Consider the following 57,671-nt stretch of genomic DNA (forward strand, 5'->3'; position numbering starts at 1 on the left):
GGGCATCCAAGGTCGCCTCCGACGTCTTCGCGGTCGATGCGGATGCGTTCCCGCAGACCAAGGCGCTGCTGGCCACGCGCGCGGATGCCGTCGGCATCGCGCTCGTCGAGGTGGATCTCGCCGGGGGAGAGGCTCTGCCCGCCGACCTCTTCGGCGTGTTCGTGCAGTACCCCGGCGCCTCGGGACGCGTGTGGGACCCCACAGCGGTGATCGACACCGCCCACGTGGCGGGCGCTCAGGTCGTCGTCGCCGCCGACCTTCTCGCTCTCACGCTTCTCGCGTCTCCGGGCGCGCTCGGCGCAGACGTCGCGGTCGGCACGACCCAGCGGTTCGGCGTTCCGATGGGCTTCGGCGGCCCGCACGCCGGCTACATGGCTGTGCGCGCGGGTCTGGAACGCCAGCTTCCGGGGCGTCTGGTCGGTGTCTCCCAGGATGCGGATGGGCGCCCCGCCTACCGCCTCTCGCTGCAGACCCGTGAGCAGCACATCCGCCGTGAGAAGGCTACGTCGAACATCTGCACCGCTCAGGTGCTGCTGGCCGTCATGGCCTCGATGTACGCCGTCTATCACGGCCCCGAGGGGCTGCGGAAGATCGCCTCCGAGACGGCTGCCAACGCCGCGCTGCTGCGCGACTGGCTCGTCGAGGCGGGGGCGGATGTCACCCACGACGCGTTCTTCGACACCCTCACCGTTCGCGTGCCTGGCCGGGCCGCTGAGTATGCGCAGCAGGCACGAGACGGCTTCGGCATCCTGCTGCGGGTGGTGGACGCGGACACGATCGGCATCTCCGTCGATGAGACCACAACGACCACCGAGCTGCACCAGGTGGCGATGGTGTTCGGCGGCAAGCAGGAGCGTGTCTTCGGGTTCGCCGACGGCGCACCCAACGCGCTGCCGACTGCTCTGCTCCGTGCGGATTCGTACCTGACGCACCCCGTGTTCCATGCGCATCGCAGTGAGACCGCGATGATGCGCTACATGAAGGCTCTCGCCGACCGCGACTACGCGCTGGACCGCGGCATGATTCCGCTCGGTTCGTGCACGATGAAGCTCAACGCGGCGACGGAGATGGCTGCGATCACGTGGCCGGAGTTCGCGGGCATCCATCCGTTCGCTCCCGCTGCGGACGTGGAAGGCTACCTCGAGCTGATCGATCAGCTCGAGGCCTGGCTCGCCGACGTCACCGGCTATGACGCGGTGTCCCTGCAGCCGAACGCCGGCTCGCAGGGTGAGCTCGCGGGGCTGCTCGCGATCCGCGGCTACCACCTCGCCAACGGCGACGAGCAGCGCACGGCGTGCCTGATCCCGTCGTCCGCGCACGGCACGAACGCGGCATCCGCGGTTCTCGCCGGAATGAAGGTCGTCGTGGTCGCCTGCGATGACCTCGGCAACGTGGATCTCGCCGACCTGCGCGCGAAGATCGCCGCGCATGCGGCGGAGCTCTCCGCGCTCATGATCACGTACCCGTCCACCCACGGCGTGTACGAGCATGACGTGCTCGACATCACGGCGGCGGTGCACGAGGCCGGAGGGCAGGTGTACATCGACGGCGCGAACCTCAATGCGCTGCTCGGCTACGCGCGCTTCGGTGACCTCGGTGGCGACGTCTCGCACCTCAACCTGCACAAGACCTTCGCAATCCCTCACGGCGGTGGCGGCCCCGGCGTGGGTCCCGTCGCCGCGAAGGCGCATCTGGCGCCGTTCCTGCCCTCGCACCCGCTCGCGCAGCGCGCGGAGCACGCGGGCGGATACACCTTCGAGGGTGGCGTGGTGTCGGCGGCTCCCTACGGGTCTGCGGGCATCCTTCCGATCTCCTGGGCGTACGTCCGGATGATGGGGGCGGCCGGCCTGCGCACTGCGACGGCCGCGGCCGTGCTGTCGGCGAACTACATCGCCGCGCGGCTCGAGCCCCACTACCCGGTGCTCTACACGGGCGAGAACGGTCGGGTCGCGCACGAGTGCATCCTTGACCTGCGTCCGCTGAGGGATGCCACGGGCGTCACGGTTGACGACGTCGCCAAGCGACTGATCGACTACGGGTTCCACGCGCCGACGATGTCGTTCCCGGTCGCGGGCACGCTCATGGTCGAGCCGACGGAGTCCGAGGACATCGGCGAGATCGACCGCTTCATCGACGCGATGATCGCGATCAAGCAGGAGGCGGATGCTGTGGCATCCGGTCGCTGGCCCGCGGACGACAACCCGCTCGTGAACGCGCCGCACACGGCGGCGGCGCTCCTGATCGGGGAGTGGGAGCACGCCTACACGCGAGAGGACGCCGCCTACCCGGTGCGCAGCCTCGTGGCAGGAAAGTACTGGCCGCCGGTGCGCCGCATCGACCAGGCATACGGTGATCGCAACCTGGTCTGCGCGTGCCCGCCGATCGAGGCGTTCGCGTAACGACAAGACCCGCAGAAACAGAGCGCTCTGCGCGGTGTCGACCCGCTTTCGGGAAGGCATCGCGCAGGGCGCCGTTCGGCGTACCCACCCGCAGATGATCACCACTCAGTAACGGTTTATTCACCGAGTTGGAGATGGGTGGTGGCGCGGTTACCCTCAAGTATCCCTACGCGTTCAACGGAGAGCGTGCAGATTGCTATCTATCGTCCACAGGAGGACAAGTGAAGCGCAACAAGATCGCCCTTTCGGGTGTCGCGCTGCTCGCAGCGGGTACCCTCGCACTCGCGGGCTGCGCAGCAGGTGGTGGCGAGTCGGACGGCGGCGGAAACGCCGGCGGTGCGGCTGACCCCGATGCCATCATCACCACGAACGGCAGCGAGCCGGAAAACCCGCTCATCCCGACCAACACCAACGAGGTCGGCGGCGGAAAGATCCTCGACAGCATCTTTGCTGGTCTGATCTTCTACGACGCAGATGGCGCTCCGGTCAACGACATGGCCGAAGAGATCATCACGGAAGACCCGCAGAACCTGACCATCAAGCTGAAGAAGGGCCAGAAGTTCACCGATGGTGAAGAGGTCACGGCTGACAACTTCATCAAGGCGTGGAACGAAGGCGCGAAGGCGTCCAATGCACACCTGTCCAGCTACTTCTTCGAAGACATCGAGGGCTTCAGCTACGACGCGGACTCTGAGCTCACCGGCCTCAAGCAGGTCGATGACTACACGTTCACGATCGCGCTGAACAAGCCGGCGTCGGACTTTGCGCTGCGCCTCGGCTACTCGGCGTTCTACCCGCTGCCCGATGCCGCGTTCGAAGACATGGAGGCCTTCGGTCAGAACCCGATCGGCAACGGCCCGTACATGATCGACGGTGCCGACGCGTGGCAGCACGACGTGAAGATCGACCTGGTTCGCAACGACGACTACCAGGGTGACCGCAAGCCCGCCAACGGCGGCCTGACGATCAACTTCTACGCGACGCAGGAAGCTGCCTACGCAGACCTGCTCTCGAACGAGGTCGACGTCATCGACGCGATCCCGACGAACTCGCTCGCCGTGTTCACCGACGAGCTCGGTGACCGCGCGGTCAACCAGCCGGCAGCCGTGTTCCAGTCGTTCACGATCGGTCAGTTCCTCCCGCACTTCAGCGGCGAGGAGGGCGAGCTGCGTCGTCAGGCGATCTCGATGGCCATCAACCGCGAAGAGATCACCAACACGATCTTCTCGGACACCCGTACCCCCGCATCCGACTTCACCTCGCCGGTCATCGACGGCTGGTCGGACTCGGTTCCGGGCTCGGAGGTTCTCGACTTCAACGCCGAAGAGGCGAAGAAGCTGTGGGCTCAGGCTGACGCCATCGCACCGTGGGAGGGCGAGTTCAAGATCGCCTACAACGCCGACGGCGGACACGACGCCTGGGTCGACGCGGTGTCGAACCAGATCAAGAACACGCTGGGCATCGAAGCATCGGGTGACCCGTACCCGACCTTCCAGGACCTGCGTTCCAAGGTCAACGACCGCACGATCACCACGGCTGCTCGCTCCGGCTGGCAGGCGGACTACCCGGGTCTGTACAACTTCCTGGGCCCGCTCTACGCAACCGGCGCAGGCTCGAACGACGGTGACTACACGAACCCCGAGTTCGACGCCGCGATCAAGGCCGGCATCAGCAACCCGGACGCTGCAGGTCAGCTCGAGGACTTCACGAAGGCTCAGGAGATCCTGTTCAACGATCTCCCCGCCATTCCGCTGTGGTACTCGAACGTGACCGGCGGTTTCAGCGAGAACGTCGACAACGTGAAGTTCGGCTGGAACTCCGTGCCGATCTTCTACGAGATCACGAAGGCCGCTAAGTAGGCCTGACCGAACTCACCTACGAGGCGGTGGCGAATCTCTCGTCACCGCCTCGTAGGCTGTACTCGTGTCTAACCTGCTAGCGGTCCCAACGAAGGGATAGCGGATGCTCGGCTATATCCTGAGACGTCTCCTGCAGGTGATCCCGGTGTTCTTCGGGGCCACCCTGCTCATTTACTTCCTCGTGTTCGCCATGCCCGGCGACCCGATCCTCGCCATGTTCGGCGATCGCACACCCAACCCGGCGGTCGTCGACCAGCTGCGCGAGCAGTACCACCTGAACGACCCGTTCCTGGTGCAGTACTGGTACTACATCACCGGTGTGCTCCAGGGCGACCTCGGCACGACCTACTCGGGTCGTCCCGTGTCCGCGGTTCTCGCGGACACTCTTCCCGTCACCGGACGCCTCGCCGTCATGGCGATCGGCATCGAGTTCGTGCTCGCGATCATCATCGGCACGATCTCGGCGCTGCGCAAGGGCAAGATCTTCGACAACGCGATGTTGATGATCGCTCTCGTCGCGATCGCGATCCCGATCTTCGTCGTGGCCTTCCTGGCCCAGTACTTCCTCGCGATCCAGTGGGGATGGTTCAAGCCGACTGTCGGTGCGAACAACGACTGGGGCGGACTCTGGCTCCCCGCGATCGTTCTGGGATTCAGCCTCTACGCGGTCAGCATGCGTCTGATGCGCAGCTCGGTCATCGACACGCTCAACCAGGACTGGGTGCGCACGGCCTACAGCAAGGGACTCTCGCGCAACCGCGTGATCCCCGTGCACGTGCTGCGCAACTCGCTGATTCCCGTGATCACCAACTCGGCCACCAACTTCGGTGTGCTGCTGGTCGGTGCGACAGTGACCGAGGGCATCTTCAACGTCCCCGGCGTCGGCAATACCCTCTTCGAGGCGATCCGACGTGGTGAGGGGCCGACGGTCGTATCGTTCGTGACCGTCTTCGTCATCCTCTACGTGCTGGTGAACCTGCTCATCGACCTTCTCTACGGTCTGCTCGACCCAAGGATTCGCTATGTCTGATCCCACGACACAGAAGCACTACGTCGCCCCGGTGGAGACACAGTCCATCGCCGTCGACGCGGTTCGCGTCGCCGACAAGCCCAGCAACCTCTGGCGCGACGCATGGCGCGACCTGCGCCGTCGACCCATGTTCTGGTTCTCGGTGGTCCTCGCCGTGTTCTTCCTCGTGATGGCACTGTTCCCGACCTGGTTCACGCAGGTGCCGCCGAACGCGGACTGCCAGCTCTCGAACAGCAACGGCGGTCCGACGGACGGGCATCCCCTCGGATTCACGTTCCAGGGCTGCGACATCTACGCGCGCATCGTCTGGGGTGCCCAGACCTCGCTGTCGGTCGGTCTGCTCGCGACCCTGATCTCGTCGATCCTCGGCCTGATCATGGGTGCACTCGCGGGCTTCTATGGCGGATGGCTGGACTCGGTCCTGTCTCGCGTCGGCGACATCTTCTTCGCCATTCCGTACATCCTGGCAGCCGTGGTCGTGATGACGGTGCTTCGCGACCAGCGTTCCGTCTGGGTGCTGGCAGTAGCGATCGGTGGTTTCGCCTGGGCATCCACCGCCCGCGTGGTGCGAGCGGAGATTCTCCGAGTGCGGCAGGCAGACTTCGTCATGGCCTCGCAATCGCTCGGCCTCTCGAAGTTCCGGACGCTGCTGTCGCACGTGATCCCGAACGCGATCGCGCCGCTGCTGGTGGTCACGACGCTCGGACTCGCCGCGTCGATCGTCGCCGAGGCGACGCTCTCGTTCCTGGGTGTCGGTCTCGGCAGCACGACCATGTCGTGGGGCAATGACATCAGCCAGGCGCAGAACTCTCTGCGCGTGGCGCCGATGGCACTCATCTACCCGTCGATCGCTCTGACCCTCGCGGTGCTGGCGTTCGTGAGCCTGGGCGAGCTCATCCGAGACGCCCTCGACCCGAAGGCGAGGGCCCGCCGATGAGCGAGAACACGTCTACGCAGAACTCGACACCGCTGCTCAGCGTTCGCGACCTCACCATCGCGTTCCGCGGGCAGGACGGCATGCGCGAGGTTCTGCACGGAGTCAGCTTCGACATCTTCCCCGGCGAGACCGTCGCCATCGTGGGGGAGTCGGGATCTGGCAAGTCCACGACGGCCACCGCCATCGTGAATCTTCTTCCGGGTACCGGACAGGTCACCGGCGGCAGCATCACGCTCGAAGGACGTGAGCTGACGACGCTGAGTCGTACGGCGATGGAAGCGGTGCGCGGCCGAGACATCGGCTTCGTCCCGCAGGACCCGATGTCGAACCTCAACCCGGTGTGGAGCGTCGGCTTCCAGGTGAAGGAGGCGATTCGCGCCAACGGCATCGCCCGCGGTCGTGAGGACGTCAAGTCACGCACGATCGAGGTGCTGCAGCAGGCTGGTCTTGCCGACGCCGAGCGTCGTCTGCACCAGTACCCGCATCAGTTCTCGGGCGGCATGCGTCAGCGTGCACTCATCGGCATCGGCCTCGCGGCAGACCCGAAGCTCCTGATCGCCGACGAGCCGACCTCGGCTCTCGACGTGACGGTGCAACGGGTCATCCTCGACCACATGGCGTCGTTGACGCGTGACCGCGGCACCTCGGTGCTGCTCATCACGCACGATCTCGGGCTCGCTGCAGAGCGCGCCGAGAAGATCATCGTGATGAACAACGGCAACATCGTCGAAGCCGGTCCCAGCCGACAGATCCTGGAAGATCCGCAGCATCCGTACACGAAGCGTCTCGTCGCCGCCGCGCCGAGCATCGCCTCGAAGCGCATCCAGGCCGTCGTCGAAGACCGCGGTGTGGAGACGATGGATGACCTCGCGGCGATCCCGCCGACCGTTCGGGTCGAGGGGCTCACCAAGGACTACAAGATCCGACAGGGCGGCTTCCGCAGCGAAGCATTCCGCGCCGTCGACAACGTGTCGTTCGAGATCCCGAAGGGCAAGACGCTGGCGCTGGTCGGCGAATCGGGCTCGGGCAAGTCCACGGTCGCCAAGATGGTGCTCAAGCTCGAGGAGCCGACGGCGGGCACGATCGAGATCGACGGACGCGACGTCTCGCGACTCTCTGGTGCACAGGCGTTCGGTCTGCGTCGCCGCATGCAGCCGGTCTTCCAGGACCCGTACGGGTCGTTGGATCCGCTGCGCAACATCGGCAACACGATCGCGGAGCCGCTGCAGATCCACAACGTCGGAGACCGGAAGTCGCAGAACGCGCGCGTGCTCGAACTGCTCGACCAGGTCGCTCTGCCGCGTGTGCTCGCGACTCGCTACCCGAACGAGCTGTCCGGTGGTCAGCGTCAGCGCGTCGCGATCGCGCGTGCACTGGCTCTCAAGCCCGACATCGTCGTGCTGGATGAGGCGGTATCCGCGCTCGACGTGCTGGTGCAGGATCAGATCCTGCAGCTGCTCGCCGATCTGCAGTCCGAGCTCGAGCTGACCTACCTCTTCATCACGCACGACCTCGCGGTCGTCCGGGTCTCCAGCGACCTGGTGTGCGTCATGGAGCAGGGAAAGATCGTCGAGCAGGGCACGGTCGACGAGATCTTCAGCAACCCGCAGCAGGAGTACACGGATCGTCTGCTGCAGGCGATCCCCGGTGCGTCGATCACCCTGGGTGGCGCCGCATCGTGACACGCAGCAGTTCCCCCGAGGGCGTGCGGACATTCCGCTCGCCCTCGGGGCTTGTCATGATGATCGCATCCGGCGCGCTGGCCCTCTTTCTGCTGGGCGATGCCGTCGTGCGCGCGAGCTGGAGCCAGATGATGCTCCTCGCGCCCTGGGTGCTTCTGGCGCTGTGGCTCGTCTACGAGCTCAGCTTCAGCTCTTTCGTGCGCATCGACGACTCCGGCGTCGTGGTGCAGAACATGCTTCGCCGTACGCAGTTCGGCTGGCGGCGGGTCCGCGACATCGACATGCGCTGGCAGCTTGAATTCGCCCTGGACGATGACCGGACGGTGACCGCCTTCGGCGGCCCGACCCGTGCACGTCCGCCGAAGCCGACCCGGAGCGACCGTGAGGATGGGGGAGTGCGCGTTCCTGCGGGGCTGCGCGACCTGACGGAGATCCGAGACCGCTGGGACGGGGCGCAGGGCGCAGATGTTGATGCGCCGATCCGGCGCACCTGGGACACCCCCGCCCTGGTGGCGATCGGAGTGATCGCGGTCTGGGCTGCGGCAGCTGTTGCCGTCGTGAACATCGGCTGAGCCGTGTCATAGCCCGCTGAGCGGGCTCTTCGACTGACAGCCCCTGGGTGGGCACTCAGCCGGGAAGCCCGAAGAACGCCGGCCACGTGGCGGCCGCCCACGGGTAGCCGACGAAGACAGCGGCATCGATCAGGAAGTGCGCGACGAGGAACGGCATCAGCCGGCCGGTGCGGGCGAAGAGCCATCCGAAGAGCAATCCCATCGCCAGGTTGCCGAGGAAGGCGCCCGGCCCCTGATAGAGGTGGTAGCTGGCGCGCAGGATCGATGTCGCGATGATGATCGGCCAGATGCTCCAGCCCACCGTGCGCAGCCGCGCGAACAGGTAGCCGAGGACGACGATCTCCTCGGTCAGTGAGGCCCGAGCGGCGGCGAGCAGGAGGACGGGAATCGTCCACCAGTGCTGGGCCTGTGCGCCGGGATCGACCGCCACGAAGAGCTCCAGGCTGCGCCCGATCAGGTAGAAGGCGAGGCCCGGGACGCCGATGGCGAGCACGAGGCCCACTCCCGAGGCCGTGTCACGCCAGGGGTGGCGACCGTCCAGCCCGAGTGCGCCCAAGTGAGGGCGTTGCGGGTTCCAGAGCAGGAAGCAGACGAGCAGGATCGGCACGAGCGAGAAGCCGATGCCCAGCAGCTGATACACGAGGTCGAACACCTCTCGGTCGCTGCGCGCCGGGTTGAGGGTCGCGGTCTGTTGGCCCAGAGGAGTCTCGCTCGTGAGGCGGTACGCGAGCTGCACGATCGCGTAGACGGCGGACTGGCCGAGTCCGAGCGCGAGGACGATGGCGATCTCCCACCGCAGGCGGCGACGCGACGGAGCATCCGAAGAGGTGAGATTCACCCCTCGATCGTAGGCGCCAGCAGGGGTTCTCTGCCTCCGCTCAGCGAGAGTGAAAGCCGTGTGCGCTATTCTGGAACGTCGGCATCCCGGCGCTCCCACTCCACTTCTTAGGATTCCTGCATGGCGCACGCCCTCCGCACTGACCTCCGCAACGTCGCTATCGTCGCGCACGTCGACCACGGAAAGACCACGCTCGTCGACGCGATGCTTCGCCAGACCGGCTCGTTCGGCGAACACGCGCACGTCGAAGAACGCTCGATGGACTCGGGTGACCTGGAACGCGAAAAGGGCATCACGATCCTCGCGAAGAACACGGCGATCACCTACAAGGGTGAGCACGCCGGCGGCAAGGAGATCACGATCAACGTGATCGACACCCCCGGTCACGCCGACTTCGGTGGCGAGGTCGAGCGCGGCCTCTCCATGGTCGACGGTGTCGTTCTGCTCGTCGACGCCAGTGAGGGCCCGCTGCCGCAGACCCGCTTCGTGCTCCGCAAGGCACTCGAGGCCAAGCTCCCGGTGATCCTGCTGGTCAACAAGACCGACCGCACCGATGCCCGCATTCCCGAGGTCGAGGCCGAGGCGCAGGACCTTCTGCTGGGCCTTGCCTCCGACCTGGTCGACGACGTGCCCGACCTCGACGTCGACGCTCTGCTCGATGTTCCCGTGGTGTACGCCTCGGGCCGTGCGGGCGCCGCATCGCGCAACCGTCCGGAGAACGGTGCGCTTCCCGACAACGACAACCTCGAGCCGCTGTTCGAGGCGATCCTCGAGCACATCCCAGCCCCGGCATACGACGATGAGGCACCGCTGCAGGCCTGGGTCACCAACCTCGACTCCAGCCCGTTCCTCGGACGTCTCGCGCTGCTGCGCGTCTTCAATGGCACGCTGAAGAAGGGTCAGACCGTCGCGTGGGTGCGCTCTGATGGCACGACGAGCAATGCCCGCATCACCGAGCTGCTGAAGACGCGTGCGCTGGAGCGCTACCCCGCCGAGTCCGCAGGTCCCGGTGACATCGTCGCGATCGCAGGGTTCGAGAACATCACGATCGGCGAGACGATCGCCGACCCCGAGGATGTCCGTCCGCTTCCGGCGATCACGGTCGACGACCCCGCCATCTCGATGACCATCGGAACCAACACCTCGCCCCTCATGGGCAAGGTCAAGGGGCACAAGCTCACGGCCCGCATGGTCAAGGACCGCCTCGACAAGGAGCTCATCGGAAACGTCTCGCTCAAGGTCGTCGACATCGGCCGCCCGGACGCCTGGGAGGTTCAGGGCCGTGGTGAGCTGGCGCTGGCGATCCTCGTCGAGAACATGCGTCGTGAAGGCTTCGAGCTCACCGTCGGCAAGCCCCAGGTCGTCACCAAGAAGATCGACGGCAAGGTGCACGAGCCCTTCGAGCACCTGACGATCGACACCCCCGAGGAGCACCTCGGCGCGATCACGCAGCTTCTCGCGAACCGGAAGGGCCGCATGGAGAACATGACGAACCACGGCACGGGCTGGGTGCGCATGGAGTTCATCGTTCCCTCCCGTGGTCTCATCGGCTTCCGCAGCGAGTTCCTCACCACGACCCGTGGCACCGGCATCGCGAACGCGATCTCGCACGGCTACGAGCCGTGGGCGGGTTCGATCACGACGCGTCAGAACGGCTCGATCGTCGCCGACCGCCAGGGTGTCGTGACGCCGTTCGCGATGATCGCGCTGCAGGAGCGCATGTCGTTCTTCGTGCAGCCGACCGCCGAGGTCTACGAAGGTATGGTCATCGGCGAGAACTCGCGCGCCGACGACATGGACGTCAACATCACGAAGGAGAAGAAGCTCACCAACATGCGTGCGGCGAGCTCCGACAGCTTCGAGTCCATGACGCCGCCGCGCGTGCTGACCCTTGAAGAGAGCCTCGAGTTCGCGCGTGATGACGAATGCGTCGAGGTCACACCGGAGGCCGTGCGCATCCGCAAGGTGAACCTCGACCAGAACACGCGTGCCCGTGAGGCGTCGCGTCTCAAGAAGCAGGGCTGAGCGCCTCACCCCTCAGTGTTCAGGGCACCCGCCTGAGTCACGCATCGAAGACCCCCGCCGTCGCACACGCGATAGCGGGGGTCTTCCGCATGCGCGCAAGGGATGAACATAACGAACGTGTAACACACCTTCCTGAGGGCGTGCGCGCCGATTCTCGGTGACTGGACGGGGAATGTCCAGGCCAGGGCAGGGTTTCGCCCAGGGAGGCGGCGCAGGCTTGTTCTTCGTGCCCGGGTACTCGCTCCCGATGAGCAGCCCCAGTGCGGGTCCGGGCCGACGACGACCCGAAAGTCGAACCCATGCTTCATCTTCAGAACACGCGCGCCTCCCGGCGTGTGGCATCCGCAGCCTCGGCGCACTCTGCCCTGCGTCGTCCACTGATCGGCATCGCCATCGGCGCCTCGCTGCTCGCCAGCGCCGCCGCGGGCATCGCCTTCGCACCTGCCGCCCTCGGTGCCGTCCCCTCGGAGGCGGCTCTCGCCCAGGCGGCCCAGGCTGTCGACCACGGAAAGGTCGCTCTGGCCAACGCCGAGGCGATGAACAATGTCGTCGCGCAGTCGGCCGTGCAGCCGGCTGCTGCCGCGATCGTCGCCGTGGGTGAGCTGCGCGACGACGTCCGCGCCCTCTCTGCTCCCGACGACATGTCCGGGCAGCGCCTCATCGAGTTGACCGAAGAGGTCACCGAGGGAACCGCGGCACTGCGTGGCGAGACAACGGCGCTCCGTGATGCGCTCGGCGCGGCACGGGTGGCTCAGGCTGCCGAGGACGCGCGTGTGCAGGCGGAAGCTGCGCGTATTGCAGCGGAAGAAGCCGAGGCTGCGGCCCAGGCTCTCGCTGCGGCGAACACCCCCGAAGGCGCGAAGGCGACCGCGGAGGCGATGGCGTCCGAGGTCTACGGCTGGGGGGCCGGTGAGTTCTCATGCCTGGAGTCGTTGTGGACGAAGGAATCCGGCTGGAACTATGAGGCCTACAATAACGACGGCGGAGCCACCGGCATCCCACAGGCGCTCCCCGGAGACAAGATGGCCGCCGCGGGTGCGGACTGGCAGACCAATGCGACGACGCAGATCGCGTGGGGTCTCGACTACATCCAGCGCGCGTACGGCTCCCCGTGTAGCGCGTGGGGTCACTCGCAGGCGGTGAACTGGTACTGAGCCAGAGTCAGCGCAGTTCGCTGATCAGGACGGCACTTGTGCCGACCGCGTGTGACTCGAAGAGGTGCGGCGCGTCGCCGGGGTACGACAGGTAGTCGCCGGGGTGCAGGAGCACGGGAGCATCGGCGGGGCCGATGAGCGCCTCCCCGCTCAAGAGCACCACGTGCTCGGTCGTGCCGGCATGGTGGGGGAGCGAGCGTCGCGGTTCTCCGGGCTCTGCCTGGATCAGGTAGATGTCTCTGCGTGTTCCCGGTGCGGCGGCGGAGAGAAGCGTCGCGAGGTACGGGGACGCCGTGGACGCGACGCCGGCGTGGTCTCCGAGGCGGATGAGCCGCGGTGCCGTCGTTCGTTCTTCGACCAGCGTCGCGAAGGGAACGCCCAGTGCATCGCCGATCGCCCACAGCGTCTCGACGCTGGGATTTCCTGAGCCGTTCTCGAGCTGCGAGATCGTCGCCTTGGAGACGTTCGCGCGACGGGCCAGCTCCGAGACGGAGAGGCCGAGCGTCTCGCGCTCGCGACGGAGCGAGCGTGCGATCCGGGCTTGAAGATCATCCATTCGTTCAGTATTCCAAACGAACGTTCACTTTGACAGCCGACTCGCAACCGTTCAGAATGGTGGACGCACGTTCAGTCGAGTGAACGGCCGCGAGGGAGCGAGGCAAGTGGATGGATGACGCGGATCCGGCGACCCAGGTGCGCAACGCACGTCGCGAAGCCCTCGGCGTCTCTCTCGCGACCAGTGCCTACGGCATCTCCTATGGCGCACTCGCCGTCGCTGCCGGACTCGATGTCTGGCAGACCTGTGTTCTCAGCCTCGTCATGTTCACGGGGGGATCGCAGTTTGCGTTCGTGGGGGTCTTCGCCGCGGGTGGTCTGGCGGCGCTGCCGTCGGCCGTGGCCTCCGCTGTCCTCCTCGGCGCGCGCAACATCGCCTATGGCATCCGGATGTCTCCGGTCATCGGATCAGGCTTCTGGCGGCGCCTGGGCGCCGCGCACTTCACGATCGACGAGAGCACCGCGGTCTCGCTGGCGCAGACCGATCGCAGAGCGCGACTGGTCGGGTTCTGGGTGACCGGGATCGGCATCTACATCGGGTGGAATCTCGCATCGCTGCTCGGTGGTCTGCTCGGCGACGTGCTGGGTGACCCCAAGACGTGGGGGCTGGATGCCGCCGCTGCCGCCGCGTTCCTTGCCCTCCTCTGGCCGCGCCTGCGCCAACGTCAGGCCATCGCGGTCGGGGTGGCGGCCGCATTCGTTGCCGCCGTGCTCACGCCGTTCGTGATGCCCGGCCTTCCCGTGCTCATCGCCGCCGTCGTCGCCCTCCTCGTCGGGTGGTTCAACTGGTTCGACGGTTCGCGGGCAGAGCCCGCGCGGGAGGTGCGCGCATGACCCTGTGGAATGCGATCCTGCTGGCGGCGATCGCCTGCCTCGCGCTCAAGGCCGTCGGCTATCTCGTGCCGCCGTCGGTGCTCGAAGCGCCGCGACCGGCGCGCATCGCCGATCTGCTCACCGTCGCCCTGCTCGCGGCGCTGGTCGCGGTGCAGAGTCTGGCGAGCGGCCAGGAGGTCGTCGTCGACGCGCGCGTGCCTGCTGTGCTCGTCGCGGCGGGACTGCTCTGGATGCGCCAGTCGTTCCTCGTGGTCGTGTTCGCCGCGGCGCTGGTGGCGGCGCTCCTGAGGCTGTTCGGTCTCGCCGCATAGCGTCGACGCAGGGGCGGTCGAAGCTACACTGGCAGGATGCCGACCTGGATCATCCGCACTCTCTCCTGGCTGGCCGCAGGCCTGGTCGGCGCCGTCTTCGGGGTTGCGGCGACCATCGCGCACAGTGCGACCTGGGGGCCGATCCCGGTCGGGATGATCCTCGGAACGATCGCCTGCGCCGGCATCCTGATCGCGATCCGTGCGCTCACCGGCGACCGCTGGTCGGCGTTGGCTGCGGGAATCGGCATGCTGCTGCTTCTCATGGTCATCTCGGGGCGGGGCCCGGGGGGATCCGTCGTCGTCCCGGACACCCTCTACGGGCGCATCTGGGGATACATCGTCGCGGGCGTCGTCATGCTGGTCGTGGCCTGGCCAGACCTTTCGCGGCTCCGTGCCCGTGACGAGAAGTAGACTGAACCTGTGACGTATGTGATTGCTCTTCCGTGCGTCGATGTGAAGGATCGCGCCTGCATCGACGAGTGCCCCGTGGACTGCATCTATGAGGGTGACCGGATGCTCTACATCCACCCCGACGAGTGCGTCGACTGCGGTGCCTGCGAACCGGTGTGCCCGGTCGAGGCCATCTACTACGAGGATGATCTTCCCGAGGAGTGGGCCGACTACTACAAGGCCAACGTCGAGTTCTTCGACGAGGTCGGCTCGCCCGGCGGTGCCGCCAAGGTCGGTGTGATCCACTCGGACCACCCCGTCGTGAGCGCGCTTCCTCCGCAGGCCGAGTAGTGTCCGTCGGAAACCTGCCGGATTTCCCCTGGGACTCCGTCGCACCGTACGCCGCCACCGCGCGCGCCCATGCCGACGGAATCGTCGATCTCTCGATCGGCTCGCCCGTCGACGAGACGCCCCCGTTGGTGCGTGCCGCTCTGGCCGCAGCGACCGACGCGCACGCCTACCCGCAGACGGTCGGCACGCCGGCACTGCGCACCGCGATCGTGGACTGGTTCGCCCGTCGCCGCGGAGTGACGCATCTCACCACTGATCAGGTCGTTCCCACCGTCGGCTCGAAAGAGCTCGTCGCCCTGCTGCCCATGCTGCTGGGTGTCGGCGCGGGCGACACCGTCGTCTATCCGCGCGTCGCGTACCCGACGTACGAGGTCGGCGCCCGACTCGTGAACGCCACACCGCTGGCCTCCGATGATCCGGCCGAGTGGCCCGCGGGAACGCGCCTGATCTGGGTGAACTCGCCGGGCAACCCGGACGGGCGGGTATGGACGGCGGAAGAGCTGGCTGCTGCCGTCGCGCGCGCCCGCGAACTGGGTGCGGTCATCGTGGGTGACGAATGCTACGCAGAGCTCGGCTGGGATGCTCCGTGGAACACCACGCCGATCCCGTCTTTGCTCGACGCGCGCGTGACCGGCGGCGACGACACGGGAGTGCTCGTCACCTACTCGCTCAGCAAGCAGTCGAACCTGGCCGGCTACCGGGCGGCGTTTCTCGCCGGGGACGAGGCGCTCATCGCCTCCGTCACCACAGTGCGCAAGCATCTCGGTCTCATGGTGCCGTGGCCGGTGCAGCACGCGATGGTCGCCGCGCTCAGCGACGATGCGCACGTGCAGGTTCAGAAGGAGCGCTACCGCGAGCGGCGCGACATCCTGCTGCCGGCCCTGCGTGAAGCCGGTTTCCGCGTCGATCAGTCGGAGGCGGGGCTCTACCTCTGGGTGACCGAGGGGCGTGACGCCTGGGAGACGATGCAGCGCCTCGCCGAGATCGGGATCCTGGCAGGACCGGGGCCCTTCTACGGTGCTGACGCGGTGCAGTATGTGCGACTGTCGCTCACTGCGACGACCCCCAGGGTGCATGCCGCCGCCGAGCGGTTGCGCGACAGCATCCGGAATCTGTAGAAGACCACAGTCGAACGTCGGTACCTCTTGGCGATTGTCACAGTAGGTGTCCGGGCGCACTAGGCTGTAAAGGCGATTTGGCTTCCAGAGCCGTGGCATTCGCGTGCCATTACGAATAATCGCCCTCGACGAACAACCTGCAAGGAGGTCCGCGTGAGTGCAGCGGGAGATCGGCCCACCACGGCGAAACTGACCATCGGTGAGACGACTGCTGAGTTCCCTGTTCTGCACGGGACCGCAGGCCACGACAGCATCGACTTCTCGACGCTGACCCGACAGACGGGCCACACGGCCCTCGACTACGGGTTCGTGAACACGGCGTCGACGAAGTCGGCGATCACCTTCATCGACGGCGATCAGGGCATCCTGCGCTATCGCGGCTATCCGATCGATCAGATCGCCAAGAACTGCACCTACCTCGAGGTCGCCTGGCTGCTCATCTACGGTGAGCTGCCCTCGGCGAGCGAGCTCGCCGACTTCGATGAGCGCATCCGTCGACACACGCTTCTGCACGAAGACCTCAAGCACTTCTTCTCGGCGCTGCCGCACACCGCGCACCCCATGTCGGTGCTCTCCTCGGCCGTCGCGGCGCTCTCGACCTACTACGAGGGCCAAACCGACCCGAACAACCCCGAGCACATCGAAATCAACATGATCCGCATGCTCGCGAAGCTGCCGGTCATCGCCGCCTACGCGCACAAGAAGAGCGTCGGTCAGGCCTTCCTGTACCCGGACAACTCGCTGAGCTTCGTCGACAACTTCCTGAAGCTCAACTTCGGCGTCCACAGCGAGGCCTACGAGGTCAACCCGGTCATGTCCAAGGCGCTGGAGCTTCTGCTCATCCTGCACGAAGACCACGAGCAGAACGCCTCGACCTCGACCGTGCGCCTCGTCGGCTCGACCGGCGCGAACCAGTTCGCATCGATCTCTGCCGGCATCCAGGCGCTGTCGGGCCCGCTGCACGGTGGTGCCAACGAAGCCGTCCTCACGATGCTCGCGCAGATCCGCGACTCGGGCGAGAGCATGCAGCGCTTCGTCGAGCGCGTGAAGAACAAGGAAGACGGCGTCAAGCTCATGGGCTTCGGGCACCGCGTCTACAAGAACTACGACCCGCGGGCGAAGCTCGTCAAGGAGGCCGCCGACGAGGTGCTCGCCTCTCTCGGTGTCACCGACCCGCTGCTCGACCTCGCGAAGGAACTCGAAGAGATCGCCCTCGCGGACGACTACTTCCGTGAGCGTCGCCTGTACCCGAACGTCGATTTCTACACCGGTGTCATCTACAAGGCGATGGGCTTCCCGACGCGCATGTTCACGGTGCTCTTCGCGATCGGTCGTCTGCCCGGCTGGCTGGCGCAGTGGCGCGAACTGCAGCTGGACCCGCAGACCAAGATCGGCCGCCCGCAGCAGCTGTACACAGGCGCCGCAGAGCGCACCTTCCTCCGCCCCTGAGCGGAGAGAAAAGGCTGGCTGCCCCGTTGCGACGGGGCAGCCAGCCTTTTCTTATGCCGTGCTGTGCCGACTACGGGCGCTGGGCGCGGCGCGGCTGGCGCGCGGGACGCGCGGTCGCATCCGAGGCGCGTCGATTGTCACGCGGCTCGTGGCGGGATGCGGGGGCCTGACCGGTGTGCGCCTGCGCGGCACGCGTCTGCGTCCCCTGCGTCGCGGCAGGACGGCCCTGCGGGGAGTGACGCGGTGCGGACGAGCGCTGACCGGCCTGGGCCTGGCCGCCCTGGCCGGAGCCGCCGCGGCGACGGCGTCCCTGACCCGCGCCCTGTCCCTGAGGTGCCCCGGCCGGCTTCTTCTTGGCGGCGGGTCGCGCCTGCTGCTGCACCGGAACCGGCTTGACGTAAGGCGCGTGCTCACCGACGAGCTCGACGACGGCGGCGCTGTCGGCCGTGACCTGCTCGATGCCGACCGCGATCTGCGCCTTGCGCAGGAGGTCCTTCACATCGCGACGCTGCTCGGGCATGAGGATCGTGACGACCGTGCCGGAAGCGCCGGCGCGTGCCGTGCGCCCCGAGCGGTGCAGGTACGCCTTGTGCTCCGCCGGCGGGTCGACGTGGACGACGAGTTCGACGTTGTCGACGTGCACGCCGCGGGCGGCGACATCGGTCGCGACGAGCACACGCACGCCGCCGTCAGCCGGGTCGCCGGAGAAGGCCGCGAGGTTGCGCTCACGTGCGTTCTGCGACAGGTTTCCGTGCAGATCCACGGCGGGGATGCCCGACGACGTCAGCTGCTTCGCGAGCTTCTTCGCCTGGTGCTTGGTGCGGGTGAAGAGGATGCGGCGCCCGAGGCCCGACGCGAGCGTCTGCACGAGCTCCTTCTTGGCGTCGGCGTCGCGCACCTCGAGCACGCGGTGCTCCATGTCGGCTTCCGGCACGCTCGACTCGTCGACCTCGTGGCTGACGGCGTTCGTGAGGAACTTGCGCGCCAGGGTGTCGATGCCGTTGTCGAGTGTTGCGCTGAACAGCAGACGCTGACCACCCGAGGGCGTGGCGTTGAGAATGCGTGTGACACCGGGCAGGAAGCCGAGATCAGCCATGTGGTCTGCCTCGTCGAGCACAGAGACCTTCACGGCATCCAGCCGGACGACGCCCTGCTTCATGAGGTCTTCGAGGCGGCCGGGGCAGGCGACGATGATGTCGACGCCGCGTCGCATCGCGTCTTCCTGGGGGCGCTGGCTGACGCCACCGAAGATCGTGGTCACGCGCAGGCCGGCGGCCTTCGCCAAGGGCTCAAGGGTCGCCGCGATCTGGGTGGCGAGTTCGCGGGTCGGTGCGAGCACGAGGCCGCGCGGGTGGCCCGGGCGGGCAGACGTGCCAGTGAGACGCGCGACGAGCGGCAGCGAGAACGCGATGGTCTTGCCGCTGCCGGTGCGGCCACGGCCGAGCAGGTCGCGCCCGGCGAGAGAGTCGGGCAGGGTGTCGCGCTGGATGGGGAACGGCTCGGTCTTGCCCGAGGCGGTGAGGACGGCGGCCAGCGGAGCGGGCACGCCAAGGTCAGTGAAAGAGGTCATTGAGAATCTCCGTGCGCGCACGAACGAGGGCGCGCAGATAAGGGTGGGCGACGGCGCGGGATCGCGCATCGGTTCGCCGTTCGAGAAGGCAAGAGGCCTGAATCGAGAGGGGAGCCGGTGGCTCGTTCTCTCGTTGAGAATCCTGAATCTGACGACGCAGCTGCCCGGCTTTACGCGCAGGCAACTGAACGACTCTACCAGGAGTTCGCTGAGCGGATGCTACGCGTGCAGCGCCTCGTTCAGCGTGACACCGACACCCGCACGGCGCACGGCTTCGACCGCACCCGTCAGCGAGTTTCGTCGATAGAGCAGCCCGTTCTCGCCGGAGAGGTCAGCACCCTTGACGATCGGCAGCGCGCCCGTGGCATCCGGCGCCTCGTCGGCGCGGATGATCTTGCTGCCCGCGGTGACGTACAGCCCGGCTTCGACGACGCAGTCATCGCCGAGGGAGATGCCGATGCCCGCGTTCGCGCCGAGGAGGGTTCGGGCGCCGATGGCGACCCGATGCGAACCTCCGCCGGACAGCGTTCCCATGATGGAGGCGCCGCCGCCGATGTCACTGCCGTCGCCCACGACGACGCCCTGCGAGATGCGACCTTCCACCATGGAGGCGCCGAGGGTGCCGGCGTTGAAGTTGACGAAACCCTCGTGCATGACGGTCGTGCCGGGGGAGAGGTAGGCGCCGAGACGCACGCGCGAGGCGTCCGCGATGCGCACCCCTTCGGGCAGCACGTAGTCGGTGAGGCGCGGGAACTTGTCGAGCCCCTGCACCTGGATGCCGGCGCGCTGCAGCGCCGGACGCAGCAGCGCGGCATCCGAAGGAAGCATCGGCCCCGCGGAGGTCCAGGCGACGTTCGGAAGGAAACCGAAGATGCCGTCGAGGTTGAGCTCGTTCGGGCGTACCAGCAGATGCGACAGGGCGTGCAGACGCAGGTAGACGTCGGCGGTCGATGATGCGGGAGCGTCGAGGTCGATCTCAAGCTCGATCGCCTGCAGCGTGATGCGGCGACGCTCGTCGGCGCCCGCATCGGACTGCAGGTCAGCAGCGGAGGTGGCGTCCGCCGGGCGTGCACCCCGGCCGAGCGAGGGGAACCACGCATCGAGGATCGTGCCATCGGAGGCGATCGTGGTGAGTCCTGTACCCCAAACGGTGCGCGCGTGCGTCATTCCATCAAGGCTAGCGAACGTGAGAAGCCGCACGCGCCCGTGTGTCGTCTCGCGTCGCAAGTAGGCTGATCACATGGCGCTCGATCTTCGGCTCTCCTCCCTCGACATCACGCGCGCGATCTGCGATGTGTACAGCGTGTCGGGATCCGAGCGGCATCTGGCCGACCTCATCGAGGACGCACTCGGCGCCTATCCGCACCTGCGGGTGCTTCGTCACGGCAACACGATCGTGGCCCGCACCGAACTCGGCCGCAGCCAGCGAGTCGTCATCGCCGGGCACATCGACACGGTCCCCGTGAACGCGAACCTCCCCACCCGAGACATCGAGATCGACGGCACGCCCTACCTGTGGGGTCGCGGCACGGTCGACATGAAAGCCGGCGTCGCGGTGCAGCTCAAGCTCGCCGCAGAACTCACAGACCCTCCGATCGACATCACCTGGATGTGGTACGACAACGAAGAGGTCGATGCATCACTCAACGGACTCGCCCTGCTCGCCGCGCAGCATCCGGAGCTCTTCGTCGCCGACTTCGCGATCCTCGGCGAGCCGACGGACGGGCAGATCGAGGGCGGTTGCAACGGCACGCTGCGCGCGAGCGTGCGCACGAGCGGAGTGCGTGCGCACAGTGCGCGGTCGTGGGTCGGCGAGAACGCGATCCACCGGGCAGCGCCCATCCTCATGCGCCTGGCCGAGTACCGCGCACGGGAGGTCGCGGTGGAGGGGCTCGTCTACCGCGAGGGCCTGAACGCCGTGGGGATCTCGGGCGGCATCGCAGGCAACGTGATTCCCGATTCCTGCGTCGTCGAGGTCAACTATCGCTTCGCCCCGGACAAGACGGCCGCGGAGGCGGCCGAGTACGTCCGCAAGGTCTTCGCCGGCTTCACTGTCGACATCACGGACGCCGCCGATGGCGCGCGCCCAGGACTCGATGCCCCGATCGCACAGCAGTTCCTCGCCGCGGTCGGCGCCACCGCGCATCCGAAGTACGGGTGGACGGATGTCGCCCGCTTCTCCGCACTCGGGATCCCCGCGGTCAACTACGGCCCCGGCGACCCGCATCTCGCGCACCACGACGAGGAGCGGGTGCCGGTGGCGCAGATCCTCGCCGTTGAAGAAGGCCTGCGCGCCTGGTTGAGCGCGCGCTGACGCCGGCATGTCCGCCGCATCCGCGCCATCCTGGCTCTCCTCTGCCGCCCAGCGTGTGCGGCGCCTGCCGGCGCCCCTCACGATCGCACTGATCTACCTGGCTGCCCGGGCGATCACGACCGCCTTCCTCGCGGTCGCGGCCGCGCAGTCGACCGCGCTGTCGCGCTTCGGCGCGGGGGCGACCATCGGGGATCTGTCTCTCGGTTGGGACGCGCAGTGGTACTGGCTGATCGCGGTCGCCGGTTATCCGAGTGAACTGCCTCTGACCGACGCCGGAGAGGTGGCCGAGAACGCCTGGGCGTTCATGCCGCTGTATCCGATGCTCGCCCGGGTGATCGGGCTGCCGCTCGGCAGCTGGGGCGCGGGGGCCGTCGTGGTGTCCTTCGTCGCCGGGTACCTCGGATGCCTCGCCCTGCATCGTCTGCTCTCGCCGCGCATCGGGGGTGGTGCAGCGCTCGTCGCGGTGGTGTTCTTCGCGAACGGTCCGCTCGCGGCGCTGTTCCAGGTCGGGTATGCCGAGTCCCTTGCGATGCTGTTCCTGCTCCTCGCACTGGATGCGGTCCTTCGGCGTCGCTACTTCTGGTTGTACCTGCTAGTGCCTGTGCTCGGGTTCACGCGACCCGGGGTGCTCGCGTTCGCGCTGTTCCTCGGGCTGGTGCTGGTGTGGCGCTGGACGCGCCGGCGCATAGATCCGCTGCCAGGAACCGAGATCGCGCACTTCTTCGCGCTCGGTGCGCTGGCGACGGTCGTCGGATTCTCGTGGCAGATCGTCGCGGCCGTCGTGACGGGCGATCCGGGTGCCTATCTGGCGACCGAACTCGCCTGGCGGCGCAACTGGGGATCGAGCGGGGCAGCCGGCTTCATTCCGTTCGAGGGATGGGTCGATGCATCCGCCTTCTGGTTCACGTTCTGGGGGCTGCCCGCCTTCCTCGGGCCCGTCGTGCTCGTGCTTCTCGTGGCGGGTGCGGCGGCGCTGCTGCTGTTCGACCGTCGTGTGCGCGCGCTGGGTGTCGAGGTGCGGCTGTGGAGTGCGAGCTACCTGCTCTACCTGCTGGCCGTGTTCTTCCCGCAGTCGAGCACGCTGCGGCTGCTGTTCCCGCTCACACCGCTCTGGGGGGCCGTGGCGATTCCGCGCTCCTGGTGGTACCGGGCGGGCGTGCTCGTGCTGTGTCTCGGAGCCCAGGCAGCCTGGATCTACAACATATATGCGATGGGTGACACCTTCTGGAGAGTGCCTTGAGCGTCATCTGAGGGCGCGTGCGGGCGACACTGTCGTCAAAACCGATAAACTTGCGGTAACGACCACCGAGGAAAGGGAGCACCGCGATGGCAGCGATGAAGCCGAGGACCGGCGACGGACCCATGGAGGCCGTGAAGGAAGGACGACTCATCATCGTCCGTGTTCCGCTTGAGGGTGGCGGACGCCTGGTCGTCTCTGTAAACGACGCAGAGGCCAAGGAGTTGCACGGCGTGCTTGACGCCGTCGTCAACCCGGCCTGATATTACTTCGACGGTAAGAAGGGGTGAGAAGCGCGCAGCGCTTCTCACCCCTTCTGCGTACGCAGCGCGTGCCGCTCAGGCGCTTTCTGCCGCGATGCTCGTGAGCTGGAGGAGGCCTTCGCCGACCGTTGAGATCGCGGCGAGCACGGCCGCGGACTGCTGCGTCTCCTGGATGAGGGAGCGGTAGGCGACCGTGACGGCGTCGCGCTGTACAGGATCTGCGACGCGGCCACCCGCAAGGATGCGCGGGACCAGCACAGTGCCGCCTGCGCGGACGAGACGCAGACCATGCTCGACGTACTCGATGACGTTCTCCGGGTCGGCGTCCACGAACACGATGTCGTATGCGGCCTCGTTCATGCGGGGCAGCACATCGGCGGCGCGTCCGGTGATGAACCGGGTGCGAGTGGCGGGGATCTTCGCGTCATGGAAGGCACTGCGGGCCGCGGCAAGGTGCTCGGGCTCATTGTCGATGGAGGTCAGCACAGCCTTGGGAGCGCCGCGCATGAGCCAGAGTCCGGAGACGCCGGCGCCGGTGCCGATCTCGAGGATCGCCCTGGCGTCGGTTGCGGCAGCGAGGAGCGCGCTCTGCGCGCCCACTCCTGCGCTGATCGGGGCCGCGCCCAGCTCGACCGCGTGCGCGCGTGCACGAGCGATCGCATCGGGCTCGACGATGGCCTCGCGGATGTATCGCGCGTTGGCGTCGTGCTCGCTCACTGGTCCTCCGTTGGCCGGGTCTCGGGCACCGCGCGTCGACCGTGCGGTGTTTTCGCGGCCGCATCCAGCGTAAAGCGCGAACAGCACCATCGCGCTCAGGCGCGACGGGTACGCTGAACACATGAACTTCAACGGGATCACGCTCGAGAAGCTCGTGCTGATCGCCGTGATCGCGGGGATCATCATCGGGCCGGAGAAACTGCCGGGCTATGCCGAGAAACTCGCGCAGATGGTGCGCAAGGGCGGCGAGATGCTCAAGGGCGCGCGGAGCCGCATGCGCGAAGAGATCGGCGCGGAGGCGGACGACCTCGACTGGCGAAAGCTCGATCCGCGTCAGTACGACCCCCGTCGCATCATCCGTGATGCTCTGCTCGATGACTCGCCCCCGCCGCGTCCGAGCGGCCAGAGCGCGATCGTCGAGCCGGCGAAGCCCGCGGTCCCCAGCGTTCTCGGGCGGGAGTTCTCTCGCGAGACACCCCCGCCGTTCGACCTCGAAGCGACCTGACCGGCGCTGACCGACTCAGACGCTCAGCGGAAGTGAGCGCCCGGACAGCCCGCGCCCCTGATGATCCAGCGACTCCGCGAGGGTGATGATCGCCTGCGCCGCGGGATCCGTGGGAGCGCTGAGGACGACGGGCGCGCCGGCGTCTCCGCCCGTGCGGAGTGCGGCGCTGAGCGGAACGGATGCCAGGAGCGGAACGACGTCTCCGCCGGTCGACAGTGCCTCCGCAACGGCCGCGCCGCCGCCGGCGCCGAACAGGTCGAGCACGGTGCCGTCGGGCAGAGTCATCGCCGCCATGTTCTCGACGACGCCGATGAGGCGCTGCCCGGTCTGTCGGGCGACGAGCCCGCTGCGGATCGCGACCTCCGACGCCGCCTCCTGCGGGGTCGTGACGACGAGCACCTCGGCATGGGGGAGCAACTGGCCGATCGAGATCGCGATGTCGCCCGTGCCGGGCGGCATGTCGATCAGCAGGACGTCAAGGTCACCGAAGAAGACATCCGTGAGGAACTGCTGCACAGTGCGGTGCAGCATCGGCCCGCGCCAGGCGACGACGGACTCGCCCTCGCGGAGGAACATGCCGATCGAGATGACCTTCACATCGTGTGCCACGGGCGGCAGCATGAGGTCGTCGATGCGGGTCGGATGCGGCGCGACGCCGTTCTCCATCAGCCCGAGAAGCCCAGGAATCGAGAAGCCGTGCACGTCGGCGTCGATGAGCCCGACGCGGCGGCCGCGCGCGGCGAGCGCGACAGCGAGGTTCGCGGTGAGCGACGACTTTCCGACGCCACCCTTCCCGCTGCTCACGAGGATGACACGGGTCAGCGAGTCCGGGCCGAAGGGCATCGTGCGCGGGGCGCGTCCGGCTCGAAGCCGCTCGGTGAGGGCCTTGCGCTCCGCCGGGGTCATGACACCCACCTGCACGTCGACCCCGGTGATGCCGGACACGGATGCCGCGGCGGCACGGACATCGGATTCGATCCGCGTCGCGGCGGGGCATCCGACGATCGTCAACGCGATCCCGACGTGCGCGACGCCTTCGGTCACGGTGATGTCGCGCACCATGTCGAGGTCTGACAGGGGTCGTCGCAGCTCGGGGTCCACGACGGATCCGACAGCCGCGCGCACCGCATCGACTGCCTCAGGAAGAGCGGTCATGCCGAACTCTCGCGTTTCGTCGTGGGGGGCTCGTCGTCGTCCGATTGCAGCTCGGCGAGCAGGGCGCGGAGCTCCTGGCGGAGGACATCGCGGGTCACGACCTGCGTGGTGCGATCTTCCAGCGCCATGCGGAGGGCGACGATCTCGCGAGCGAGATACTCGGTGTCCGCGAGATTGCGCTCGGCGCGCTGGCGATCCTGTTCGATCTGGACACGGTCGCGGTCATCCTGACGGTTCTGCGCGAGCAGGATCAGCGGAGCGGCGTACGAAGCCTGCAACGACAGCATGAGCGTGAGAGCGGTGAAGCCGAGAGCCGCGTCATCGAAGCGGATCTCTTCGGGCATGAGCGTGTTCCAGCCGATCCAGAGGATGCAGAACAGGCTCAGGATGACCAGGAACGCCGGCGTGCCCATGGCGCGGGCGACCCATTCGGTGAAGCGGCCGAAGCGGTCTCGCGACGGCTGCGGTGCGCGCGTCTTCGCACCGCGGCGCGGCGCGTCGAGCCCGACGCGGGTGCCGCGGGCCATCACTGTGCACCTCGCGTCGTGGGCGAGTCTTCACTCGCGTCCTGCGACCGCCAGTCATCGGGCAGCAGGTAGTCGAGCACGTCATCGATGCTGATCGCGCCGACGAGCCGGTGCGCCTGGTCGACGACCGGGAGGGAGACCAGGTCGTAGCTGGCGAGACGCCGAGCCACCTCCGCTGCCGATGCTGTGACCGAGACGGGTTCGAGGGTGTCGTCGACGATCGCGCCCAGACGCTCGTGCGGGGGATAGCGCAGCATCCGCTGGAAGTGCACGACACCCAGCAGACGACCCGTGGGCGTCTCGAACGGGGGGAGGGTGAGGAAGACCGCCGCGGCGAGGGCAGGGTGCAGTTCGTGGCGTCGGATCAGGGCGAGCGCCTCGGCGACCGTCGCGTCCGCCGACAGGATGATCGGCTCGGGAGTCATCAGACCGCCGGCCGTGTCGGGACCGTACCGCAGGAGCATCCGGACGTCTTCCGCCTCTTCCGGCTCCATGAGCTCGAGGAGGTGCTCGAGGCGTCCCTGGGGAAGCTGCGCGAGAAGGTCGGCGGCGTCGTCGGGTTCCATCTGATCGAGGATGTCGGCGGCGCGCTCATCGCCCAGTCGATCGAGGATGTCCATCTGATCGTCTTCGGGCATCTCTTCCAGCGCGTCGGCGAGACGCCCGTCGGGAAGCTCTTCCACGACCTCGATACGTCGCTGCTGCGGCAGATCGAGCAGTGTGTTGGCGAGGTCGGCGGGGCGCAGCTCGGAGAAGCTCGCGACGAGCTGCTCGGCGGATTGCGCTTCACCGGGAGCATGCTGCTCGCGGACCTCGGACCAGGCGGCGAACGTCGTCGGCCCCTTCGCGAAGGGAGAGGCGCTCGTCTTCGGCTTGCGGAGGAAGAGCTGGCCGACCGCCCACTCACCGAGCCGGTTCGGCTCGATCGCGATGTCCTCGATGACGGCGCTGCCGCTGCCGTCGGTGAGGTCGACGCGGCGGCCGATGAGCTCGGCCATGACACGGACCTCGCCCGGACGCGGCTGGAATCGGCGCACGTTGATGAGGCCGGTCGTGATGACCTGGCCGGTGCTGATCGAGGTGACCCGGCCGATGGAGAGGAACACCTGGCGTCGGCCAGGAATCTCGCAGACCAGGCCGATCACACGAGGTGCCGCGGTACTTCGATACACCACGACGACATCTCGGACCTTGCCGAGCCGGTCGCCGGCGGGGTCGAAGACGGCGCAGCCTGCCAGGCGCGCGACGAAAACCCGCTGAGTGCTCACCTGACCAGCGTAGCCCTGCCCTGCGGAGAGGCCTGGGAGGATGACAAGGTCCGCGTGGGACAATGACCGCATGAGCATGCTGAATCGTCCGGCCGCGAGTACCGAAATCGGCGAGACCGTCGCCACGATGACGGAGTACGAGGCTGCCCAGAAGATGGTCTCAAAGCTGATCGCGGCAGAGGTTCCCGCCCGCGACATCGCGATCGTCGGCATCGGCGTCCGCACGGTCGAGCGCGTCACCGGACGACTCGGCTACGCGACGGCCGCACGTTCGGGTGCGATCAACGGCCTCCTGATCGGTCTTTTCCTCTCGGCGATCTTCGTGCTCGGAAACCCCGCCGCGACGATGGGCGCGTTCGTTGGTGTCCTGCTGGTCGGCGTCGCGGTGGGCATGCTGCTCAGCATCATCACTTTCACGATCGTGCGCCGCCGCCGCGACTTCGCCAGCATCACGCAGCTCGCCGCTGACCACTACGACGTCACCGTGCTGCCGGCGTCGCTGCACAAGGCGCGGACGGCGCTGGGACGCCACACCACTCCTCGCCCTGCCCCAGTCATCTCGGACGAGCCGCCGCGCTACGGTGAGCGGATCGACCCGGCGACTGCTACGGCGGCAGCGCAGGCGAAGCCGGGTGCGGGTGTGCCGGATGCCCCTGCGGCCCCCGTGATCCCGCCGCGTCCGGAGGCTCCTCGCTACGGAGTGCGCGTGGAACCGAACGCCGCACCTGTTCTGGGTGAGCAGCCGCCAGCCGCGCCCGCTGCCGAAGAGACATCCGCACCTGCGACAGCTGAGCCGACTGCAGAGTCCGGAGCGGCGTCGCAGGAGTCTCGCGATGGTGCCGCGGAATCCTCTGATCCGGCAGCGAACGCTCCAGAGACGGACTCCGACCGTCCGGCCGCGCCGGGACAGGCGTGAACGCACCCGCAGAGACTCACCTCAGCATCGCAGTCGCCCTGCCCTCGGGCGACGCGACGGTCAGCGCCGCTTTCGGCGCCGCGGGTTCGGGGGCGCGCGGAACGATCGTGATCGCACACGGTGCAGGAGCGGGGATGGATCATCCGTTCCTCACCGGGTTCGCCGACGCCATCCGCCTCGAGGGCTTCTCGACAATGCGGTTCAACTTCCCGTACCGGGAGGCAGGGCGGCGCATGCCCGGGCCCGCCGCCCATGCGATCGCCACCTGGCGAGCCGTGATGGACCGTGCACGCGAGCTCGGCTCCGGGCCCTTGATCGCCTGCGGAAAGTCGTACGGCGGGCGGATGGCGTCGATGGCGGTCGCGGAGGGCATGGATGCCGACGCGCTGGTGTACCTCGGATACCCACTGCACGCGCCCGGTAAGCCGGAGAATCCGCGTGCCTCGCATCTTCCAGCGATCACCGTGCCGCAGCTGTTCGTGGAGGGATCGAATGATCCGTTCATCCAACCCCTCGCACAGTTCGAAGAGGTCGTCGCCGGGTGTCAGGACGCGCAGATCGCCTGGATCGACGGCGGCGGCCACACCTTCGAGGTGAAGGGGCACAAGCGTCCAGCCGACGAGATCGGGGCGTCGCTGGCGCCTGTGGTGGCAGCGTTTCGGAGATGAAAGGAGCCTTCCGTCGGTTCACACGGGTGAAAACCGACGGAAGGCTCCTCTGAACGGGGTCTCAGCCCTGGATGCGCGCCATCCATGCCTCGACCTCGGTCGAGGTCCGCGGAATGTCGGCCGAGAGGTTGACCGGACCGTCGGCGGTCATGAGGATGTCGTCCTCGATCCGCACGCCGATGCCGCGGTACTCCTCCGGAACCGTGAGGTCGTCGATCTGGAAGTACAGGCCGGGCTCGATCGTGAACACCATGCCCGGCTCCAGGATGCCGTCGTAGTACATCTCACGACGCGCCTGCGCGCAGTCGTGTACGTCGATGCCGAGGTGGTGACTCGTGCCGTGCACCATGTAGCGGCGGTGCTGACCGCCCTTGTCGGCGTCCAGCGCCTCCTGCGCGGTGACGGGAAGAAGACCCCACTCGGCGGTGCGGCGCGCGATGACGTCCATGGCGGCCTCGTGGATCGTGCGGAACGGCACTCCGACGCGGGCGGCGGCGAAGGCAGCATCCGCAGCCTCGACAACCGTGTCGTAGATGCGGCGCTGCACCTCGCTGAACGTGCCGCTCACCGGCAGAGTGCGAGTGATGTCGGCGGTGTAGAGGCTGTCCGCCTCAGCGCCCGCATCGATCAGGATGAGGTCACCTGGCAGCACAGCGCCGTCATTGCGCGTCCAGTGCAGGTAGCAGGCGTGCGGGCCGGATGCGGCGATCGTGTCGTAGCCCTCCCAGTTGCCGTCGCTGCGGGCACGCTGGTGGAAGACGCCCTCGACGATGCGCTCGCCACGAGGGTGCGCGATCGCGCGGGGCAGGTCACGAATGATGTCGTCGAAGCCGTTCGCCGTGATCTCGACCGCTCGGCGCATCTCGGCGATCTCGAACTCGTCCTTCACAAGACGGAGCTCGGAAACGACACGAGTGAGTTCTTCGTGCTCGTCGACGACGAGATCCGCGTCGCCCGCGACGAATTCGTGGAGGTGTGCGGTCGCGACACCGAGGTCGGCGGCGACACCGCCGAGGGCGGGACGCGGGCCGATCCAGAACTCACCGATCGTGGCATCCGAGTAGAACTCCGCCGTCGTGCGGTCGGCACGCTCACGGAAGTACAGGGTGACGTCGTGACCACCGGTGTTCGGCTCGAAGACCAGCACGGAGTCCGGCTCGGAGTCCGCCTCCCAGCCGGTCAGATGGGCGAAGGCGGAGTGGGCACGGAACGGGTAGTCGGTGTCATTGCTGCGCTGCTTGAGCGAACCTGCCGGGATCACCAGGCGCTCGCCGGGGAATGCGGCGGAGACACGGGCACGCCGCGCCGCGGCGAACGAGGCCTGCGCCCGCGGTGCGGGCAGGGATGCGGGATGCTCCGCCCACCCGGTCGAGATGGTGTCGAGGAATCCGCGGGGGAACGGCTGCTTGCGGTTCGTCTTGGCGGCTTCGGCGGTGGCCTCAGTGTCGGTGGTGATCGTGTCACGCTCTGCGCTGCTCATTCCTCCAGTCTCTCACCGAACCCTGTGCAGACGTAGGCTGGCATCATCATGACCTCCCGCTCTCGCTCCACGTCCGCCGCGCTCACGGCGGGCATCGACGTCGTTCTCGTTCTGATCTTCGCGACGATCGGGCGCGCCAGTCATGAGCGGGGTCTGTCGGCCCTGGGCATTCTGGAGACGGCCTGGCCGTTCCTCGCCGCGTGGGGAATCGGGTGGCTCGCGCTGCGGGCATGGCGCGCTCCGGATGCGGTGCTGCGCACGGGCGTTCCGCTGTGGATCATCACCGTCGCCGGTGGCATGCTGCTGCGCGCCGTCACCGGAGCAGGAACCGCACTGCCGTTCGTCATCGTCGCCACGCTCACGCTGCTGCTCCTGCTCGTCGGCTCACGTCTGGTCGCGGCGCTCATCCGCAGCCGCCGCGCGGCGTCGACGCGCTAGCCCGCGGGCTCGTACTGCACGACGACCGCGCGGTGGTCGCTGCGCGAATCGGCGCTGCTGAGCACGTGCGAACCGGTCGGCGTCCAGTTGGGCGTCGCCATGATGTGGTCGATCGGAGACCCTGCGAGAGCCGGGATGCTGGCGGGCCAGGTTCCCGAGAGGCCGTTCCCCGTGCGAGCCGCCGCGTCGCGGCAGGCGCCCATGTCGCCGCCGTCGACGCCGAGTCCGCTCATGTGGTCGAGCGTCGCGTTGAAGTCGCCGGCCAGGATCACATTGCCGCCGGGGCACTGGTCCGCCACCCACTGGAGATCGCTGCGCCATTGGTCCATCTCGTCGGGGCGCGGCGCGACCGCATGCACCGCCACGACGGTCGGACCGTGACCGTCGATCGGCATGACCACCGCGCTCGGCACCGAGCCGGTGTTGCTCGTGCCGTCCGTCGAGGAGGGGATCACGGAGTAGTCGCCGAGTTCCGGCGAGATGAGGATCGTCGTGAACCAGGACTGCGGACCGTTGGTCACCTCGGGATTGAACTGGACATGATGCACCCACATGGGCTGTCCCTGCTCGCGCATCATCAGCGCGATGCGCTCGCCGACCTCCTCTGAGGTCTCGGGCAGTGTGACGATGTCGGCGCCGTTGGAGACGATCTCCTGGGCGATGCGCTCGGCGGACACCGCCTCACCGGCGGTGTTCCAGGTCATGACGCGGATGCTGGCGTCGGTCGGCTCCGGCATCTCGCCGGGGCCGATGCCGCGCGTCAGGCCGATCACGGCTGACGCGCCCCCGCCGAGAAGGGCGATGATCGCGATCGAGGCGGCGAACCCTCGCATCCGTCGGGAGACGCTCAGCAGCAGTGCCAGCACGAGAACCAGCGCGAATCCGATGACCAGCCAGCCGCGCACCGCGACGAGCTGGGCGAACGGGAAGCTCTGTTCTAGGCGGAAGAACTGCGGCCAGGTCACGATGGCCGTCGCGATCGCGAACAGCACGGTCAGCAGCACGCCCAGAAGTCGAAACACGCTTTCGAGCCTAGGGGAGCCGGCTGGGAAGGCTCTGGCGTGCGCCATTGATCCGGCTGGGAAACGCGGTGCGCGGATGCGACCGTGGGCGTCTGTTCGCTCGCTACGCTCGAAGGATGACCATGCACGCAGATTCGGCCGCCCCCCGCATCCGCGGACCGATCGATCTGCACCTGCACTCGAACCGCTCCGACGGCACCGAGACGCCCGCGGAGGTCGTCCGCCAGGCGCACGCCCATGGTGTCCGCACGCTCGCGCTCACCGACCATGACACGACGGTCGGCTGGGAGGAGGCGGCGCAGGAGGCGGCCGCTCTCGACATGACGTTCATCCCCGGCATGGAGATGTCTGCCCGGGACGGCTGGCGCAGCGTGCACGTCCTGGCGTACCTCTTCGACCCGACGCATCCCGAACTCGTGGCCGAGCTCGAGCGCGTTCGGGAAGATCGGGTCGGTCGTGCCGAGCGGATCGTCCGCAACATCGGACGTGATTATCCGCTGCACTGGAACGACGTGCTCGAGCAGCGCCGGGGGGATGCCACGGTGGGACGCCCGCACATCGCGGATGCTCTCGTCGCCCGAGGCATCGTGCGTGACCGTGTCGAGGCCTTTGACAGCATCCTGCACCCGCGTGCGGGGTACTTCGAGGGGCACTACGCGCCCGATCCGCTGCGCGTCGTCGAACTGATCACCGCGGCCGGGGGAGTGCCGATCATCGCGCACCCCGCCACGGGCGAGCGCCAGCGCATGCCAGAGACACTCATCGAGCGGCTCATCGACGCGGGTCTCGCAGGCCTGGAACGCGACCACCGTGAGAACACGCGCGCCGGGCGTGAGTGGCTGCAGAGCCTCATCGACCGACACGATCTGATCATCACAGGCTCCAGTGACTACCACGGCGCGGGCAAGCCGAACCTTCCGGGCGAGAACACCACGAGCGAAGACATGCTGGCGCGACTCATCGCGCGGGCGCGCTGACACCTCGCACGGACAGAGAAAGGGAGCGGATGCTGTGCAGCATCCGCTCCCTTCTTCGCTGTGTACTCGGGTCAGGCACCTACGGGTGCTGCGCCATCCGCGCCGCCACGGCGACGGCGGCGACGGCGACGCTGGGGTGCGGCGTTGCCGTCGTGGTGCTCGCTGCCCTTGCCGTCATGAGTGCCGGCGCCGTCCTCGTCGCGGGCGGCGGCAGGAGCCGCATCCGCGTTCGCGGGTGCCTCAGCGCCCTCGGCGAACGTCGATCCGACCTTCTCCGCCGTCCGGCGGCGACGGCGACGGCGCGTGCGCTCTTCGCCAGCGCCCTCAGCGGCGGCATCCGCAGCACGAGCCGGGCGAGGAGCCTTCGGAGCCTGCGCCTTCGGTGCCGTGACCAGACGGCCCTTCGTGCCGGCCGGGATGTTCAGATCGGTGTACAGGTGCGGGCTCGACGAGTACGTCTCGATCGGCTCGGGCTGACCGAACTCGAGGGCACGGTTGATGAGCGCCCACTTGTGCAGGTCATCCCAGTCGACGAACGTGATCGCGATACCGGTGCGGCCGGCGCGACCGGTGCGCCCGGCGCGGTGCAGGTACGTCTTCTCCTCGTCGGGGATCGTGTGGTTGATGACGTGCGTGACGTCATCGACGTCGATACCGCGGGCGGCGACGTCTGTCGCGACTAGGACGTCCTTCTTGCCGGCCTTGAACGCGGCCATCGAGCGCTCGCGCTGATCCTGGCCCATGTCGCCGTGCACGCCGCCGACGTTGAAGCCGCGGTCGCTGAGCTCGTCGACCAGGCGCTGGGCGGCGCGCTTCGTGCGCGTGAAGATCACGGTCTTGCCGCGTCCCTCCGCCTGCAGGATGCGCGCGATGACCTCGTCTTTGTCGAGGGAGTGCGCACGGTAGATGAGGTGCTGGATGTTCGCCTGGGTCAGACCCTCGTCCGGGTCGTTCGCGCGGATATGCACCGGGTTCGTCATGAATCGGCGAGCGAGCGCGACGATCGGGCCGGGCATCGTCGCCGAGAACAGCTGGGTGTGGCGCACGGCCGGCACCTTCTGGAAGATCTTCTCGATGTCGGCGAGGAAGCCGAGGTCGAGCATCTTATCGGCCTCGTCGAGCACGACCTCTGTCGCGTTCGAGAGGTCGAGCAGACGCTGACCCGCGAGGTCGATCAGACGACCCGGGGTGCCGACGACGATCTGTGCGCCGGCCTTGAGCTGGTCGATCTGACCCTCGTAGGCCTTGCCGCCGTAGATCGCGACGACGCTGGTCGAGCGGCCCGAGGTCAGCAGGTCCATGTCTTCGTAGACCTGCACCGCGAGCTCACGGGTCGGAACGACGATGAGCGCCTTGACGCCCGGCTCCGGGTTCTGGCCGAGTCGCTGCACGACGGGGATGCCGAAGCCGAAGGTCTTGCCGGTACCGGTCTTGGCCTGGCCGATGATGTCCTGGCCGGGAAGGCCCAGCGGGATGGTCTGTTCCTGAATGGGGAAGGCATCCACGATGCCCTTGGACGCGAGTGCGTCGACGATGTCTTGATCAATGCCGAGATCGGCGAAAGTCGTCACTATGGTTGCCTGTCCGGCGGCGGTGAAGCCGCCTCGATACGAATCCACGCCGTTTCGAAGCTCAGGCGCGGGGGCTCCGATCCGATGCCGGAGCAGGGCAATCCTACCCGAGCGCCACACAGCCGCACGGTAGGCTGAGCGCGTGGTGAGGTGGTTCTGGCAGCGCGACAAGGCGCCCAAGCGTACTCTGGCGCTCCGATCGCGAGGCGATCTGGGCGATGCGACGCGTGTGGATTTCGCCGAACTCGCCCCGGAGCTCGACACGTTCCTCGGGCAGGCCGCCTATCTGCAGCTGGGCTACTTCGAGACGCTCACCCGCCTGATCCGCGGCACGTTGGAGCTCTCCGAGAAGGAAGCGCTGTCCCGAGCGGCGGGTGCGGCACTGACCAAGCATCGCGAGATCGTCGAGATCATCCGCAGCCGCGGTGACGACCCGACCCAGGTCATGCTGCCGTTCCGTGAGCAGCTGGACGCGTTCCGTCGCAAGACGATCGGCGTGCGCCCGCGCGAGACACTGCTCGCCGTGTACATCACGGCGGGGATGCTCGACGACTTCTACCGCGCGGTGGCCTCCAGCTACGGTGACGTCGGTGCCCGCGTGGTCGAGATCCTCTCGGCGGACGACGAGACGCACGAGATCGTCGAGATCATCCAGGCGACGATCACGAGCGATGAGGAATGGCGCTCGCTGCTGTCCATGTGGGCCCGTCGCCTCGTCGGCGACACGATCCTCGTCGCGCGCGCCGCGCTGCGACCGGGACCGCTGGCGATCGACGACGAGAAGCGCGTCGAGCCGGTGTTCACCGAGCTCATGGGCGCGCACGCACGCCGCATGGATGCGATGGGACTCGCCGCGTAGAGGCGAGCCGGTCTAGGCGATCCGGTCTAGATGCCGAGCGCGCTGCGCTCTGTGGTATCCGTCCGACGTCGCTGCGCCGTGAGCAGCGCACCGGCGATCGCGCTGAGCGCGAGCCCGCCGCCGATCGACGCGAGCCACAGCCAGAAGTTGTTCTCAGCGACGCCGGCCCACTGCAGGCCGGTGTAGACGAGTGCTGCGACGACGGTCGCGATCGCGGGCACCACCGCCACGCCCCGCAGCGCGCGATCGGGCAGCAGGAAGTGCACGGCGATGGCGAGGGCGCAGGCGGCGATGACCGCGAGGAGGATGAACATCGAGGTGTCAGCCGACGAAGCCGATGCGGCGGGACTCTTCGGTGCCGAGCTCGACGTAGCCGATGTTGGCGGTCGGGACGATGAAGGAGTTGCCCTTCACATCGGTGAAGCTGACGATGGGGGTGCTCTGCTCGAGGGCAGACGTGACGAGTCCGCGGATCTCGTCTGCTGCCGTGTGGGTCTCAAAGCTCAGTTCGCGGCCGGTGTTGATGATGCCGATGCGGATTTCCACGCGCCTACTCCTTGCAGATCAGTTGTGACGCCACTCTATCGCTGACCGTCGGCGGGCGAGCCGAGCGCAGGGGAGTCCGAGAACGCTGAGGGCGAACGGCCGGAGGGGCGCCCCGCGGCAATGTCGGTGTACGCGACTACCGTGGAGTACGTGATCGTGGATGCCGCTCAGCGTCGTGTCACCGAGGCGCCCGTGACGTCCTCGGCCGTTGTCATCGGCGCGCCCGGAACAGGAAAGACCGCCGCGCTGATCGAGCGAATCGTGCATCTGCTGGGTTCTTTCGGACTCGCGCCCGAAGAGGTGCTGGCGCTCACTCCGAGCCGACAGGCCGCCACCGCGTTGCGGGACCGCATCGGCGTGCGCATCGGGCAGGCGACGCCGGGGGCGATGGCGCGTTCGCTCGGATCGTTCGCGTTCCAAGTGGTACGCGGTGCCGTCGTCCGCGAGGGCGCAGAGCCGCCCGCGCTGCTGACCGGCGCCGATCAGGACCGCATCATCGCCGACCTGCTCGCCGGCGACGCCGAAGACCAGCGCATCGCGTGGCCCGAGGCACTCAGCCCACCTGTGCGGGCATCGCGCGGGTTCCGCTCCGAGCTGCGTGCCTTCCTCGCCGCGTGCACCGAGCTGGGGGCCGATGCGCACGAGCTGCGGGCGCTCGACGATCCGGTGTGGACGGCCGCGGCCGATTTCATGACCGACTACCACGCCGTGCTCGCCGGACTCCGCGTCGATCACCGCGACGCGAGCGAACTGCTTGCCGAGGCCACGGCGATTCTCCAGCGAGCGGATGCTGCCACGCTGGGCCCGCTTGCCCGCCTGCGCGTCGTGCTCATCGACGATGCGCAGGAGCTCACGAGGGGCGGCATCGCGATCGTGCGGGCACTGCAGTCGCGGGGCGTCGCCGTGCTGGCCTTCGGCGACCCAGACATCTCCTCTGGAGCGTTTCGCGGCGCGAGTGCCGAGCTGTTCGCCGAGCTCGCCGGTGCGCTGGGCGACGTGCTCGTGCTGGATGCGCCGCATCGACAGAACGCCGCGCTCACGACGCTCACCCGCACGGTCACCCAGACGATCGGTGTCGCCGGTCGGGTCGATCATCGCCGCGCGCCGCTGCCGGTCGACGAGGATGAGGATGCCTCGGTCACCACGTTCATCGCACCATCGCCCTACGAAGAGTTCGACCGCATCGCCGGGTTCCTGCGGGACTGGCATCTGAACGCGGACATGGCATGGGACCAGATGGCCGTGATCGCCCACGACACTCGTCAGATCACCATGCTCGAGACCGAACTCGCAGCACGAGAGATACCCACGCGCGCGGCCGGCGTGCAGCGTCCCCTGGGCAGTGAGGGCGTCGTGCGTGACATCGTGGGCATCGTGCGGCTGGCGCTGATGCCGCCCGAGGATCGCACGGCCCAGCTCTGGGAGGAGGCGCTGCTCACCCCGTTCGGGGGAATGGACGCGATCGGCCTTCGCCGTCTGCGGGCGCGTCTGCGACACCTCGAGCTCGCCGATGGCGGGGCGACACCGGCACGCGAGCTGCTGCGGCAGGCGATGGCCGCCCCCGCGCACTTCCTCCTCATCGACGCGCCCGAATCACGCGTCGCCGGCCGCTTCGCAGAGACCGTTCATGCGCTCGCCGCGGGGGCCGCCGAGGGCGAGACGATCCACGATCTGCTCTGGCGGCTGTGGGACCGTGCACGGGCGGTCGACGGCCGCAGTCTGCAGGTCGCGTGGCGCGAGGCATCCCTCAAAGCGACCGGAGCCGAGACCGCCGCGGCACTCGATGCCCTCGTGTCGCTGTTCGATGCGGCGAAGCGCTTCGTGGAGCGCACGCCGAACGAGAAGCCCGATGCCTTCGTGCACGACATCCTCGACAGCGAGGTGCCCGAAGACTCGCTGTCCGCCCCCGATCGACCTGGCAGAGTGACCCTGCTGACGCCCGCGACGGCACTGGGCACCGAGTTCGACGGCGTCGTCGTGGCAGGAGTGCAGGACCGCATCTGGCCCAACGTGCGCCTGCGCGGGGGCATGCTCCAGACCTGGCGCCTCGCCGATGCGATCCTCGCTGCACGCGGTGGCACGCCTGCCGAAGACCTGGGTGTCGTCGATCGACGTCGCGGGGCCTTGCACGATGAACTGCGTCTGTTCGTGCGGGCCGTGTCCCGTGCACGGTCGCGTCTGCTGATCACGGCCGTCGATGACGATGACCTCACCCCGAGCCCGTTCTTCGCGTTTCTGCCGCAGCCGGATCCGCCCGAGCGCCACGCCTCGGCGGAGCACCCGCTCACCCTGCGCGGCCTGGTGGCACGCTATCGACGTGTGCTCACGGCGGTGCCCGCAGGCACGCCCGAAAACGATGCGCTGCGAGCTGAGGCGGCAGCGCAGCTCGTCGTTCTCGCCCGGGAAGACGTGCCGGGTGCCGACCCTGAGGACTGGTACGGCGTCGCTGCCCCATCCACGGATGCGCCGCTGCGCGACCTCTCACGCCACAGCGCCCGAGTGTCGCCGTCGAAGCTGGAGTCCTTCGAGGAGTGCGGCCTGAACTGGGTCGTGTCCGCGCTCGGTGGGGATACGGTGCTGCCGCCGACCGCGGGAATCGGCACGATCGTGCACGAGGCAATGGAGCGCGTTCCCGAGGGAGACCTCGCCGAGATGCAGCGCATCCTTGCCGAGCATTGGCCCGAGCTCGACTTCGAGACCGAGTGGATCGGCAACAAGGAGCGGCGCCGCGCCGACCTCTACATCGAGCGGCTGCACGCGTATCTGCGCGCGGTCATCGACGACGGAGGCCGGGCACTCGCGAGCGAGGTCGAGTTCCGGTTCGCGGTCGACGTTCCCGCCGATGAGCAGGCGGATCCTGCGCCGGAAGCGCATCCGGTCGGCGAAGACGTATCGGGCCAGGCGATCGTGCACGGCTACATCGACCGCGTCGAGGTGTACCCGCCGGATGCGGGGGAGCATGCGAACGCCCGCGGACGCGGATGGGAGAAGATGTCGGTGCCGGGCGAGAGAGTGGTCGTGGTGGATCTGAAGACGGGCAAGCGCGACCCGGAATCCGACGGACTCGTGCGTGAGCACGCCCAGCTCGCGGCGTACCAGATCGCGGTGCAGCAGGGACTCATCGACGGCGCAGCCCCCGAGGCGCTCGCCGGGGCGCGCCTCGCGATCGTCTCGAAGACACTCGCGAAGAGCGACTATCGAATCGCCCACCAGCACACGCTCGACGACGAAGAACGTGCGCTCTTCCTGCGACGTGTGGCAGACGCGGCGCGCGGGATGTCGGCCGCGAGCTTCACCGCTCAGGTCGAGGCGCACTGCGCCGACACGCAGGGGCACACGAAGGCGTGTCGCATCCACACCGTTCCTGCGGTGAGCGCATGAGCACGCTCGAGACTGTGCATGATCACATCGGCCTGACGCAATGGCCGGGAACCCTGGCGCTGTCGGCGACCGATGTCGCTGCGGCTCTCTCGCAGCCTTCGCCCACACCGGCGCAGCAGCGGGTCATCGAGGCGCCTCCGGCACCGGCGCTCGTCGTCGCCGGCGCGGGCAGCGGCAAGACCGAGACGATGTCGGGGCGAGTGGTCTGGCTCGTCGCCAACGGGCATGTGCGGCGGGACGAGATCCTCGGCCTCACCTTCACCCGCAAGGCCGCGGGCGAGCTGTCCGAGCGCATCGCCGCCCGGTTGAGGGTCATCGATGAGTTCGGTCATCGCGGCCTGCTTCCGCACCTGGCAGATATCGTGGCCTCGGGCGCTCTGCGCCGCGTCGATGATGCGGCCCCCGGGCGGCAGCGCGAACTCGTGCGCACGCACGTGCTCGACACGCTCGCCGAAAGCTACGCGACGGGGTGGGATCCGACCGCACCGCGCACGGCGGAAGAGATCATGATCCGCCCCCGTGTGTCGACCTACAACGCGTTCGCCGACGGCATCGTCCGTGAGCACGCCGCACGCATCGGGCGCGACCCCGACGTGGCGATGCTGAGCCAGGCGGCATCCTGGATGCTGGCCCGCGATGTCGTGCTGCGCGCGGATCTGCCTGAGCTCGAAGAGATCGAGTACTCACTCGGCACCGTGATCGATGCGGTGCAGAAGCTCGCGGGCGAGGTGCTCGATCACCGTGTCGATCTCGACCGTGCCGTGGCTCTCGCCGCCGCGCAGGCTCGAGAATTCGAGCCCTATCGCAGCAACGGCGATGTCGACAAGGCGAGCGCGAACCTCCTGAGCCTGTCGACGCTGTCCCAGCTCGTGCGGTCGTACATCGCAGAGAAGCAGCGTCGGGGCGTCCTGGACTTCGCCGACCAGGTCAGCGGCGCCTATGACATCGTCGAGTCCGCGCCCGACGTGCGTGCCGAACTGCGCGAGCAGCATCGCGTGGTGCTGCTCGACGAGTATCAGGACACCTCGGTCATCCAGACGCAGTTCCTCGCAGAGCTGTTCCGCGACTCCGCCGTCATGGCGGTCGGCGACCCGCACCAGTCGATCTACGGATGGCGCGGGGCGAGCGCCGACAACCTCTACGCCTTCTCCCGGGCCTTCTCGGCAGAAGGCTCTGCGGAGACGTACAGCCTGATGACGAGCTGGCGCAACGACCGCCGCATCCTCGACATCGCCAATCGTGTACTGGAGCCGCTGCAACGCCCCGGGCTCGACGTGCCGCCGCTCGATCCGCGTCCGGGGGCCGAGGAGGGCGCGGTGGATGTGCGCTTCGCCTTCACGGTCGACGACGAGGCTGACGAGGTAGCGGAGTGGTTCGCCGCGCGCCGCGAAGCGCATGATGCGGTCCGTGCCGGGCGCCCGCACACCGGGGCGCTGCTGTTCCGCTCGAAGAAGCACATGCAGACCTTCGCGGCGGCGCTCGCCGCGCGCGGCATCCCGCATCGCATCCTCGGTCTCGGAGGTCTGCTCGCGACGCCCGAGGTCGTCGATGTCGTCTCGACGCTGCGCGTCGTGCACGATCCGACCGCCGGCTCCGCGCTCATCCGCCTCCTCACCGGCCCGCGCTTTCGCATCGGCGTGGCCGACATGGCCGCGCTCTACGACCTCGGACGGACGCTCGCGACGCGCGACCCCGCCATGACGCCTCTGCCAGACGAACTGCTGGCGCGCGTGCGCTCCTCGCGCGGAGCGGATGAAGCCGTCTCGATCATCGATGCGGTGGATGTGGTCCGCGCGGTGCGCGACGACTACCGACTGCTGGAGAACATCACCCCGGAGGGGCGCGCCCGGGTGCGCGCCGCGGGGGAGATGCTGGAACGGCTGCGGCGGGCTGCGTCGCAGCCGATCCCCGAGCTGCTGCGACTCATCGAGATCGAGCTGCGGCTGGACATCGAACTCGCCGTGAACGAGACACGAGGGCCGGCCCGGGTCGCCGCGACGCAGCTGCGGGCGTTCTCGGACGAAGTGCGCACGTTCCTCGCCGCGGATGACCGCGGCTCGATCGGGAGCCTCTTGGCCTGGCTCGACAAGGCGGAGAGCAGCGACGAGCTCATGCCGCGCCCCGAGCCTCCCGAGCCCGGAGTCGTGCAACTGCTGACCATCCACGGCTCGAAGGGACTGGAGTGGGATGCGGTCGCCGTCGTGCGTCTCGTCGCAGATGAGCTCCCCAGCCGCACCTCCGACACCGCGGGATGGTTCGGCTTCGGCGTCCTGCCGTTCGCGTTGCGCGGTGACCGTGACGCGCTGCCCCGGTTCGAGTGGGATCCTCGTGCAGAGATGGGCGATGAGATCGACGAGGGCAGACGACAGAAGCGCGCGCAGTCCTCGCTCTCGGGGGGCGCGACGAAGGCGAACCCGCAGGGCGGGGCGCTCAAGCGCTTCAAGGACGCCTACCGCGAGTACCAGCAGCAGGAGGAGCGTCGGCTCGCGTACGTCGCGGTGACTCGCGCGCGCACGCACCTGCTGCTGAGCGGTGCCCACTGGGCGGGGCAGAAGTCGCCGCGGGCGGCGAGCCCCTACCTGGAAGAGGCGCAGGAGGTGCTCGGTCTCGATCCGATTCCGCCGGTCGACAGAGACGAGAACCCCTATGACGGCCCCGGTGCCACACTGAGCTGGCCTCAGGATCCTCTCGGCGGGCGTCGCGGCGTCGTCACGGCCGCCGCAGACGCGGTGCGCGCCGCAGCATCCGCGTCCCGACAGCCCGAGCCCACGGAAGAGATCGCCAGGCTCCTGCAAGAGCGTGCGGCCCGTCTGCGCGGCACGGATGTCCCGGCGCCGACACGCGTGCAGGCGTCGCGCTTCAAGGACTACATCACCGACTTCGAAGGCACGCTGTCGGCGATTGTTCGGCCCATGCCGGAGCGACCGTATCGGCAGACCCGCCTCGGCACCCTGTTCCACGCGTGGGTCGAGCATCGCTCCGACCTGGTCGGCACGGGCTCCCGCATCGACGAGGCGCTCTGGGACGTCGATGAAGAAGCCCCTGAAGACCAGGGCGTGTTCGCTGCCGATGCCTCGGTGGCCGATGCGGCCGACCTAGCCACGCTGCAGGCGATCTTCGAGCGGAGCGAATGGGGCGCGCTGCGACCCGAGGTCGTCGAGATCGAGATCAACTTCTCCCTCGGCGACGCCGGGCACATCGTGATCTGCAAACTCGATGCGGTCTACCGTCGCGCGGACAGAGGCGGGCGCATCGAGATCGTCGACTGGAAGACCGGACGACCACCAGCGACGGCGAAGGAGCGCGAGGAGCGGATGCTGCAGCTCGCGCTCTATCGTCTCGCGTACCACCGCATGTACGGGGTGCCATTGGAAGACATCGACGTGGCGCTCTTCTATGTCGCGGACGATCTCGTGATCCGCGATGAGCGGATCTACTCGGAGGAGGAGTTGGTCCAGCGCTGGAACGCCGCGCGCGCGGCGCGCTGAGCGTCTTCTTCTTCGGCAGCCCGGTGCTGTTGCGCCTCGGTGTGCGCAGCGACGTCCTCGATGAGCATGGACGGTTCGGGCAGGTCGATGGCTCCGGTGGCCAGGTCGTCGTCGGCGGACGCGCCCCTCGCGGCGGTGTCGTCTGCGGCTGTCTCTTCGACGTCGGGGTCTTCGGGCTCGAACAGGCGCGGCTGGGCGGCGGTCGTCGCGGTGTCGACCGCACCATCCTCCGGCTCGGATGCGCCGATGTCGTAGCCGCGGGTGTCCGCGCCGTAGAACTCACCCGGATCGTAGGCATCGGTGTGCATCGACGTGTCCGCCGCGGGTACGGCGTGCGCGGGGACGCTGTCGAGAGCGCTCATCGCTTCGTCGACGTCGCTCGTGCGTCTGGCGCGCGGGATGAGGTCTTCATCGCGGACACCGTCCGCGAGCGCGTCCAGAAGGGCTGCGGCGTCGTCCACGATGTCCGCACGGTGGGTCTTCGTGCCGTGCACGAGCCAGCGCGCGAACTCCAACTCGGCGAGCAGGCGCGCACGGATCGGCAGCGCGGCGTCCGGAGATCGCAGGGCGCTGCGACCGTAGCCGAGGTGCACGGAGTCCGCCGCGTCCGGGGCGGAGGAGAGCCACGCCAGGTCGGTTGCCGGGTCGCCGATGGACAGCCCGTGCCATCCGATCACGCCGACGACCTGAGGGCCGACGAGTTCGTCGTCTTCGAAGACGAAGGACGCGGCGTGCGCGGCGCCGAGGATGACGGTCGATTCGAAATGCCAGATCTCGTCGGCTTCGACGGCTTCACGCCAGCGCACCGTGAGTCGTGCCGACACGCGGCCCGTCGCGGCGGCACGATCAACGAGTTCGCGGACCTCTGCCCGCACCTCTGCGGGCGTGCGTTCGGAGAGGCCTGCACCTCGGACGACGGACGCGGGAAGTGCGTGCACGCCGGCGATCGCGGCACCGATCGCCTCCGCGGCACCAGGACCCGCCGGAATGTCGGCCTCGGCAACCTGGAAACCCCGGATCAGAGAGGTCACGAGGGCGCGTGCCTCGCCGACGCGTACCTCCCCGTGATACTCGGGCGCATCGAAGGGAAGCATCTCACGGGCACCGGCCGTGAGCGCGCGCAGAGCGAGGCTCTCCGCGGCGAGCTCGCCGGCGGTCTCCTCGTCGGTCGCGGCTCTCAACACCACCTCGCGTCCGTCCGCGAGCGAGGCGACGGCGGAGTCGAATCGCGCGTCACCGTTCGCGGTGAGAGCGCGAGCGCCGACGACCTCGGCTCCAGGCATCGCCGCAGTGACGGCCGCGGCTAGAGTGAAAGGTGAGCGTGCCATGCCCCCAGGGTAGGCGCGCGGAAGGGCGCGATCGCCGACGCCACGCTGCGAGAGAAGGAGTCGATGACCGCAATGGCACCCATGATCGACCGGCTCGCCGCTCGCCGCGCCGAGCCGAATCTGATCGACGAACTGCGTGCCGACGCCTCGGTGAAGGTGCTGATCGTGCGGCACGGGCAGGTCCCCGCCGACAACGGGCTGCGTTTCGCGACGACCACCGATACGGCGCACCTCGATGCGGAATGGGCTGTGCTCGCAGAACTTGCCGACGGCACGGTCGTGCTTCTCGCAGCGATCGCCGACGCCGATGACGACCCCGCAGCAGTTGGAGACGCTCCGCGCTGGGCGGGTGTGCGTGAACTCGCCCCCGGGCTCAGCGCCGAGCACAGTGAACTCCTCGTGACTGCCGCGGCCCTGGGCACATGGTTGCGCGATTCGCCGTTCTGTGTCGGGTGCGGGGCGCGCACGACAGTGCAGCAAGCGGGCTGGGCGCGCTCCTGCGCGCAGTGCGGGCGCGAGCACTTTCCCCGCACCGATCCGGCGGTCATCGTGGCAGTGGAGAGCGCCGACGGCGAGCGCCTCCTCCTCGGTGCGAACGCGCAGTGGCGGGGCGCGGTCTACTCGTGCTTCGCCGGATTCGTCGAAGCGGGGGAGTCACTCGAGACGACCGTGCACCGCGAGATCCTCGAAGAGGCGGGTGTGCGCCTCCGCGACATCCGCTATCGGGCTTCACAGTCCTGGCCCTATCCGCGCTCGCTGATGCTCGGATTCCGGGCCATCGCCGTGGATGAGTCGACGGCACGCGGAGACGGCGAGGAGATCCTGGACGCCCGGTGGTTCACCCACGCGGAGATCGGCACCGCCCTTGCCGGGGAGGCGGACTACCGTCTGCCTGGCCCCGCCTCCATCGCCTCCCGACTGATCCGAGAATGGTACGAAGAACGAGCATGAGCGCGCTGGATGGACTGGACGAACGACAGCGCGAAGCAGCATCTGTGCTCCGCGGTCCCGTCGCCGTGCTCGCCGGTGCCGGGACGGGAAAGACGCGTGTCATCACGCATCGCATCGCCCACGGCGTCGAGACGGGCGCGTACACGCCGTCGCGTGTCATGGCTGTCACGTTCACGGCGAAGGCGGCAGGCGAGCTGCGAGGCCGTCTGCGTCGACTCGGAGTAGAGGGCGTGGCCGCGAGGACCTTCCACGCGGCAGCGCTCTCGCAACTCGGCTTCTTCTGGCCGACACTCGCTGGCGCCCCTGCACCGGCGATCGTCGACAACAAGGTGCGGCTGCTCGCCCAGGCCGTCGAAAGCCTGCGGATGCGTCCCGACACTGCGACGCTGCGCGATATCGCCTCCGAGATCGAGTGGCGCAAGGTGTCGATGCTGTCGATCGATGAGGCCGTCGGGCGGGGACGCGTCGTGGGCAAGCTCCCGCCGTCGACGCTCGCCGACATCATGCGCGCGTACGAGACGTTGAAGGACGAGCGCCGCCAGCTGGACTTCGAGGATGTCCTGCTGGCCTGCGCCGGGATGCTGGAGGCCGAGCCCCGAGTCGCCGCCGCGGTGCACGAGCAGTACCGGCACTTCACGGTGGACGAGTTCCAGGACGTCTCGCCTCTGCAGAACAGGCTCCTGGAACTGTGGCTCGGCGACCGCAAAGACCTCTGCGTCGTGGGGGATGCCTCGCAGACCATCTATTCCTTCGCGGGGGCCGACCAGAAGTACCTGCTGGAGTTCGAGCGACGTTATCCCGATGCCACGGTCGTGCGTCTGGAGACGAACTACCGTTCCGCGGGTCCCATGCTCGCGGCGGCGAACGCGCTGATGCGCGGGCGCTCCGGCGCGCTGGAACTCACACCCGCTCGCGCTCACCCCGCGGCGGAGCCGCCACTCGTCACCGCCTACGAGACCGAGACCGACGAGGCTGCGGGCATCGCTCGACGCGTCGCCGCGCGGATCGCAGAGGGTGAGTCCCCGCAGGACATCGCCGTCCTCTACCGTGCGAATGCGCAGTCTGCCGTGCTGCTGTCGGCGCTCGCCGCTGCCGGGGTCGCCACGACGACTCTCGGCGGCAAGCGTTTCTTCGACATGCCCGAGGTGCGTCAGGCGATCCTTGCGCTGCGAGGCGCAGCGGTCGCCCCGAACGATCTCGGCTTCCTGCCGACGGTGCGCGATGTGCTGCGCAGCCTCGGCTTCCGTGAGGATCCGCCCGAGGCCGGCGGGGCGCTGCGCGACGGCTGGGAAGCCCGCCGCGCGCTGCTGCGCTTGGCCGAGGAAGCCCCGCCGGGTATGACCCTTCGCGTCTTCAGCGACCAGCTGCTTGCTCGCGCGAAAGACCAGCACGAGCCCACGCTGCAGACGGTGACGCTGTCGACGCTGCACGCAGCGAAGGGGTTGGAATGGCCGCACGTCTACCTCGCAGGGTGGGGCGAGGGCGCGCTGCCGATCTCGTACGCCAAGGGCTTCGACGCGATCGACGAGGAGCGTCGCCTCGCCTACGTCGGCATCACGCGAGCCGCGCGAACGCTGGAGCTGTCGTGGTCCCGCACGGCAGGACGAGGGGAGCGCGAACCGTCTCGCTTCCTGGGAGAGATCGGCAGTGGCATTCTTCGTGAAAGCGCACCACGCGCGATTCGCGGTGGCCGTCGCTTCTGATGCGGATGCTGCGCGTCTCGGTGAGCTCATCTGCCGCACCTTCCGCGGCGAAGAGCTCGGCCACGGCCGCGGCCGCGGCGACGATGTGACGTAGCGGAATCATCTCCGGCGCGCGTGACATCAGCTGCGTGTGCACCGCGGCCCAGCCCGGTACCGTGTCGCGATCATGCCCATCACGGCATACAAGGCACGGTGTGACTCCAGGACGCACCAGCGGCCCGACCGTCACACCGTTGCCGTCGAACGCGATCGGCAGGTGTGCCTGCTCGCTCTGCAGGAACGTCGCGGTGCGGGTGGCGACAGCGACACCGTGGAACAGGATGAGTGCAACCGCGGGGGCATCGTCATTCGCGTCTGTGCGGATGCCCTCGTCATCCAGTGCCTCGCCGAGCCGATAGGCGGTCGCGACATCGACGTCGTCGGCTGCCGTGATGCGCACGGACGGCGGCAGCGTGGGCTGCGCGGCGAGGACGGGCGTGAGTTCCGCGAGGAAGGCGCGTGCGGCCGCGCGTGGTGCGCCGTGCTCATGAGCCACCGCGTCGAAAGCGCGCCGATGAACACCCGCACGGAGGGCGAGGACGATTCGGTCCATCCACGGTTCGGAGATCGTCAGTGTGACGATGGCGTCCACTCCGAACTGCAGCGTCTCGCCGTCCTGCCAGAGCGGCGGATGTGCGGGGTCGAGGCGCAGCAGATCCATGCCTCGATTCTCGCGGGAGAGGCATGCTGTCGGTTCCCCGCGGACGAATCCGTGGAGAACCGACAGTCAGGCGGTATCCGTGCAGAAGACGCGGACGAGCGGTGCTCAGACCGGGCGCTCTCCGCCCGTGGAATCGTCATCTGGGTCTGCGTCGGAGTCCCCGTCGGACTCGCTCGGCGCAGCATCCGCCTCATCCGCCGGCGCGGAGAAGTCGTCGCCGTCGAGCAGTCGCGCAAGCGCCTCGTCGAACTCGTCGGGCTGTGGCTGCTCGCCGCGTGCGTGCGCCTGCAGGCGGGCCACGAGTGCTTCCGGGTTGTCGATGTCTTCCGCGGTGGGCATGAGGTCGGGATAGTCCCAGAGAGCGTCGCGATCAGCGATGCCGACCGCGTCGGTGACCGCACGCCACATGGCGGCCGCTTCGCGCAGTCGGCGCGGCCTCAGCTTGAGGCCGACGAGCGCACCGAGGGCGTCTTCGGCGGGGCCTCCTGCGGCACGACGGCGTCGCGCGGACTCGGCGATGCGTGCGCTCTCTGGGAGGCGCGCGGTCGCCTCGGTCGTGACGACATCGACCCAGCCGTCGATCAGCGCGATGAGGTTCTCGAGGCGCTCGAGAGCCTCACGCTGGGCGTCGCTCTGCGTCGGCAGCAGCGCGCCCTCCTCGATCGCGGTGCGCAGTTCTTCGGGGTTGCTCGGGTCGAGGCGACCGGCCAGGTCTTCGAGCGCGTCCACGTCGACGGTGACGCCCCGGGCGAAGTCGGTGATCTGGCTCATCACATGCAGATGCAGCCAGCGTGCGTGGCGATACAGCCGCGCGTAGGCGAGCTCGCGGGTGGCGAGATACAGGGCGATCTGGTCTTCGGGAATCTCAAGTCCCTCCCCGAAGGTGGCGAGATTCTGCGGGATCACGGCCGCCGTTCCCGGCGGCAGGACCGGGATGCCCACGTCTCCGCCGCTCACGACCTCGAGTGACAGGTTTCCGAGCACCTGACCGAACTGCGCCGCGAAGAGTGACCCCCCGAGCCCTCGCATCAGACGCCCCGCGCCTTCGACCACACCCTTCATGTCGTCGGGAACCTGGCTGTCCAATGCAGTCGTCAGCGCATCCGCGATGCTCGTCGAGACGGGGGAGGCGACCTCTTTCCACACGGGCAGCGTGCGCTCCACCCATTCGCCGCGGGTCATGACGCGTGCGGGCTCGGCGAGCTCGGAGATCGTCGTGGCCTCGCTCAGCCAGAGATTCGCGAGTCCGAAGGCGTCCGCGACGGAGTGGCGGCTCCCATCCGTGACGCTCAGCCCTTCGCGGTTGGCGATGTGCAGCGCGGCGCGCTGCGCGGCCTCCCACGGGTCTCCGTTGAACGCGTTCTGGAACTGCTGCATGAAGCCGGCCATCATCGCCGGGTCGAGACGCAGTCCTTCCAGGCCCTCCATGTTCTGCAGTGCGCTCAGGTCGAAATCGGTGCCGGATGCTTCAAACATGCGGCGCAGGAACTCTTGGAAGTCTTCGGGGTTCGGGTCGTTGTCTGCCATGGCGGGCCCTCTCAGCGCGTGTATAGCCGTGGGATCTACGCTAGTTGCAGGATTTCGATCACGCCCGTGAACTGCGGGCATCGCTGTACGCCGCTCGCGAACGAGCACAGGAGGACACCCGTGACGCAGCCGCGTACAGAAGCCACTCGCACCAAGGTGGGACTCACCGCGCTCGCGATCGCACTCGTCGCTCTCGTGGCGCTGACCTTCCTGCCGACTCCCTACGTGATCCAGAAGCCCGGGCCCGTCTACAACACCCTCGGCACGGCTCTGGATGCCGACGGCGAAGAGATCCCGCTCATCCAGATCGATGACGCCGAGACGTTTCCCACCGAGGGTGCGCTCGACCTCACGACCGTCCAGGTTGTCGGCAGCCGGGAGCGCCCGGTGTCGTGGTTCGAGCTCGCGCTCGCGTGGGTCGATTCCTCCAAGGCTGTCGTCCCCATCGAGAGCGTCTTCCCGGAGGGCGTGACGCGCGAGCAGCGCGAGCAGCGCAACTCGATGCTGATGGTCGACTCCCAGCACGAGGCGACGGCCGCCGCTCTGCGCCAACTCGGTGAAGAGGTCCCGGCGACGATCTCCGTCGTCGAGGTGCTCGAGGACGGAGCCTCTGCAGGGCTGCTCGAGGCAGACGATCAGATCACCGAGATCGACGGCGTTGCGGTATCCGATATGGATGCGCTGCGCGCGAAGATCCAGGAGGCCGAGGGGAAGGCTGTCGCGCTCACCGTCGTCCGCGATGACGAGGAGCAGACCGTCACGGTCACGCCGCAGAAGCGCGAGGCGAACGGCACGACGACCTGGCTCATCGGTGTCACGCTCATGCTCGAGTACGAGTTCCCGATCGATGTGACGCTGCAGCTCAACAACGTCGGCGGTCCGAGCGCCGGGCTCATGTTCGCCCTCGGGATCATCGACGTCCTCACTCCGGGGGAGCTCAACGGCGGGGAGACTGTCGCAGGCACCGGCACGATCAACGGTCTCGGCGACGTGGGGCCAATCGGCGGCATCCGTCAGAAGCTCTACGGCGCTCGCGACGCGGGTGCGACATACTTCTTCGCCCCGGAAGCCAACTGCGCCGAAGTCGTGGGGCATGTTCCGGACGGGCTGCAGGTCGTCAAGACCGCGACGCTGGATGATGCGCTGGACGCTCTGGAGGTCATCGCCGAGGGTGGCGACGTCGCCGACCTGCCGACCTGCACGGCAGCGGCGAAGTAGGTTCACTTTCGGCGAAAAAGGACTCTGGAGAGCACAGCCTGCGCTCATATTCCTTCCCTAGGATGGAAGGGTGACCTCGACTTCAGAGCCGCAAGCGGCCACACCATCCCCTTCACGACGCATTCTGACTGTCGTCGTGACGATCATCGCGGCGCTCATCGCCGCGTTCTTCGCGTTCTCCTCGCTCTTCACGGACTTCCTCTGGTTCGACCAGCTGGGATACACCGAGGTGCTGACCACGAAGTGGATCGCGACGGTGGTGATGTTCCTCGTCGGGTTCATCGGCATGGCCGTGCCGCTGTTCGTCACGATCCAACTCGCATACCGGATGCGCCCTGTCTACGTGCGTCTGAGCTCACAGCTCGACCGCTACCAGGAGGTCATTGAGCCGCTGCGACGCCTGGCGATGTGGGGCATGCCGATTTTCTTCGGCCTGTTCGCTGGTTTCGCTGCGGCGGGTTCCTGGGAGACTGTCTGGCTCTGGGCCAACGGCGTCGCGACGTCGACCACAGACCCGCAGTTCGGCGTCGACACCGGCTTCTACCTCTTCGCCATGCCGTTCTACCAGGCTCTTGCCGGCTTCATCTCCGCCGTGCTGATCCTGTGCCTGCTCGTCACGGCGCTCGTCTCGTACCTCTACGGCGCGGTGCGCATCGGCCAGGGGGAGCTGCGCATCTCGAAGTCTGCGCGGATCCAGCTCGCCATCATCGCGGGCCTTTATCTGCTCACGCAGGCCGCGAGCCTGTGGCTTGACCGCTACGTCACGCTCGTCACGCCGGAAGACCGGATCACGGGTGCCGCCTACACCGGCGCCAACGCGACGATCCCGGGTCTTGCGATTCTCTCGATCATCGCCGCGCTCGTGGCGGTGCTCTTCTTCGTCACCGCCATCATCGGCCGCTGGCGCTTCCCGCTCGTGGCGACGGGCCTGCTGCTCGTCGCATCCCTCGTCGTCGGGGTCGGCTACCCGTGGGCGGTCAACACCTTCCAGGTGAAGCCGAACCAGAACGCCTTCCAGGCCGAGTACTACCAGCGCAACATCGACGCGACGCACGAGGCCTACGGCATCGGCGACCTCAACGTCACCCCGTTCAAGGCTCAGACGGATGCCGAGGCAGGTCAGCTGCGCGAAGACGCAGACACGACGGGGTCCATCCGCATCTTGGACCCGATGATCGTGAGTCCCACGGTGCAGCAGCTCGAGCAGTACCGCGGCTACTACCAGTTCAACTCCGAACTCGACGTCGACCGCTACGAGATCGACGGCGAGATGCAGGACACCGTCGTCGCCGTGCGTGAGCTCGACGTCGACGAGCTCGGCGACGCCGGCAACTGGAACAACCGGGCCGCGGTGTACACGCACGGCTACGGTCTGGTCGCCGCCGCCGGAAACCAGCGCACGATCGAGGGCGAGCCGGTCTTCCTCGAGCGGGGCATCCCCTCGGCGGGCTTCCTCACGGATGGCGAGAAGTTCGAGCCCCGTGTCTACTTCGGCGAGAAGTCTCCGGAGTACTCGATCGTCGGCGCCCCCGAGGGCACAGCGCCGGTCGAGATCGACTACCCGCGCGGCAAGGAGGGAGCGACCGACACGAAGACCACCTTCGAAGGCTCGGGCGGCCCGGCGATCGGTAACCTCTTCACGAAGATTCTCTATGCGCTCAAGTTCCAGTCCGAGCAGATCCTGTTCTCGAACCTCGTCAACGAAGAGTCGCAGATCCTCTACGACCGTGACCCGAAGACGCGTGTGCAGAAGGTCGCGCCGTACCTGACGCTCGACAGCGACCCGTACCCGAGCGTCGTCGACGGCCGTATCGTCTGGATCGTCGACGGCTACACGACGAGCTCGACCTACCCGTATTCGTCGAGTGTCGCTCTGTCGAGCGCGATCAGCGACGCGAACAACGCTGCTCCCAGCTTCGTGACCGACGAGATCAACTACATCCGCAACTCGGTCAAGGCGACGGTTGACGCGTACGACGGTTCCGTCACGCTCTACGCCTGGGATGACGAAGACCCGCTGCTCCAGGCATGGTCCAACATCTATCCGACCTCGGTCGAGCCGATCAGCGAGATGTCGGGCGATCTCATGAGTCACGTGCGCTACCCGACCGATCTGTTCAAGGTGCAGCGCACCATGCTCGGGGTCTACCACATCGATGACGCGCAGTCCTTCGCGCAGCGTGACAACGCGTGGCAGACGCCGAACGATCCGCAGTCGGCCGACAACCTGCAGTCGCCGTACTACATGACGATGAAGATGCCGGGCCAGGAGTCGCCGCGCTTCTCGATGTTCACGACGTTCATCCCGGCCTCCCAGGGTGAGAACTCGCGTGAGGTGCTCATGGGCTACCTCGCGGTGGATTCGGATGCCGGGTCCACGGCAGGCAAGAAGTCCGACACCTACGGCGAGCTGCGGATGCTCGAGATCGACGCCGACACCACGGTGCCCGGTCCCGGTCAGGTCCAGAACACCTTCGACACAGATCCGCAGGTCGCGCAGCAGCTCAACCTGCTCAAGCAGGGGCAGTCTGAAGTTCTCCCCGGCAACCTGCTCACGCTTCCGGTGGGTGGCGGTCTGCTCTACGTGCAGCCGGTCTACGTCGAGGCGTCCAAGGGAACGAAGCTGCCTCGTCTGCAGAAGATCCTGGTGGCCTTCGGTGACCGAATCGCCTTCGCAGACACCCTGACCGAGGCGCTCGACGAGCTCTTCGGCGGTGACGCCGGCGCGACCGGCGGCGACGACAACGTCGAGCCTGCTGAGCCGACGGACCCGACGGAGCCGACTCCGGAGGTGCCGGTGACCGCCGATGCGGCCATGAAGGCCGCGCTCGAAGACGCACGCACCGCGATGACGGCTCGTGATGCCGCGCTCAAGGCGGGCGATCTTGCGAAGTTCGCCGAGGAAGACAAGAAGCTCACCGACGCGATCAACAAGCTGCTGGAGCTGGACGCGGCGAACTCGGCCGCACCGGCTGCCGACGACGCTGAGTAGTCAGAGCACACAAGAGGGCGCCTCCTGCGGAGGCGCCCTCTTGCTGTCAGTTGCGCCGATTTCGGTGCAGTGAGATCGCTCAGGTAGTGGGGACCGGTGCGTTGCCCGGGGCGACCTGCACGTTGACTGTTCCATGGACACGGGTCGCGAGTACCTCGAGCTTGCTCCGGAGGCCGCTGTCGATCTGCCACCGGTCGGGCGCGTGCGCGATGTTATCGAGAAGCTGACGAAGCGTGACGGCCTGCACGACTGCGCTGAGCGATGCGGTGTTGCTACCCGAAGCGGGGGCAGGGCCTGTGTACGTCATGGTCAGGGCGCCGATCGAGCGAGTGGCGAAGCTCCACGCAGCGGCGAGATTCACTGTCACCTGCTGATTCAGACCCGTCGGGCCGACCATGATCGAGGTTGCTGTGTCGGTGATTGAGCCGACGATGAGACCCGTGTTCGCGAGTTGGTAGGTCAGCTCAGACGAGAGCGTGCCGACGTTCAACAGGCCAGCTGGATAGCTCATGTGGAATGCGGCGCCGGCGGGGATGATGCCGTCGGTGGCACCGAACGTGAAACCTCGGGTGAGCTGGTGATAGATCGAGCTCTCCGCGTTCATGAACGTGCTGCCCCAGGGGATGAACTCGACCCACGTGTCGCGGTGCAAGCGCCATGCGGCGAGCAGCTGGATCAGATTGTATTCGCCGTCGACCGCGTCAACGGTGTTCAGGTACTGGCGCACCATGGTGCGCAGCTCGGCATCCAGGTAGTTGTTGACAAAGTTCGATGTGACCACCGTGGAGAACGGGGCGACGGTGGAGGCGGCCGCGAGGGGAGTGGCGACCGCTGCCGCGAGGATCGGCACAGACCAGGCCGCGCCTTTCACGACTGTACGACGGGTGAGGGTGCGCGTGGGTATCTGGGCTAGTTCGTTGGTCACAGTGTTCTCGCTTCGAATCGATGTTCTCCGTGCACCGGCGCGGGCGCGGGGGCGGGGAGAGGCTGACCGAGCGTATGACGCGTTGCGTCGGGCGAAGAGCACATGAAGGGAGATTGGCACGCAGATTGAGTGCTCCCCGCGCAAAATGATCTGTTTCCAGAGGCTAAAGATGTCAGGGCATAGCAAAAGGCCCCTGATCTGGATTTCTCCTGATCAGGGGCCTTCTTCTCGTTGCGGGGACAGGATTTGAACCTGCGACCTCCGGGTTATGAGCCCGGCGAGCTACCGAACTGCTCCACCCCGCGTCACAAGAGATAGCCTAACACGGCCCTGGAGGGGTGGCGAATCGAGGGGCATGCAGGTGCGGCCCGGGCGCGTCGTACGAGAGGATGAGGGCATGTCTGCTGCGTCTCTCGTCACCGTCGCCGTCTGCCAGTTCGCGCCCACAGCCGACCGAGAGGACAATCTGCTGCGTATCGCCGAGCAGACGCGCACCGCCGCGGCCCGAGGCGCGCGGCTCATCGTGTTTCCCGAGTACGCCAGCTACTTCGTCGCCCCTTTCGATGTCACGCTGCGTGAGAACGCCGAAGAACTGGACGGGCCTTTCGTGCAGAGTCTTCGCGCGATCGCCTACGAGCACGATGTGACGATCGTCGCGGGCCTCGTCGAACGGGGCGGCGACGCCGCGCTCGTCCGCAACGCCCTGGTCGCGGTCGACGCCACCGGCATCCGGGCGCGGTACCGCAAGCAGCACCTGTACGACGCCTTCGGCGCACGCGAATCGGAGTGGCTGAGCGCGGGAGACATCGGCGCCCCCGAGACGTTCGAGGTCGGCGGCATCCGCTTCGGACTCATGACCTGCTACGACCTGCGCTTCCCCGAGGTGGGGCGCACCCTCGTCGACGCCGGGGCAGACGCATTGATCGTGCCGGCGGAGTGGGTCCGCGGTCCGCTCAAGGAGCACCACTGGGTGACTCTTCTCGAAGCCAGGGCGATCGAGAACACCGCCTACGTGATCGCCGCGGACCATCCCGCACCGGTCGGCGTCGGACACTCCGCGGTGATCGATCCGCAGGGGGTGCGCATCGCCGGAATAGGTAGCGAAGAGGGCGTGGCGATCGCAGAACTCGACGCCGAGTTGATCGCGCGCACCCGAGAGATCAACCCGGTGCTGCGCGTGCGTCGCTATCGCGTCGTGCCCGCCGAGTAGCTCAGAGGGAGCCTAGGCGCTCGACGGCCTCTTCCAGCACCTCGCGCTTTTTGCAGGCGGCGAAACGGACGAGTCCCGCATAGTCGTCGCGGTGCTCCGGGAGGACGAAAGCCGAGAGCGGGATGGCCACCACACCGGCACGCTCGGGGAGTTCTCGGCAGAAGGCCGCCGCATCCGCACCGCCGAGCGCCGTGGCATCCGCCACCGTGAAGTATCCGCCCTGGGGTGGGCTCACGGTGAAGCCCGCAGCTCGGAGGCCGTCGCCGAGGAGCGCGTGCTTGTCGGCGAAGGCGGATGCTGCGCCGCGGAAATAGTCCTCGCCGAGGCGCAGTCCCACGGCGACGGCAGGCTGGAACGGGCTGCCGTTGACGTATGTGAGGAACTGCTTGACCGTGAGGGCCGCAGTGATGAGTGCGGCAGGCCCGTGCACCCAACCGATCTTCCAGCCGGTCACCGAGAAGGTCTTGCCCGCCGAGGAGATCGTGAGTGTGCGCTCGGCGGCACCCGGGAGCGTCGCGATCGGGACGTGCGCGCTGTCGAAGGTCAGATGCTCATACACCTCATCCGTCACGATGATCGCGTCGTGGCGGTCTGCGAGCCGGACGATCTCCTGCTGCACCTGCGCGCTGAACACCGTCCCTGTCGGGTTGTGCGGATCGTTGACGAGGATGATGCGGGTGCGATCGCTGACAGCAGCGGCGAGCTCCGCAAGATCGGGTTGGAAATCCGGACGCCGCAGCGGAACGGTCCGCAGTCGCGCCCCGGACAGCGCGATGATGGCCGCATAGGAGTCGTAGAACGGCTCGAAGACGACGACCTCGTCGTCGGGGGAGTCGATCAGAGCAAGGAGCGTTGCAGCCAGCGCCTCGGTCGCGCCGGCGGTGACGATGACCTCACGATCCGGATCGACGGAGAGGCCGTAGAAGCGCTGTTGGTGCTCACTGATCGCAGCGAGGAGATCCGGGATGCCGCGCCCGGGCGGGTACTGATTCGCGCCGCGTGCGATCGCTTCGCGGGCGGCCTCCAGGACGACATCCGGGCCGTCCTGGTCGGGGAAGCCCTGACCCAGATTGATCGCACCGGTTCGGGCCGCGAGGGCCGACATCTCTGCGAAGATGGTGGGCGCCACCTCTCCGCTGGCAGACAGCAGGCCTGCTCCTGCGGCGGTGCGGCGCCAGGCTCCGGACACAATTCCCATGTGGCTCAGGGTACTGGCATAGCGGAATCTCATCCCTGACATAAGAAACGCACAGGTCAGGGAGTCACTCTGAGAGGGCGTTGTTATGAAAGGGAGTACATCATGAACGACCAGAACCCTCGCCCCGAGATCCCGGAGTCGTCGGACGCATCCGGCCACGACCTTCCCGCCACGTTCTCGTCCGATTCCACGCCCGCGACTCCCGCTCCGGTCGTCCCCGAGGCCCCGTCCGTGCCCGCAGCCAGCATCCCGGAGCGGCCCGCGCTGCCCACGGCGGTGCCGCAGGCGCCGACCTTCGCCGCCCCGGACGGTGCGACGCTGCCGCTCGGCGCCACCGCACCGGTCGCCCCGGGGGCCGCCGCATCGGGTGCCGCGTTCGGCGCCGCTGCGCAGATTCCGACCCCGATCGAATCCGCACCCTCGGCGCAGAAGAAGTCGCTCGGCGGCACGAAGGTCGCCGCCATCATCCTCGCCGCCGCCCTCGTCGGCGGCGCTGCGGGTGTCGGAGGCAGTGCACTGTACGCCGGGCTCAACGGCGGATCCTCCACCGGCCCGGTGGCAGGACCATCGACCGTGACGGTCAACAACCCCGACGAGGTCACGTCCGCCACGGCGATCGCCGCCAAGGCGCTGCCCTCGGTCGTGACGATCGAGGTCGCCGGCAGCTCGAGCGGCGGCAGCGGCTCGGGCGTCATCCTCGACGAGCAGGGACACATCCTCACGAACGCCCACGTCGTCACCCTCGACGGGCAGGCGACAGAGCCGGCGATCCGCGTCACGACATCCGACGGGCGTCTGCTCGATGCTGAGGTCGTCGGGATCGACCCGCTGTACGACCTCGCGGTCATCAAGGTGTCGGATGCCTCCGGGCTCACCCCGATCGAGTTCGCGGACTCGTCCGAAGTCAACGTCGGCTCCGTCGCCGCGGCGGTGGGCGCGCCCCTCGGCCTTGCGAACTCGGTCACGACCGGCATCGTGAGTGCACTGAACCGCAGCATCTCGGTGCAGTCCTCGGCGCTTCCCGAGGTGCAGGGCGCCCCGGACGGCGAAGACTCGCAGGGTGACCAGCCCTTCCAGTTCGATCTTCCGGGAGCCACACCGTCGCAGGGTCAGCGTGAGTCCATCTCGATCTCGGTCATCCAGACGGATGCCGCGATCAACCCGGGCAACTCCGGCGGCGCGCTCGTCGACGGCGACGGACGCCTCATCGGCATCAATGTCGCGATCGCCACCGCGAGCGGCAGCTCGGATGCAGCCGGCTCCATCGGCGTCGGATTCGCCATTCCCTCGAACATCGCTCAGCGCATCGCCGATGAGCTCATCGAGAACGGGGAAGCCACCCACGGCCTCCTCGGTGCGAGTGTCTCGCCGGCCAGCTCCGTCGAGGACGCGACGGTGCTTGGCGCCTACATCGCGAACGCGACGCCGGGCGGCGCGGCAGATGCTGCAGGGCTCCGCGAGGGTGACATCGTCACCGCGTTCAACGGCACCCCGATCAGCAACGCGCGTGACC

48 protein-coding genes and 1 tRNA gene (2 of these 49 cut by a window edge) are annotated in these 57,671 nt (G+C 67.9%); 31 read left to right on the forward strand and 18 right to left on the reverse strand.

All coding sequences use genetic code 11. The features are described 5' to 3' along the window. From gcvP to JOD62_RS12360, 6 genes are all read left to right on the forward strand, one after another. Positions 1 to 2,399: the 3' portion of an aminomethyl-transferring glycine dehydrogenase gene (gcvP, locus tag JOD62_RS12335; RefSeq protein WP_239527224.1), read on the forward strand. It extends 430 nt beyond the left edge of the window; the window shows 2,399 of its 2,829 coding nt (coding positions 431–2,829); its start codon lies beyond the left edge, outside the window; the stop codon is at positions 2,397 to 2,399. 221 nt (positions 2,400 to 2,620) lie between these two features. Beyond that, positions 2,621 to 4,258: a peptide ABC transporter substrate-binding protein gene (locus JOD62_RS12340; RefSeq protein ID WP_204939561.1), complete on the forward strand. Its 1,638-nt coding sequence runs from the start codon at positions 2,621 to 2,623 to the stop codon at positions 4,256 to 4,258. Positions 4,259 to 4,361: 103 nt separating this feature from the next. Beyond that, positions 4,362 to 5,288: an ABC transporter permease gene (locus JOD62_RS12345; RefSeq protein ID WP_204939562.1), complete on the forward strand. Its 927-nt coding sequence runs from the start codon at positions 4,362 to 4,364 to the stop codon at positions 5,286 to 5,288. Continuing rightward, a complete protein-coding gene (locus JOD62_RS12350) occupies positions 5,281 to 6,225 on the forward strand; it encodes an ABC transporter permease (RefSeq protein WP_204939563.1) in 945 nt (314 codons plus the stop codon). The genes JOD62_RS12345 and JOD62_RS12350 overlap by 8 nt, the downstream gene beginning before the upstream one ends. Beyond that, positions 6,222 to 7,907: a dipeptide ABC transporter ATP-binding protein gene (locus tag JOD62_RS12355; protein ID WP_204939564.1), complete on the forward strand. Its 1,686-nt coding sequence runs from the start codon at positions 6,222 to 6,224 to the stop codon at positions 7,905 to 7,907. The genes JOD62_RS12350 and JOD62_RS12355 overlap by 4 nt, the downstream gene beginning before the upstream one ends. A gap of 56 nt (positions 7,908 to 7,963) precedes the next feature. Beyond that, positions 7,964 to 8,479, forward strand: a complete 516-nt coding sequence (locus JOD62_RS12360) for a PH domain-containing protein (protein ID WP_204939565.1) — start codon at positions 7,964 to 7,966, stop codon at positions 8,477 to 8,479. A gap of 55 nt (positions 8,480 to 8,534) precedes the next feature. Here JOD62_RS12360 and JOD62_RS12365 read toward each other — a convergent pair whose 3' ends face one another. Further along, positions 8,535 to 9,317: a CPBP family intramembrane glutamic endopeptidase gene (locus JOD62_RS12365; protein WP_204939566.1), complete on the reverse strand. Its 783-nt coding sequence runs from the start codon at positions 9,315 to 9,317 to the stop codon at positions 8,535 to 8,537. A gap of 120 nt (positions 9,318 to 9,437) precedes the next feature. Between JOD62_RS12365 and typA the strand changes: the two genes are divergently transcribed. Continuing rightward, positions 9,438 to 11,342 carry a translational GTPase TypA gene (gene typA / locus JOD62_RS12370; protein WP_204939567.1) on the forward strand — a complete coding sequence of 635 codons (1,905 nt, stop codon included), beginning with the start codon at positions 9,438 to 9,440 and terminating at the stop codon, positions 11,340 to 11,342. A gap of 299 nt (positions 11,343 to 11,641) precedes the next feature. Then, positions 11,642 to 12,496, forward strand: a complete 855-nt coding sequence (locus JOD62_RS12375; RefSeq protein ID WP_204939568.1) for an aggregation-promoting factor C-terminal-like domain-containing protein — start codon at positions 11,642 to 11,644, stop codon at positions 12,494 to 12,496. 7 nt (positions 12,497 to 12,503) lie between these two features. On the opposite strand, the gene JOD62_RS12380 is transcribed toward JOD62_RS12375, so the two are convergent. After that, positions 12,504 to 13,052 carry a helix-turn-helix domain-containing protein gene (locus JOD62_RS12380; RefSeq protein WP_204939569.1) on the reverse strand — a complete coding sequence of 183 codons (549 nt, stop codon included), beginning with the start codon at positions 13,050 to 13,052 and terminating at the stop codon, positions 12,504 to 12,506. A gap of 110 nt (positions 13,053 to 13,162) precedes the next feature. Between JOD62_RS12380 and JOD62_RS12385 the strand changes: the two genes are divergently transcribed. From JOD62_RS12385 to JOD62_RS12410, 6 genes are all read left to right on the forward strand, one after another. After that, a complete protein-coding gene (locus JOD62_RS12385) occupies positions 13,163 to 13,885 on the forward strand; it encodes an AzlC family ABC transporter permease (protein ID WP_204939570.1) in 723 nt (240 codons plus the stop codon). Further along, positions 13,882 to 14,196: an AzlD domain-containing protein gene (locus JOD62_RS12390; protein WP_204939571.1), complete on the forward strand. Its 315-nt coding sequence runs from the start codon at positions 13,882 to 13,884 to the stop codon at positions 14,194 to 14,196. The genes JOD62_RS12385 and JOD62_RS12390 overlap by 4 nt, the downstream gene beginning before the upstream one ends. A gap of 36 nt (positions 14,197 to 14,232) precedes the next feature. Then, a complete protein-coding gene (locus JOD62_RS12395) occupies positions 14,233 to 14,607 on the forward strand; it encodes a histidinol dehydrogenase (RefSeq protein ID WP_204939572.1) in 375 nt (124 codons plus the stop codon). Positions 14,608 to 14,616: 9 nt separating this feature from the next. Further along, positions 14,617 to 14,937: a ferredoxin gene (gene fdxA / locus JOD62_RS12400; protein ID WP_204939573.1), complete on the forward strand. Its 321-nt coding sequence runs from the start codon at positions 14,617 to 14,619 to the stop codon at positions 14,935 to 14,937. Then, on the forward strand, positions 14,937 to 16,055 hold the full coding sequence (gene dapC, locus JOD62_RS12405) for a succinyldiaminopimelate transaminase (RefSeq protein ID WP_204939574.1): 1,119 nt from the start codon (positions 14,937 to 14,939) through the stop codon (positions 16,053 to 16,055). The genes fdxA and dapC overlap by 1 nt, the downstream gene beginning before the upstream one ends. A 153-nt stretch (positions 16,056 to 16,208) precedes the next feature. Continuing rightward, on the forward strand, positions 16,209 to 17,504 hold the full coding sequence (locus JOD62_RS12410; protein ID WP_204939575.1) for a citrate synthase: 1,296 nt from the start codon (positions 16,209 to 16,211) through the stop codon (positions 17,502 to 17,504). A 70-nt stretch (positions 17,505 to 17,574) separates the two neighbouring features. Here JOD62_RS12410 and JOD62_RS12415 read toward each other — a convergent pair whose 3' ends face one another. Together JOD62_RS12415 and dapD are read right to left on the reverse strand one after the other, a co-directional pair. Continuing rightward, positions 17,575 to 19,074, reverse strand: a complete 1,500-nt coding sequence (locus tag JOD62_RS12415) for a DEAD/DEAH box helicase (protein ID WP_204939576.1) — start codon at positions 19,072 to 19,074, stop codon at positions 17,575 to 17,577. Between the two features lie 219 nt (positions 19,075 to 19,293). Then, on the reverse strand, positions 19,294 to 20,241 hold the full coding sequence (gene dapD, locus JOD62_RS12420) for a 2,3,4,5-tetrahydropyridine-2,6-dicarboxylate N-succinyltransferase (RefSeq protein ID WP_204939577.1): 948 nt from the start codon (positions 20,239 to 20,241) through the stop codon (positions 19,294 to 19,296). A 73-nt stretch (positions 20,242 to 20,314) separates the two neighbouring features. On the opposite strand from dapD, the gene dapE reads away from it, so the two are divergent. The 3 genes from dapE to JOD62_RS12435 all read left to right on the forward strand — a co-directional run bounded on the left by dapE (position 20,315) and on the right by JOD62_RS12435 (position 22,888). Further along, positions 20,315 to 21,388, forward strand: coding sequence for a succinyl-diaminopimelate desuccinylase (dapE, locus tag JOD62_RS12425; protein ID WP_204939578.1), 1,074 nt, complete (start codon positions 20,315 to 20,317; stop codon positions 21,386 to 21,388). Between the two features lie 7 nt (positions 21,389 to 21,395). Next, on the forward strand, positions 21,396 to 22,628 hold the full coding sequence (locus tag JOD62_RS12430) for a hypothetical protein (RefSeq protein WP_239526686.1): 1,233 nt from the start codon (positions 21,396 to 21,398) through the stop codon (positions 22,626 to 22,628). 86 nt (positions 22,629 to 22,714) lie between these two features. Then, positions 22,715 to 22,888 carry a DUF3117 domain-containing protein gene (locus JOD62_RS12435; RefSeq protein WP_087130671.1) on the forward strand — a complete coding sequence of 58 codons (174 nt, stop codon included), beginning with the start codon at positions 22,715 to 22,717 and terminating at the stop codon, positions 22,886 to 22,888. A gap of 75 nt (positions 22,889 to 22,963) precedes the next feature. On the opposite strand, the gene JOD62_RS12440 is transcribed toward JOD62_RS12435, so the two are convergent. Further along, entirely contained in the window at positions 22,964 to 23,605 is a 642-nt protein-coding gene (locus JOD62_RS12440; RefSeq protein WP_204939579.1) for an O-methyltransferase, read from the reverse strand. A gap of 121 nt (positions 23,606 to 23,726) precedes the next feature. On the opposite strand from JOD62_RS12440, the gene JOD62_RS12445 reads away from it, so the two are divergent. After that, a complete protein-coding gene (locus JOD62_RS12445; protein WP_204939580.1) occupies positions 23,727 to 24,110 on the forward strand; it encodes a Sec-independent protein translocase family protein in 384 nt (127 codons plus the stop codon). A gap of 15 nt (positions 24,111 to 24,125) precedes the next feature. Here the strand turns inward: JOD62_RS12445 and JOD62_RS12450 are convergent, their stop codons facing one another. From JOD62_RS12450 to JOD62_RS12460, 3 genes are read right to left on the reverse strand one after another with little or no spacing between them, the layout of a single operon-like run. Further along, positions 24,126 to 25,265 carry an Mrp/NBP35 family ATP-binding protein gene (locus JOD62_RS12450; RefSeq protein ID WP_204939581.1) on the reverse strand — a complete coding sequence of 380 codons (1,140 nt, stop codon included), beginning with the start codon at positions 25,263 to 25,265 and terminating at the stop codon, positions 24,126 to 24,128. Further along, the gene (locus JOD62_RS12455) at positions 25,262 to 25,792 is read right to left on the reverse strand and encodes a DUF1003 domain-containing protein (protein ID WP_204939582.1); all 531 of its coding nucleotides are present in this window, start codon (positions 25,790 to 25,792) and stop codon (positions 25,262 to 25,264) included. The genes JOD62_RS12450 and JOD62_RS12455 overlap by 4 nt, the downstream gene beginning before the upstream one ends. Continuing rightward, positions 25,792 to 27,060, reverse strand: coding sequence for a magnesium transporter MgtE N-terminal domain-containing protein (locus JOD62_RS12460; protein WP_204939583.1), 1,269 nt, complete (start codon positions 27,058 to 27,060; stop codon positions 25,792 to 25,794). The genes JOD62_RS12455 and JOD62_RS12460 overlap by 1 nt, the downstream gene beginning before the upstream one ends. Before the next feature lie 70 nt (positions 27,061 to 27,130). Between JOD62_RS12460 and JOD62_RS12465 the strand changes: the two genes are divergently transcribed. Both JOD62_RS12465 and JOD62_RS12470 read left to right on the forward strand, forming a co-directional pair. Continuing rightward, positions 27,131 to 27,976 carry a general stress protein gene (locus JOD62_RS12465; RefSeq protein WP_204939584.1) on the forward strand — a complete coding sequence of 282 codons (846 nt, stop codon included), beginning with the start codon at positions 27,131 to 27,133 and terminating at the stop codon, positions 27,974 to 27,976. Then, entirely contained in the window at positions 27,973 to 28,644 is a 672-nt protein-coding gene (locus tag JOD62_RS12470) for an alpha/beta hydrolase family protein (RefSeq protein ID WP_204939585.1), read from the forward strand. The genes JOD62_RS12465 and JOD62_RS12470 overlap by 4 nt, the downstream gene beginning before the upstream one ends. A 61-nt stretch (positions 28,645 to 28,705) precedes the next feature. Here the strand turns inward: JOD62_RS12470 and JOD62_RS12475 are convergent, their stop codons facing one another. Continuing rightward, on the reverse strand, positions 28,706 to 30,124 hold the full coding sequence (locus tag JOD62_RS12475) for an aminopeptidase P family protein (protein WP_204939586.1): 1,419 nt from the start codon (positions 30,122 to 30,124) through the stop codon (positions 28,706 to 28,708). A 48-nt stretch (positions 30,125 to 30,172) separates the two neighbouring features. Here JOD62_RS12475 and JOD62_RS12480 point away from each other — a divergent pair, with 48 nt between their 5' ends. Continuing rightward, positions 30,173 to 30,562, forward strand: coding sequence for a DUF3054 domain-containing protein (locus JOD62_RS12480; RefSeq protein WP_204939587.1), 390 nt, complete (start codon positions 30,173 to 30,175; stop codon positions 30,560 to 30,562). On the opposite strand, the gene JOD62_RS12485 is transcribed toward JOD62_RS12480, so the two are convergent. Continuing rightward, complete coding sequence (locus JOD62_RS12485) at positions 30,559 to 31,584, reverse strand: endonuclease/exonuclease/phosphatase family protein (protein ID WP_204939588.1); 1,026 nt, start codon at positions 31,582 to 31,584, stop codon at positions 30,559 to 30,561. The genes JOD62_RS12480 and JOD62_RS12485 overlap by 4 nt on opposite strands. 116 nt (positions 31,585 to 31,700) lie before the next feature. Here JOD62_RS12485 and JOD62_RS12490 point away from each other — a divergent pair, with 116 nt between their 5' ends. Continuing rightward, the gene (locus JOD62_RS12490) at positions 31,701 to 32,561 is read left to right on the forward strand and encodes a PHP domain-containing protein (protein WP_239526687.1); all 861 of its coding nucleotides are present in this window, start codon (positions 31,701 to 31,703) and stop codon (positions 32,559 to 32,561) included. Positions 32,562 to 32,632: 71 nt separating this feature from the next. On the opposite strand, the gene JOD62_RS12495 is transcribed toward JOD62_RS12490, so the two are convergent. After that, positions 32,633 to 34,132 carry a DEAD/DEAH box helicase gene (locus JOD62_RS12495; protein WP_204939589.1) on the reverse strand — a complete coding sequence of 500 codons (1,500 nt, stop codon included), beginning with the start codon at positions 34,130 to 34,132 and terminating at the stop codon, positions 32,633 to 32,635. A 142-nt stretch (positions 34,133 to 34,274) separates the two neighbouring features. Here JOD62_RS12495 and JOD62_RS12500 point away from each other — a divergent pair, with 142 nt between their 5' ends. After that, positions 34,275 to 34,991 (forward strand): ferritin-like fold-containing protein, encoded by a 717-nt coding sequence (locus JOD62_RS12500; RefSeq protein ID WP_204939590.1) that lies wholly within the window; start codon positions 34,275 to 34,277, stop codon positions 34,989 to 34,991. Positions 34,992 to 35,017: 26 nt separating this feature from the next. On the opposite strand, the gene JOD62_RS12505 is transcribed toward JOD62_RS12500, so the two are convergent. Both JOD62_RS12505 and JOD62_RS12510 read right to left on the reverse strand, forming a co-directional pair. Next, the gene (locus tag JOD62_RS12505; RefSeq protein ID WP_204939591.1) at positions 35,018 to 35,305 is read right to left on the reverse strand and encodes a hypothetical protein; all 288 of its coding nucleotides are present in this window, start codon (positions 35,303 to 35,305) and stop codon (positions 35,018 to 35,020) included. A 7-nt stretch (positions 35,306 to 35,312) separates the two neighbouring features. Next, a complete protein-coding gene (locus JOD62_RS12510; RefSeq protein ID WP_204939592.1) occupies positions 35,313 to 35,537 on the reverse strand; it encodes a DUF3107 domain-containing protein in 225 nt (74 codons plus the stop codon). Between the two features lie 141 nt (positions 35,538 to 35,678). Between JOD62_RS12510 and JOD62_RS12515 the strand changes: the two genes are divergently transcribed. Together JOD62_RS12515 and JOD62_RS12520 are read left to right on the forward strand one after the other, a co-directional pair. Further along, entirely contained in the window at positions 35,679 to 38,918 is a 3,240-nt protein-coding gene (locus JOD62_RS12515) for an ATP-dependent DNA helicase (protein WP_271171533.1), read from the forward strand. Continuing rightward, the gene (locus tag JOD62_RS12520; RefSeq protein WP_204939593.1) at positions 38,915 to 42,406 is read left to right on the forward strand and encodes an ATP-dependent DNA helicase; all 3,492 of its coding nucleotides are present in this window, start codon (positions 38,915 to 38,917) and stop codon (positions 42,404 to 42,406) included. Before JOD62_RS12515 ends, JOD62_RS12520 begins: the two co-directional genes overlap by 4 nt. Here the strand turns inward: JOD62_RS12520 and JOD62_RS12525 are convergent. Continuing rightward, positions 42,352 to 43,734, reverse strand: a complete 1,383-nt coding sequence (locus tag JOD62_RS12525) for a phosphotransferase (protein ID WP_204939594.1) — start codon at positions 43,732 to 43,734, stop codon at positions 42,352 to 42,354. The genes JOD62_RS12520 and JOD62_RS12525 overlap by 55 nt on opposite strands. Before the next feature lie 63 nt (positions 43,735 to 43,797). Here JOD62_RS12525 and nudC point away from each other — a divergent pair, with 63 nt between their 5' ends. Then, on the forward strand, positions 43,798 to 44,685 hold the full coding sequence (gene nudC, locus JOD62_RS12530; protein WP_204939595.1) for an NAD(+) diphosphatase: 888 nt from the start codon (positions 43,798 to 43,800) through the stop codon (positions 44,683 to 44,685). After that, the gene (locus tag JOD62_RS12535) at positions 44,682 to 46,388 is read left to right on the forward strand and encodes an ATP-dependent helicase (RefSeq protein WP_204939596.1); all 1,707 of its coding nucleotides are present in this window, start codon (positions 44,682 to 44,684) and stop codon (positions 46,386 to 46,388) included. The genes nudC and JOD62_RS12535 overlap by 4 nt, the downstream gene beginning before the upstream one ends. A gap of 805 nt (positions 46,389 to 47,193) precedes the next feature. On the opposite strand, the gene JOD62_RS12540 is transcribed toward JOD62_RS12535, so the two are convergent. Beyond that, the gene (locus tag JOD62_RS12540) at positions 47,194 to 48,615 is read right to left on the reverse strand and encodes a zinc-dependent metalloprotease (protein WP_204939597.1); all 1,422 of its coding nucleotides are present in this window, start codon (positions 48,613 to 48,615) and stop codon (positions 47,194 to 47,196) included. A gap of 120 nt (positions 48,616 to 48,735) precedes the next feature. Here JOD62_RS12540 and JOD62_RS15120 point away from each other — a divergent pair, with 120 nt between their 5' ends. Continuing rightward, positions 48,736 to 49,833 carry a YlbL family protein gene (locus JOD62_RS15120; protein ID WP_204939598.1) on the forward strand — a complete coding sequence of 366 codons (1,098 nt, stop codon included), beginning with the start codon at positions 48,736 to 48,738 and terminating at the stop codon, positions 49,831 to 49,833. 70 nt (positions 49,834 to 49,903) lie between these two features. Continuing rightward, positions 49,904 to 52,825: a UPF0182 family membrane protein gene (locus JOD62_RS12550; RefSeq protein WP_204939599.1), complete on the forward strand. Its 2,922-nt coding sequence runs from the start codon at positions 49,904 to 49,906 to the stop codon at positions 52,823 to 52,825. A 79-nt stretch (positions 52,826 to 52,904) separates the two neighbouring features. On the opposite strand, the gene JOD62_RS12555 is transcribed toward JOD62_RS12550, so the two are convergent. Continuing rightward, a complete protein-coding gene (locus JOD62_RS12555; protein WP_204939600.1) occupies positions 52,905 to 53,750 on the reverse strand; it encodes a hypothetical protein in 846 nt (281 codons plus the stop codon). Positions 53,751 to 53,981: 231 nt separating this feature from the next. Next, positions 53,982 to 54,055, reverse strand: a tRNA-Met gene (locus JOD62_RS12560). A gap of 92 nt (positions 54,056 to 54,147) precedes the next feature. On the opposite strand from JOD62_RS12560, the gene JOD62_RS12565 reads away from it, so the two are divergent. After that, positions 54,148 to 54,960: a carbon-nitrogen hydrolase family protein gene (locus JOD62_RS12565; protein ID WP_204939601.1), complete on the forward strand. Its 813-nt coding sequence runs from the start codon at positions 54,148 to 54,150 to the stop codon at positions 54,958 to 54,960. Position 54,961: 1 nt separating this feature from the next. Here the strand turns inward: JOD62_RS12565 and JOD62_RS12570 are convergent, their stop codons facing one another. Then, positions 54,962 to 56,158, reverse strand: a complete 1,197-nt coding sequence (locus tag JOD62_RS12570) for an aminotransferase class I/II-fold pyridoxal phosphate-dependent enzyme (RefSeq protein WP_204939602.1) — start codon at positions 56,156 to 56,158, stop codon at positions 54,962 to 54,964. 102 nt (positions 56,159 to 56,260) lie between these two features. On the opposite strand from JOD62_RS12570, the gene JOD62_RS12575 reads away from it, so the two are divergent. Beyond that, on the forward strand, positions 56,261 to 57,671 hold the 5' portion of the coding sequence (locus JOD62_RS12575) for a S1C family serine protease (protein ID WP_204939603.1). The gene runs 119 nt beyond the window's last position; the window shows 1,411 of its 1,530 coding nt (coding positions 1–1,411); its start codon is at positions 56,261 to 56,263; the stop codon falls past the right edge of the window.

Origin of the sequence: Microbacterium keratanolyticum, assembly GCF_016907255.1 — a bacterium.
GTDB lineage: Bacteria > Actinomycetota > Actinomycetes > Actinomycetales > Microbacteriaceae > Microbacterium > Microbacterium keratanolyticum.

Excerpts from the sequence above, each read along its gene's own strand:
- JOD62_RS12345 (WP_204939562.1), top strand. The coding sequence starts at position 4,362 with ATGCTCGGCTATATCCTGAGACGTCTCCTGCAGGTGATCCCGGTGTTC.
- JOD62_RS12350 (WP_204939563.1), top strand. The coding sequence starts at position 5,281 with ATGTCTGATCCCACGACACAGAAGCACTACGTCGCCCCGGTGGAGACA.
- JOD62_RS12355 (WP_204939564.1), top strand. The coding sequence starts at position 6,222 with ATGAGCGAGAACACGTCTACGCAGAACTCGACACCGCTGCTCAGCGTT.
- JOD62_RS12360 (WP_204939565.1), top strand. The coding sequence starts at position 7,964 with ATGATGATCGCATCCGGCGCGCTGGCCCTCTTTCTGCTGGGCGATGCC.
- typA (WP_204939567.1), top strand. The coding sequence starts at position 9,438 with ATGGCGCACGCCCTCCGCACTGACCTCCGCAACGTCGCTATCGTCGCG.
- JOD62_RS12375 (WP_204939568.1), top strand. The coding sequence starts at position 11,642 with ATGCTTCATCTTCAGAACACGCGCGCCTCCCGGCGTGTGGCATCCGCA.
- JOD62_RS12380 (WP_204939569.1), bottom strand. The coding sequence starts at position 13,052 with ATGGATGATCTTCAAGCCCGGATCGCACGCTCGCTCCGTCGCGAGCGC.
- JOD62_RS12385 (WP_204939570.1), top strand. The coding sequence starts at position 13,163 with ATGGATGACGCGGATCCGGCGACCCAGGTGCGCAACGCACGTCGCGAA.
- JOD62_RS12390 (WP_204939571.1), top strand. The coding sequence starts at position 13,882 with ATGACCCTGTGGAATGCGATCCTGCTGGCGGCGATCGCCTGCCTCGCG.
- JOD62_RS12395 (WP_204939572.1), top strand. The coding sequence starts at position 14,233 with ATGCCGACCTGGATCATCCGCACTCTCTCCTGGCTGGCCGCAGGCCTG.
- JOD62_RS12415 (WP_204939576.1), bottom strand. The coding sequence starts at position 19,074 with ATGACCTCTTTCACTGACCTTGGCGTGCCCGCTCCGCTGGCCGCCGTC.
- dapD (WP_204939577.1), bottom strand. The coding sequence starts at position 20,241 with ATGACGCACGCGCGCACCGTTTGGGGTACAGGACTCACCACGATCGCC.
- dapE (WP_204939578.1), top strand. The coding sequence starts at position 20,315 with ATGGCGCTCGATCTTCGGCTCTCCTCCCTCGACATCACGCGCGCGATC.
- JOD62_RS12430 (WP_239526686.1), top strand. The coding sequence starts at position 21,396 with ATGTCCGCCGCATCCGCGCCATCCTGGCTCTCCTCTGCCGCCCAGCGT.
- JOD62_RS12435 (WP_087130671.1), top strand. The coding sequence starts at position 22,715 with ATGGCAGCGATGAAGCCGAGGACCGGCGACGGACCCATGGAGGCCGTG.
- JOD62_RS12445 (WP_204939580.1), top strand. The coding sequence starts at position 23,727 with ATGAACTTCAACGGGATCACGCTCGAGAAGCTCGTGCTGATCGCCGTG.
- JOD62_RS12450 (WP_204939581.1), bottom strand. The coding sequence starts at position 25,265 with ATGACCGCTCTTCCTGAGGCAGTCGATGCGGTGCGCGCGGCTGTCGGA.
- JOD62_RS12455 (WP_204939582.1), bottom strand. The coding sequence starts at position 25,792 with ATGGCCCGCGGCACCCGCGTCGGGCTCGACGCGCCGCGCCGCGGTGCG.
- JOD62_RS12465 (WP_204939584.1), top strand. The coding sequence starts at position 27,131 with ATGAGCATGCTGAATCGTCCGGCCGCGAGTACCGAAATCGGCGAGACC.
- JOD62_RS12475 (WP_204939586.1), bottom strand. The coding sequence starts at position 30,124 with ATGAGCAGCGCAGAGCGTGACACGATCACCACCGACACTGAGGCCACC.
- JOD62_RS12480 (WP_204939587.1), top strand. The coding sequence starts at position 30,173 with ATGACCTCCCGCTCTCGCTCCACGTCCGCCGCGCTCACGGCGGGCATC.
- JOD62_RS12490 (WP_239526687.1), top strand. The coding sequence starts at position 31,701 with ATGACCATGCACGCAGATTCGGCCGCCCCCCGCATCCGCGGACCGATC.
- JOD62_RS12505 (WP_204939591.1), bottom strand. The coding sequence starts at position 35,305 with ATGTTCATCCTCCTCGCGGTCATCGCCGCCTGCGCCCTCGCCATCGCC.
- JOD62_RS12520 (WP_204939593.1), top strand. The coding sequence starts at position 38,915 with ATGAGCACGCTCGAGACTGTGCATGATCACATCGGCCTGACGCAATGG.
- JOD62_RS12525 (WP_204939594.1), bottom strand. The coding sequence starts at position 43,734 with ATGGCACGCTCACCTTTCACTCTAGCCGCGGCCGTCACTGCGGCGATG.
- nudC (WP_204939595.1), top strand. The coding sequence starts at position 43,798 with ATGACCGCAATGGCACCCATGATCGACCGGCTCGCCGCTCGCCGCGCC.
- JOD62_RS12535 (WP_204939596.1), top strand. The coding sequence starts at position 44,682 with ATGAGCGCGCTGGATGGACTGGACGAACGACAGCGCGAAGCAGCATCT.
- JOD62_RS12540 (WP_204939597.1), bottom strand. The coding sequence starts at position 48,615 with ATGGCAGACAACGACCCGAACCCCGAAGACTTCCAAGAGTTCCTGCGC.
- JOD62_RS12565 (WP_204939601.1), top strand. The coding sequence starts at position 54,148 with ATGTCTGCTGCGTCTCTCGTCACCGTCGCCGTCTGCCAGTTCGCGCCC.
- JOD62_RS12570 (WP_204939602.1), bottom strand. The coding sequence starts at position 56,158 with ATGGGAATTGTGTCCGGAGCCTGGCGCCGCACCGCCGCAGGAGCAGGC.